The sequence below is a fragment of the Pseudomonas sp. FP2300 genome (assembly GCF_030687595.1).
Classification (GTDB): Bacteria; Pseudomonadota; Gammaproteobacteria; order Pseudomonadales; family Pseudomonadaceae; genus Aquipseudomonas; species Aquipseudomonas bijieensis.
In genome coordinates this window covers 5210840-5268510 of the sequence record NZ_CP117440.1, presented here as the reverse complement: position 1 = coordinate 5268510, position 57671 = coordinate 5210840, and the positions used below count along the sequence as shown (strand labels likewise).

49 protein-coding genes and 4 tRNA genes (1 of these 53 cut by a window edge) are annotated in these 57671 nt (G+C 60.3%); 32 read left to right on the top strand and 21 right to left on the bottom strand.

The window, feature by feature from the left end:
* Positions 1-143: 143 nt before the first annotated feature.
* From csrA to PSH86_RS23290, 4 genes are all read left to right on the top strand, one after another.
* Positions 144-332 (top strand): carbon storage regulator CsrA, encoded by a 189-nt coding sequence (gene csrA / locus PSH86_RS23305; protein ID WP_003178872.1) that lies wholly within the window; start codon positions 144-146, stop codon positions 330-332.
* A gap of 62 nt (positions 333-394) precedes the next feature.
* Positions 395-485 (top strand) — tRNA-Ser (locus PSH86_RS23300).
* A gap of 107 nt (positions 486-592) precedes the next feature.
* A tRNA-Arg gene (locus PSH86_RS23295) sits at positions 593-669 on the top strand.
* A gap of 72 nt (positions 670-741) precedes the next feature.
* Positions 742-818, top strand: a tRNA-Arg gene (locus tag PSH86_RS23290).
* 40 nt (positions 819-858) lie between these two features.
* Here PSH86_RS23290 and PSH86_RS23285 read toward each other — a convergent pair.
* Positions 859-1362: a cell envelope protein SmpA gene (locus PSH86_RS23285; protein ID WP_249015465.1), complete on the bottom strand. Its 504-nt coding sequence runs from the start codon at positions 1360-1362 to the stop codon at positions 859-861.
* A gap of 333 nt (positions 1363-1695) precedes the next feature.
* Here PSH86_RS23285 and mgtE point away from each other — a divergent pair, with 333 nt between their 5' ends.
* Positions 1696-3138, top strand: a complete 1443-nt coding sequence (mgtE, locus tag PSH86_RS23280) for a magnesium transporter (protein WP_109753919.1) — start codon at positions 1696-1698, stop codon at positions 3136-3138.
* A 61-nt stretch (positions 3139-3199) separates the two neighbouring features.
* On the opposite strand, the gene PSH86_RS23275 is transcribed toward mgtE, so the two are convergent.
* The 3 genes from PSH86_RS23275 to PSH86_RS23265 form a co-directional block, all read right to left on the bottom strand.
* Positions 3200-3808 (bottom strand): LysE family translocator, encoded by a 609-nt coding sequence (locus tag PSH86_RS23275; RefSeq protein ID WP_176689242.1) that lies wholly within the window; start codon positions 3806-3808, stop codon positions 3200-3202.
* Between the two features lie 71 nt (positions 3809-3879).
* Complete coding sequence (locus PSH86_RS23270; protein ID WP_176689243.1) at positions 3880-4689, bottom strand: AraC family transcriptional regulator; 810 nt, start codon at positions 4687-4689, stop codon at positions 3880-3882.
* 168 nt (positions 4690-4857) lie between these two features.
* A complete protein-coding gene (locus PSH86_RS23265) occupies positions 4858-5184 on the bottom strand; it encodes an Arc family DNA-binding protein (RefSeq protein ID WP_109753922.1) in 327 nt (108 codons plus the stop codon).
* Positions 5185-5708: 524 nt separating this feature from the next.
* Here PSH86_RS23265 and PSH86_RS23260 point away from each other — a divergent pair.
* The 11 genes from PSH86_RS23260 to PSH86_RS23210 all read left to right on the top strand — a co-directional run bounded on the left by PSH86_RS23260 (position 5709) and on the right by PSH86_RS23210 (position 26074).
* A tRNA-Arg gene (locus PSH86_RS23260) sits at positions 5709-5785 on the top strand.
* Positions 5786-6244: 459 nt separating this feature from the next.
* Positions 6245-7906 carry a ShlB/FhaC/HecB family hemolysin secretion/activation protein gene (locus tag PSH86_RS23255; protein ID WP_305485193.1) on the top strand — a complete coding sequence of 554 codons (1662 nt, stop codon included), beginning with the start codon at positions 6245-6247 and terminating at the stop codon, positions 7904-7906.
* A gap of 9 nt (positions 7907-7915) precedes the next feature.
* Complete coding sequence (locus PSH86_RS23250) at positions 7916-8434, top strand: toxin-activating lysine-acyltransferase (RefSeq protein WP_305485190.1); 519 nt, start codon at positions 7916-7918, stop codon at positions 8432-8434.
* A gap of 45 nt (positions 8435-8479) precedes the next feature.
* Positions 8480-17785: a hemagglutinin repeat-containing protein gene (locus tag PSH86_RS23245; RefSeq protein WP_305485187.1), complete on the top strand. Its 9306-nt coding sequence runs from the start codon at positions 8480-8482 to the stop codon at positions 17783-17785.
* On the top strand, positions 17782-18396 hold the full coding sequence (locus PSH86_RS23240) for a GAD-like domain-containing protein (RefSeq protein WP_305485184.1): 615 nt from the start codon (positions 17782-17784) through the stop codon (positions 18394-18396). Before PSH86_RS23245 ends, PSH86_RS23240 begins: the two co-directional genes overlap by 4 nt.
* 303 nt (positions 18397-18699) lie before the next feature.
* Positions 18700-19320 (top strand): hypothetical protein, encoded by a 621-nt coding sequence (locus PSH86_RS23235; protein WP_305485181.1) that lies wholly within the window; start codon positions 18700-18702, stop codon positions 19318-19320.
* A gap of 87 nt (positions 19321-19407) precedes the next feature.
* A complete protein-coding gene (locus PSH86_RS23230; protein ID WP_305485178.1) occupies positions 19408-20307 on the top strand; it encodes a PoNi-like cognate immunity protein in 900 nt (299 codons plus the stop codon).
* A 452-nt stretch (positions 20308-20759) separates the two neighbouring features.
* The gene (locus tag PSH86_RS23225) at positions 20760-22367 is read left to right on the top strand and encodes a tetratricopeptide repeat-containing response regulator (protein WP_305485176.1); all 1608 of its coding nucleotides are present in this window, start codon (positions 20760-20762) and stop codon (positions 22365-22367) included.
* Entirely contained in the window at positions 22360-23052 is a 693-nt protein-coding gene (locus tag PSH86_RS23220) for a sensor histidine kinase KdpD (protein ID WP_232201053.1), read from the top strand. Before PSH86_RS23225 ends, PSH86_RS23220 begins: the two co-directional genes overlap by 8 nt.
* Before the next feature lie 342 nt (positions 23053-23394).
* Entirely contained in the window at positions 23395-24636 is a 1242-nt protein-coding gene (locus PSH86_RS23215; RefSeq protein ID WP_163858966.1) for a glutamine synthetase family protein, read from the top strand.
* Positions 24637-24706: 70 nt separating this feature from the next.
* Positions 24707-26074, top strand: coding sequence for an MFS transporter (locus PSH86_RS23210; RefSeq protein WP_109753931.1), 1368 nt, complete (start codon positions 24707-24709; stop codon positions 26072-26074).
* Positions 26075-26136: 62 nt separating this feature from the next.
* On the opposite strand, the gene PSH86_RS23205 is transcribed toward PSH86_RS23210, so the two are convergent.
* From PSH86_RS23205 to flgA, 4 genes are all read right to left on the bottom strand, one after another.
* Positions 26137-26883, bottom strand: a complete 747-nt coding sequence (locus PSH86_RS23205; RefSeq protein WP_109753932.1) for a flagellar brake protein — start codon at positions 26881-26883, stop codon at positions 26137-26139.
* A 92-nt stretch (positions 26884-26975) separates the two neighbouring features.
* A complete protein-coding gene (locus tag PSH86_RS23200) occupies positions 26976-27443 on the bottom strand; it encodes a flagella synthesis protein FlgN (RefSeq protein WP_109753933.1) in 468 nt (155 codons plus the stop codon).
* 50 nt (positions 27444-27493) lie between these two features.
* Positions 27494-27811 carry a flagellar biosynthesis anti-sigma factor FlgM gene (gene flgM / locus PSH86_RS23195; RefSeq protein ID WP_109753934.1) on the bottom strand — a complete coding sequence of 106 codons (318 nt, stop codon included), beginning with the start codon at positions 27809-27811 and terminating at the stop codon, positions 27494-27496.
* Between the two features lie 172 nt (positions 27812-27983).
* Entirely contained in the window at positions 27984-28748 is a 765-nt protein-coding gene (flgA, locus tag PSH86_RS23190) for a flagellar basal body P-ring formation chaperone FlgA (protein WP_063324729.1), read from the bottom strand.
* Positions 28749-28826: 78 nt separating this feature from the next.
* On the opposite strand from flgA, the gene PSH86_RS23185 reads away from it, so the two are divergent.
* From PSH86_RS23185 to flgE, 6 genes are all read left to right on the top strand, one after another.
* Entirely contained in the window at positions 28827-29753 is a 927-nt protein-coding gene (locus PSH86_RS23185; protein WP_060741036.1) for a chemotaxis protein CheV, read from the top strand.
* A gap of 57 nt (positions 29754-29810) precedes the next feature.
* Positions 29811-30638 carry a protein-glutamate O-methyltransferase CheR gene (cheR, locus tag PSH86_RS23180; protein WP_109753935.1) on the top strand — a complete coding sequence of 276 codons (828 nt, stop codon included), beginning with the start codon at positions 29811-29813 and terminating at the stop codon, positions 30636-30638.
* 262 nt (positions 30639-30900) lie between these two features.
* On the top strand, positions 30901-31308 hold the full coding sequence (flgB, locus tag PSH86_RS23175) for a flagellar basal body rod protein FlgB (RefSeq protein WP_003204732.1): 408 nt from the start codon (positions 30901-30903) through the stop codon (positions 31306-31308).
* Positions 31309-31311: 3 nt separating this feature from the next.
* Positions 31312-31755, top strand: a complete 444-nt coding sequence (gene flgC / locus PSH86_RS23170; RefSeq protein ID WP_003204730.1) for a flagellar basal body rod protein FlgC — start codon at positions 31312-31314, stop codon at positions 31753-31755.
* Positions 31756-31770: 15 nt separating this feature from the next.
* Positions 31771-32493: a flagellar hook assembly protein FlgD gene (gene flgD, locus PSH86_RS23165; RefSeq protein WP_109753936.1), complete on the top strand. Its 723-nt coding sequence runs from the start codon at positions 31771-31773 to the stop codon at positions 32491-32493.
* A 28-nt stretch (positions 32494-32521) separates the two neighbouring features.
* The gene (gene flgE, locus PSH86_RS23160) at positions 32522-33838 is read left to right on the top strand and encodes a flagellar hook protein FlgE (RefSeq protein WP_109753937.1); all 1317 of its coding nucleotides are present in this window, start codon (positions 32522-32524) and stop codon (positions 33836-33838) included.
* Between the two features lie 377 nt (positions 33839-34215).
* Here flgE and PSH86_RS23155 read toward each other — a convergent pair whose 3' ends face one another.
* On the bottom strand, positions 34216-37107 hold the full coding sequence (locus tag PSH86_RS23155) for a ribonucleoside-diphosphate reductase subunit alpha (RefSeq protein WP_109753938.1): 2892 nt from the start codon (positions 37105-37107) through the stop codon (positions 34216-34218).
* Between the two features lie 856 nt (positions 37108-37963).
* On the opposite strand from PSH86_RS23155, the gene PSH86_RS23150 reads away from it, so the two are divergent.
* Together PSH86_RS23150 and PSH86_RS23145 are read left to right on the top strand one after the other, a co-directional pair.
* Entirely contained in the window at positions 37964-38686 is a 723-nt protein-coding gene (locus PSH86_RS23150; RefSeq protein WP_109753939.1) for a response regulator, read from the top strand.
* Complete coding sequence (locus PSH86_RS23145) at positions 38683-40293, top strand: ATP-binding protein (RefSeq protein WP_305485164.1); 1611 nt, start codon at positions 38683-38685, stop codon at positions 40291-40293. The genes PSH86_RS23150 and PSH86_RS23145 overlap by 4 nt, the downstream gene beginning before the upstream one ends.
* Positions 40294-40398: 105 nt before the next feature.
* Here PSH86_RS23145 and PSH86_RS23140 read toward each other — a convergent pair whose 3' ends face one another.
* Both PSH86_RS23140 and PSH86_RS23135 read right to left on the bottom strand, forming a co-directional pair.
* Positions 40399-41124 (bottom strand): 4'-phosphopantetheinyl transferase, encoded by a 726-nt coding sequence (locus PSH86_RS23140; protein ID WP_205419907.1) that lies wholly within the window; start codon positions 41122-41124, stop codon positions 40399-40401.
* 201 nt (positions 41125-41325) lie between these two features.
* A complete protein-coding gene (locus PSH86_RS23135; protein ID WP_116833259.1) occupies positions 41326-42114 on the bottom strand; it encodes a dienelactone hydrolase family protein in 789 nt (262 codons plus the stop codon).
* A 143-nt stretch (positions 42115-42257) separates the two neighbouring features.
* Between PSH86_RS23135 and PSH86_RS23130 the strand changes: the two genes are divergently transcribed.
* The 3 genes from PSH86_RS23130 to PSH86_RS23120 all read left to right on the top strand — a co-directional run bounded on the left by PSH86_RS23130 (position 42258) and on the right by PSH86_RS23120 (position 44984).
* Complete coding sequence (locus PSH86_RS23130) at positions 42258-42857, top strand: hypothetical protein (RefSeq protein WP_109753943.1); 600 nt, start codon at positions 42258-42260, stop codon at positions 42855-42857.
* Between the two features lie 106 nt (positions 42858-42963).
* Positions 42964-43641, top strand: coding sequence for a response regulator (locus tag PSH86_RS23125; protein ID WP_109753944.1), 678 nt, complete (start codon positions 42964-42966; stop codon positions 43639-43641).
* Positions 43638-44984 carry an ATP-binding protein gene (locus PSH86_RS23120; protein WP_109753945.1) on the top strand — a complete coding sequence of 449 codons (1347 nt, stop codon included), beginning with the start codon at positions 43638-43640 and terminating at the stop codon, positions 44982-44984. The genes PSH86_RS23125 and PSH86_RS23120 overlap by 4 nt, the downstream gene beginning before the upstream one ends.
* A 161-nt stretch (positions 44985-45145) precedes the next feature.
* Here the strand turns inward: PSH86_RS23120 and PSH86_RS23115 are convergent, their stop codons facing one another.
* Positions 45146-46144 carry an AraC family transcriptional regulator gene (locus PSH86_RS23115; protein WP_212801343.1) on the bottom strand — a complete coding sequence of 333 codons (999 nt, stop codon included), beginning with the start codon at positions 46142-46144 and terminating at the stop codon, positions 45146-45148.
* A gap of 331 nt (positions 46145-46475) precedes the next feature.
* Here PSH86_RS23115 and PSH86_RS23110 point away from each other — a divergent pair, with 331 nt between their 5' ends.
* Together PSH86_RS23110 and PSH86_RS23105 are read left to right on the top strand one after the other, a co-directional pair.
* Complete coding sequence (locus PSH86_RS23110; RefSeq protein ID WP_109753947.1) at positions 46476-47828, top strand: dicarboxylate/amino acid:cation symporter; 1353 nt, start codon at positions 46476-46478, stop codon at positions 47826-47828.
* Positions 47829-48141: 313 nt separating this feature from the next.
* On the top strand, positions 48142-49323 hold the full coding sequence (locus PSH86_RS23105; RefSeq protein WP_232201046.1) for a CaiB/BaiF CoA-transferase family protein: 1182 nt from the start codon (positions 48142-48144) through the stop codon (positions 49321-49323).
* A gap of 120 nt (positions 49324-49443) precedes the next feature.
* On the opposite strand, the gene PSH86_RS23100 is transcribed toward PSH86_RS23105, so the two are convergent.
* Entirely contained in the window at positions 49444-49938 is a 495-nt protein-coding gene (locus PSH86_RS23100; RefSeq protein ID WP_109753949.1) for a SprT family zinc-dependent metalloprotease, read from the bottom strand.
* A gap of 159 nt (positions 49939-50097) precedes the next feature.
* On the bottom strand, positions 50098-50700 hold the full coding sequence (locus tag PSH86_RS23095; RefSeq protein WP_039591896.1) for a Yip1 family protein: 603 nt from the start codon (positions 50698-50700) through the stop codon (positions 50098-50100).
* Between the two features lie 411 nt (positions 50701-51111).
* Here PSH86_RS23095 and ttcA point away from each other — a divergent pair, with 411 nt between their 5' ends.
* Positions 51112-51936, top strand: a complete 825-nt coding sequence (gene ttcA / locus PSH86_RS23090) for a tRNA 2-thiocytidine(32) synthetase TtcA (RefSeq protein ID WP_003204698.1) — start codon at positions 51112-51114, stop codon at positions 51934-51936.
* A gap of 60 nt (positions 51937-51996) precedes the next feature.
* A complete protein-coding gene (locus tag PSH86_RS23085; protein WP_109753950.1) occupies positions 51997-52671 on the top strand; it encodes a DNA-3-methyladenine glycosylase I in 675 nt (224 codons plus the stop codon).
* Between the two features lie 89 nt (positions 52672-52760).
* On the opposite strand, the gene PSH86_RS23080 is transcribed toward PSH86_RS23085, so the two are convergent.
* The 3 genes from PSH86_RS23080 to arsC are packed head-to-tail and all read right to left on the bottom strand — an operon-like array spanning position 52761 to position 54134.
* Positions 52761-53186 carry a DUF2069 domain-containing protein gene (locus tag PSH86_RS23080; RefSeq protein ID WP_109753951.1) on the bottom strand — a complete coding sequence of 142 codons (426 nt, stop codon included), beginning with the start codon at positions 53184-53186 and terminating at the stop codon, positions 52761-52763.
* Positions 53179-53784 (bottom strand): NAD(P)H:quinone oxidoreductase, encoded by a 606-nt coding sequence (gene wrbA / locus PSH86_RS23075; protein ID WP_109753952.1) that lies wholly within the window; start codon positions 53782-53784, stop codon positions 53179-53181. Before wrbA ends, PSH86_RS23080 begins: the two co-directional genes overlap by 8 nt.
* Positions 53781-54134: an arsenate reductase (glutaredoxin) gene (gene arsC / locus PSH86_RS23070; RefSeq protein WP_072411837.1), complete on the bottom strand. Its 354-nt coding sequence runs from the start codon at positions 54132-54134 to the stop codon at positions 53781-53783. The genes wrbA and arsC overlap by 4 nt, the downstream gene beginning before the upstream one ends.
* Before the next feature lie 114 nt (positions 54135-54248).
* On the opposite strand from arsC, the gene PSH86_RS23065 reads away from it, so the two are divergent.
* Positions 54249-54716: a TlpA disulfide reductase family protein gene (locus PSH86_RS23065; RefSeq protein WP_134925431.1), complete on the top strand. Its 468-nt coding sequence runs from the start codon at positions 54249-54251 to the stop codon at positions 54714-54716.
* Between the two features lie 176 nt (positions 54717-54892).
* Here the strand turns inward: PSH86_RS23065 and PSH86_RS23060 are convergent, their stop codons facing one another.
* The 4 genes from PSH86_RS23060 to PSH86_RS23045 all read right to left on the bottom strand — a co-directional run.
* Positions 54893-55297, bottom strand: a complete 405-nt coding sequence (locus tag PSH86_RS23060; RefSeq protein ID WP_249015455.1) for an META domain-containing protein — start codon at positions 55295-55297, stop codon at positions 54893-54895.
* Positions 55297-55731: a hypothetical protein gene (locus PSH86_RS23055; RefSeq protein WP_053124325.1), complete on the bottom strand. Its 435-nt coding sequence runs from the start codon at positions 55729-55731 to the stop codon at positions 55297-55299. Before PSH86_RS23055 ends, PSH86_RS23060 begins: the two co-directional genes overlap by 1 nt.
* Before the next feature lie 200 nt (positions 55732-55931).
* On the bottom strand, positions 55932-56921 hold the full coding sequence (locus PSH86_RS23050) for a 2-hydroxyacid dehydrogenase (RefSeq protein WP_109753956.1): 990 nt from the start codon (positions 56919-56921) through the stop codon (positions 55932-55934).
* A gap of 87 nt (positions 56922-57008) precedes the next feature.
* A protein-coding gene (locus PSH86_RS23045; protein WP_109753957.1) for a response regulator crosses the window boundary here: on the bottom strand, positions 57009-57671 show its 3' end. The gene runs 2088 nt beyond the window's last position; 663 of the gene's 2751 nt are visible here — the last part of the coding sequence; its start codon lies off the right edge, out of view; its stop codon occupies positions 57009-57011.

Genomic DNA, 57671 nt, shown 5'->3' with positions numbered 1-57671 from the left:
TCTGAATAGCGCGTCCCAAAACTGTTCTTTTGCCCGCGCTGGTCAATACTAGGCCTGTAGGCTTCGACCGTTTCGGTTGTAGGTCCAATGCCTCTTTTTTTGCAGACTGTTGTCTCTTAAGTGAATTGCGTGAGGAGAAAAGTATGCTGATTCTGACCCGTCGGTGTGCAGAAAGCCTGATTATTGGCGATGGCGAAATCACCGTGACCGTGCTCGGCGTCAAAGGAAACCAAGTGCGTATCGGCGTCAACGCCCCGAAAGAGGTTGCTGTACACCGCGAGGAAATTTACCTGCGTATCAAGAAAGAGAAGGACGACGAACCAAGCCATTAATTTTTATCGATTTTTATGTTTGCAAACGGGGATGAAGGTGGTTAATATACGCCCCGTGTTGCGGAGAGCTGGCCGAGTGGCCGAAGGCGCTCCCCTGCTAAGGGAGTACACCTCAAAAGGGTGTCGGGGGTTCGAATCCCCCGTTCTCCGCCATTATTCGTTTAGTGCGTCAAAACCTGGCTTGATCGGTAAGTGATTGAAATTACTGAAAAAAGCGCTTTACAAAAGGAATTGACGACCTATAATGCGCGGCAACAAATGCACTCGTAGCTCAGCTGGATAGAGTACTCGGCTACGAACCGAGCGGTCACAGGTTCGAATCCTGTCGAGTGCACCATTTAAGAGTTTTTTGCAGCAATGCAAATAACTTGGCTTCAACCAGTTGTGATCTGGTATAAAACCACAACTTGCACTCGTAGCTCAGCTGGATAGAGTACTCGGCTACGAACCGAGCGGTCACAGGTTCGAATCCTGTCGAGTGCACCATATACCAAAAAGCCCGCGTTTAACGCGGGCTTTTTGCTGTCTACGATTTGCCTTTCACACATCCTCTCTCATCGAACACGACCTCTGCGCTGCGACCTTTCTTCGCCTTGTAGGTATACCGTGTGCTCGAATTGCGAATCTTGATTGAGTCTGGCTTGCCCAGGGCGCTCTCTACGTCCTGTTGGCTCATGCCGGCGATGATTCGTCGGTCGAGGATGGCATCGCGGCGTTGCCTGGCGTCGATGAGGTTCCCGCAGTGGTCCTGGAACTGGCCAACGACGGTCGGTTCCCTGCGGGTGGTTTTGTTGCTGGATGTTTGCCCACGCTCCGCTTCGGGCAGCATCGCCTCGGTCGTCGGTTCGGTCGAACCTGGGCGATACGGATGGATCTGTTGTAGTGACAGGGCTTCCCCCGCGCCGCAGCTCAGGGTCGTGAATGTAACGTGCCCTGCGATATTTTCGCAGCGATGCACGGTCTGCCCGACAGCCCACAACGGCAGGCAGGGCAGGCAGGCGAGCAGGAACAGGCAGTGGTTGAGGTGCATCCGGTCGTCCTCCTTGACGGTGCAGAAGAGAAGGGTAGTCGCTGCATTTGTGCCGGAGCGTGTGTTTTCTTTTCCGGATAAGTCGTCGTAAAGGGACAGGTTCAGCCTATGTTCAGGTTTGTCTCGCAAGCGCTTGTTCTTGCCATGATTTTTTAACGTTTTACAGCGTCAAGACAGCATCAAGCGGTGTATGATTGCGCCCGTCAGCCCCGCCGGGGCTTTGGAATATCTCCATGGACTTACCCAGTAGTTACTCAATATCTAGTTTTGCCAATCATGAATTAACTGATTGATCCTTCCGGCGTGCTCCACTGCTGGGAGTGGAGTTCGCCTATGACCCAAGTAGAAGTAAAAAAAACGCAGGAAAGCCTTCAGGATCGCCTCGCTCAAGTCGTTGAGCTGCTGCAGCGCCAGCGGGTCGTCGAAGACCTGACGCATCGCCAGGAAGGTCCGCATCATGATCGGGTCGAGAACCTGGTCCACCGGCAGAATCTCGTCGAGTTGCAACGCAAGCTCGATGATCTTCACTCCGCCGACGTTGCCTACATTCTTGAAGCCTTGCCACTGGAAGAGCGTCTGACGGTCTGGCAGTTGGTCAAGGCCGATCGCGACGGTGACATCCTGCTCGAAGTGTCGGACTCGGTTCGGGAAACCCTGATCGCCGACATGGATGATCACGAGTTGCTGGCGGCGGCCAAGGAAATGGACGCCGACGAGCTCGCCGACCTTGCGCCCGAACTGCCACGGGACGTTGTCCACGAACTGATGGAAGCCCTCGACGGCCAGCAACGTGAGCGTGTGCGCTCGGCGTTGTCCTATGACGAGGAGCAGGTCGGTGCGCTGATGGACTTCGAGATGGTGACGATCCGCGAGGATGTCAGCCTTGAAGTGGTCTTGCGCTACCTGCGGCGCCTCAAGGAGCTGCCCGGCCATACCGACAAGCTTTTCGTGGTCGACTACGACGGCGTGCTCAAGGGTGTGCTGCCCATCAAGCGTCTGCTCGTCAATGACCCGGAAAAGCAGGTGGCTGAGGTCATGGCCAGTGATCCGGTGAGTTTTCACCCGGACGAAGACGCCTACGATGCGGCCCAGGCGTTCGAACGTTATGACTTGATTTCGGCACCGGTGGTCGACAAGAACGGCAAGCTGATCGGCCGTCTGACCATCGATGAAATGGTCGACTTGATTCGTGAGGAAAGTGAAAGCGAAGTCCTCAACATGGCCGGTCTGCGCGAAGAAGAAGATATCTTCGCCTCGGTCTGGAAATCCCTGCGTAACCGCTGGGCCTGGTTGGCGATCAACCTGATTACAGCCTTTGTTGCCTCTCGGGTCATTGGCCTGTTCGAGGGCTCCATCGAGAAACTGGTGGCGCTGGCGGCGCTGATGCCCATCGTCGCCGGTATTGGCGGCAACTCCGGCAACCAGACCATCACCATGATCGTCCGCGCTATGGCGCTGGATCAGGTCAGCACCGGCAATACGTCGCGATTGATGCGCAAGGAACTGGTGGTCGCCCTGATCAATGGTGTGATCTGGGGGGGCGTGATCGGTGTAGTGGCTTACCTGCTTTATGGTAGCTGGTCGCTGGGCGTGGTCATGACCGCCGCAATGACGCTCAACCTGTTGTTGGCGGCATTGATGGGGGTGTTGATTCCCATGACCCTGGCCCGCATGGGGCGTGACCCTGCCATGGGCGCCAGTGTAATGATCACCGCCATGACGGACAGTGGTGGGTTCTTCATTTTCCTGGGGTTGGCGACGATTTTCCTGCTCTGAGTCGTTCATTCAGAAACCCGCCTGTTTGGCGGGTTTTTTATTGCGCGGAATTTTCTGCGTCTCAATGCATCAATGCCAGTCGTGCAGCCAGCAACACAAAGGCTGACGAGAAGATGCGGCGCATCCACTGCAACACGGATGGACGCTCCAGAACATGGTGGCGCATCGATGCGCAGAACACGCCATAGATGACGAAGATGGCAAAGGTGATTGCCATGAAAATGAAGCTCAGTTGCAGCATGCGCCACGTGGCATTCGTCTCTCCTGGCGTGAGGAATTGCGGTAGAAAAGCGAGGAAGAAAATCGACAGCTTTGGATTCAGCAGATTGAGCAGGATGCCCGAACAAATCACCGCGCCATTCGAGGGCGGCGTTTTGTTCGGGTCAATGTGCAAGGCTCCATGGCTCTGGAGCGTGCTCCATGCCATCCACAGCAGATAAGCGACGCCAAGATACTTGATGATCTCGAAGGCCAATGGGCTGGCGTGCAGCAGTGCGGCGAGGCCCGTGATGGCTGCCAGCATGTGGGGCACGACCCCCAGGGTGCAACTGAATGCGGCTACCACGCTCGCGCGCCAGCCTCGGGCCAGGCCGGCCGCTACCGTATAGACTACGCCAGTGCCAGGCGAAGCGGCCATGATCAGGGATGTGGCAAAAAATTCGAGGTCCATGCGACGCTGCTCTTGGAGTCATGAAGTCTCCAGCCTGTCTGCGATGGCGAGGGGTGTCTTGAACGAAATTGCTAGTGGCTTTGCCGGGCGTACATACCTGGTGAAAATCCAAAGCTGCGCACGAAGCATCGAGTCATATGGCTCTGATCTGCGAAACCGCTGGCAAGGGACGCATCGGCCAGCGACATGCCCGCAGCGATCAACTGCCGTGCGCGCTGGATACGTCGTTGCAGTAGATAGGCGTGAGGGGGGAGTCCGCTCAGGCGGGTGAAGGCGCGCACGAGTTGAAAGCGGCTTAGGTCTGCTTCCTTGGCCAGCAACGCAAGCGACATAGGCGACTGCGGGTCGTCGTCGATCATGGTTTTCGCACGGTTTGCCGCGATACCTGGCGTCGGCGATATCGGCACGGGTTGATCCAGTAAATGTTCGAGCAGAAGCGAAAGCGTTTCATCTATCTTCATTTGGTCGCCAAACTCTTCGGCTTGGGCGATTGTTCGGTACAAGGTGCGGAATAATTCGGCCGCACGCCGGCTTTTCAGTACCGGATAAGCGAACTCGTGGGCGCATATACCCCCATCGTCCGTCATATCCTTGAATGCTTGGGTAATGAGCAGCGGGTCGAAATACAGCATCTGCCAGCGGCGCGTTCCTTCTCCAATGGGGGCTCCGTCGTGCACTTCGGCCGGATTGACCGATATAAGCTCGCCAGCAATCGCTTGCACGGGGCCTCGGCCGCTGGCAGAGCGTTGCGCCCCACGCAAAAGCAAGCCAATGCCGAAATGTTCGTGCATGTGCCGGACAAATGTTCGATCCGAATCGGCCTCGACGATTTCCACGCCCAGCCCTGCAATTCTTCTTACCTTGAATGCGTGACCTGCCATACAGGCCTCCCAGCCCGTGCTTTTAGCGGATCAATTTAGCACCGCTGCCATCTATCGGCAGCAGTGTGGGTGGGGAGTGACTCTGATGAGCGCTAGAAATGCAGGTATGGGCCAAACCCCAGGCAAAAAAAAGCCAGCACAAGGCTGGCTTGAGTGTTTTCTGTGTGATCAGGTCGCGTCTGCGGCCATTTCCACGTCATGGGCTATCAGCGAAACAAGGGCGTTCTGCTGGCGATGGGAGAGTTGTCGGAAGCGTTGAAGCAGCTCACGCTCATGCAACGACAGCTCCGGGCTGTCCAGGCGCATGCTCAACTCTTCACCCAACGCGCCTTCCTGAATAAGGCTTTGCTCAAGGCGCGCGATGATTTCAGAGTTCATGCTGCGGTGATGATTGCGAGCCACTTCGGCAATGCGTTCCCGCATTCCGTCTGGCAGACGTACGACGAATTTGTCAGCCGTACGGCTGGAATAAATTGCCTGTTTCAATGGGCGCATATATTTAACCGGTTAGTTCAGGGGAGCGGTTCTCGGGATTGGCCGCAGGATGTCGATAGGACAAGCTCCATTGCCAAATGTTCAACCTGAATTGTTAAGAGGCCCGCATCATGCCTCAAAATTGCCAGATCATTGGCGCCAATTCTGTGACAAATTCTGATCCGGGTAAAGGCGTTATGCCAGTACCCTTCATCAAAAAATGCGGACTGGTTGGTAAAAATCAACAGGTCCGCATCTGTGACCGTCGGATTGTGTCTATGTGCCATACCGTCTGGCGGATAACGGAAATGGACAAAAACGCGTGCCGTCCCTGTCTTGTACAGGATAGTGGCAAATGGCCGATTTACTAGGATAAGTGAGCCAGGACAGATGAATGGCGGCCAAACTTGGCGTTCACGGACGGTCAGCCTTACAGGGAGTACCATTTGCCTACACTTAAAAAGCCATGGGCGACATGACAAACGCAGGGTAGGTCGTTAACATGCACGCCGTCCTACGCACCGCTTCTCTTGTGGTCAATTCGTGTCTCAGTAGCTCAATTGGATAGAGCATCCCCCTCCTAAGGGGAAGGTTGGCAGTTCGAACCTGCCCTGGGACACCATTATAAACAGTGGGTTAGCGAAATCATCGCTGACTTTTCCGGTTTGCATCCCTATCTACCGCACGATCAACCTAGGCCTGAGCGCGATGTTCAGTCCAGGCACCGCCATTTCTCCCCCTTAGCTGTGACCGATTGCCCATTTCTAGCCATTTGTATCGAGGATATTTCGGTAATGCGAAACTTTCTCCCCCCTTTGCTATCTGACCGTCTCGGTACGTTGTAGGACTTTTCCTTCGTTTTCGACGGAATCCGTACCTCTTTTTTATCTGTGTCAGCGCCAATGCCGCGTCCGGCGGGCCTGACTCATCGTGTCTTTGATTCAGGCCACAAGGATGTGACATGCGCCCAGCCGCACCCTGCCGATCGCGTAAACCGAGCAGCGCTCCTCGCCGCGTTGACAGAACCCGTTCATCTGCCCAAAACGCCAAGCGCCTCGCACTGCTGTTGATGGCGGCGTGGATGACAGGTTCGTGGAGTGCGGCACAGGCAGCCGGGCCTGAAGAAGAGCTGCTGCGCCAGCGTGAGCGCGAACGGGTATTGAGGGAGCAGTTGGAGTCCCGGCCGGATGTGCGCCTGCAGGCAGCTCCTGTGGCTGAGGGTGTCGATCGCTTGCCCGCCAAGGAAAGCCCCTGCTTTGCCATCAATGACATCCGTCTGATTGGCGAGGCGTCGGAGAAATTCCAGTGGGCGTTGCGCGCCGCCAACCCCAAGGATGACCCCGCCATCGGTCGTTGCCTCGGGGGGGGCGGGATCAATCTGACGATGAAGCGCATGCAGAACGCGATCATCGAGGCCGGCTACGTCACCACTCGCGTACTCGCCGAAGCCCAGGACCTGAACAGCGGAGTGCTGGTCTTGACCCTGGTGCCGGGGCGCATTCGCGAGATTCGTTTCGAGGAGGGCACCAGCTCCCGCGCCAATGCCTGGAACGCGATGCCGGCCAATCCTGGCGATCTGCTCAACTTGCGCGACATCGAGCAGGCGCTGGAAAACTTCAAGCGTGTGCCGACCGCCGAAGCCGATATCAAGATCGCTCCGGCCCGTGCCGCCGACGCCAAACCCGGTGAGAGCGACGTGGTGATCGCCTGGAGCCAGCGGTTCCCCGCCCGTGTGAGCCTGTCGGTGGACAATTCGGGCAGCAAGACCACCGGTAAATACCAGGGCAACGTGTCGCTGTCCTTGGACAACCTGCTGTCGCTCAACGATTTGTTCTACGCCAGCGTCAACCATGACTTGGGCGGGGGCGAGTCCGGGCACCGCGGCTCCGATGGCCGCACGCTGCATTATTCGCTGCCGTTCGGCTACTGGCAGGTGGGGTTCACCAGCAGTGAATACAACTACGAACAGTCCGTCGCCGGCACCAACCAGACCTATCAGTACCGGGGCGAGAGTCGTAACAACGAGTTGCGTCTGTCCCGCCTGCTGTACCGCGACGCTGTTCGCAAGACCACCGCTTGGGGCAGCCTCTGGACGCGTTCGTCGGAGAACTTCATCGACGACACCGAAGTCGGCAACCAGAAACGCCGCATGGCCGGCTGGCAGTTGGGGTTGGACCATCGAGAGTTCATTGGCGCGTCGATTCTTGACCTGGGTGTCGCCTATCGTCGCGGTACCGGTGCCCATGATGCGCTCAGGGCTCCCGAGGAAGATTTTGATGCCGGCACGTCGCGCTCGCAAATCATCACCGCCGACGCCCAACTGCAGGTGCCATTTCAGCTTGGCGATCAGCGACTGCGCTACATCGGCGGCTGGCGTGCGCAATGGAACCGGACGCCGCTGGTGCCTCAGGATCGTTTCTCGATTGGCGGGCGCTACAGCGTGCGGGGCTTCGATGGTGAAAACATTCTTTCCGCCGACCGTGGCTGGACCCTGCGCAACGAAGTCGGCCTGTCCTTGGGGCAGACCGGCCAGGAGCTCTACACCGGTATCGACTATGGCGAAGTCAGCGGCCAATCCAGTGAGTTCCTGATCGGCCAGCGCCTGGCGGGGGCCGTGGTGGGCATTCGCGGTGGTTACAAGGGCCTGTCCTATGACTGGTCGGTGGGCACGCCGTTGAAGAAACCCGATGGTTTCGAGACGGCCAACGTGACCAGCGCCTTCACCGTCATCTGGTCATTCTGAGGTGATCCCATGCAGTTCGAGACGCTAGACATTGTTGCCCCCGGCCTGATCGATGAACCCTGGAGCGAAGCCGCGGTATTCGGCTCTGCCACATGGTTGTGGATGCATTCCAAGGCCCATCGCGATGCGCCGTTGCACACCTTGCCGACGCTGTTGCTGCCGGCCCTCAAGCATCGCCAATTCGTGCTCGGCTCCGAGCATGGCAAGCCGGTGTTCTACCTGTCCTGGCTCAACCTCGACGAGGCGGCAGAGCAACGTTACTTGCGCCAGTCGCCGCTGGCGCTGACCCAAGACGACTGGAACAGCGGCGAGCGCCTCTGGCTCAACGACTGGGTCGCTCCCTTTGGCCACACGGCGGTATTGAGCCGCTTGTTGCAACGTCACCTTTTCATCGATCGCTGCGCTCGAGCCCTCTATCACCGAGGCGATGAGCGCGGCCTGCGGGTCAAGACATTCCAAGGGATCGGGGTCATTCCCGAACAGGCCCAGGCCTGGTTCGCCGCCCACCCGCTGGCAATCGAAGCGTAACTCCAACCACTGGTCGTGCGGGCTGGCTCCGCAAATGGAATTGCTATGAACAAGCATCTGTACCGAATCGTTTTCAACAAGGCCCGCGGACTGCTGATGGTCGTGGCCGAGAACGTCACCAGCCAGGTCAAGGCGCCGGGGACCCGCTCCGGGCCGACGACGAGCGCAGCGGCTTGCACAGCGACGCTTGGGGCGTTGCGCTTTGCCTTGATGACCGCGATTGGCCTGGTGTCCTTGAGCGTGGCGCCGGCCTGGGCTGGAACCATCGTCGCCGACCCGGGCGCTCCGGCCGGCCAGCAACCGATGGTGATACAAAGCGCCAACGGCACGCCCCAGGTGAATATCCGCGCGCCCAGCGCTGGCGGTGTCTCGCGTAACACCTACAACCAGTTTGACGTCGATAGCCGGGGGGTGATCCTCAACAACGGCACGGGCAATAGCCAGACGAAACTGGGCGGTTGGATCGAAGGCAACCCGATGTTGGGCAATGGCAGCGCGCGGGTCATCCTCAACGAAGTCAACGCCAGCAATCCCAGTCAACTGCGCGGTTACGTCGAAGTGGCTGGCCAGCGTGCCGAAGTGGTGATCGCCAACCCGGCCGGTATCACCTGCAACGGTTGCGGCTTCATCAACGCCGACCGTGCCACCCTCAGCACCGGCCGGGCGCAGTTGGAGAACGGTCGCATCACTGGCTACACCGTGCAGGGCGGCACCATCAACATCGAAGGCAAAGGCCTGGATGCCCGCGAGGCCGACTATACGGATCTGATTGCCCGCTCGGTGCAGGTTAACGCCGGGGTGTGGGCCAACGACTTGAAGGTTACGACCGGACGCAATCAGGTCAATGCCGACAACACCCAGGCTACGCCGCTGCCAGCTGCCGACGGAGAAAAACCCACCGTTGCCATCGACGTTGCCAAGCTGGGCGGCATGTATGCCGGGAAGATCATGCTGGTGGGCACTGAATCTGGCGTCGGTGTGCGCAACGCCGGGCAGATCGGTGCCATGGCTGGCGAGGTGGTGATCAGCGCCGACGGCAAACTGCAAAACCAAGGCGCTATCAGCAGCGCTACAGCGACCCGAATCAATGCCACCAGCGTTGATAACAGCGGCACGCTCTACGCCAAGGGCGACCTGGGTCTCGACAGTGCCGGTGACATCGACAACAGCGGCACTGTTGCCAGCCAGAACCACACGACACTGACCGCCAAGAACATTCGCAGCACCACGGCCTCGAGCCTGGCGGCGGGCGTCGGGGCGGACGGCAAGTTGGGCAGCAGCGGCAACCTCGCGTTGCGGGCCACCACGGTCAAGGCGCAAGGCCAGAACCTTGCCGGCGGCGATGTCAGCGTCGAGGCCGCTGACCTGGACCTGAGCAGCAGCCAGACCCTGGGCCACAACGTCACCCTGACGGCCAGCGGCGGCGATGCCAACCTCAGTGGCAGTCAAGTCGATGCGACCCAGGTACTGACTGCCAAAGCGACCAAGACCCTGCGCACCGATGGGGCCAAGGTCACCGCTGGCAACCTGCAATTGAGCGCACGGGATGTTTCCAATGTCGGCGGTGAGCTGGTGCAGACCGGCACCGCCGACGCGTCGATCAAAGCCACTGCCACGCTCGACAACAGCAGTGGTCGTATCGCCTCCAATGCCGAGAACATGCAGCTTGGCGCCAATCGCCTGGATAACAGCAAAGGCACGGTCGAGCACGCCGGCAAAGGCACTTTGGACATCCAGGCCACCCAGTTGGCTGGCAGCAAAGGCACCCTGGCGAGCAATGGCACGTTGAGCGTCAAGGCCAGCGAGGTGGTGGTCGATGATGGCCTGACCCAAGGCCAACAGATCACACTCGACACCACGACCTTGTCCAACCAGCGCGGACGCATTCTCCAGACTGGGGCGCAGCCAATGCAGGTCACCGCCCGTGAACGCTTCAACAATCAGGCCGGGCAAGTCAGCAGTCCTGGCGCGGTGAACGTGAAGGTCGGCACGTTGAACAACCAGGGCGGCAAAGTGCTCGCCACCGATAGCGGTGCGTTGACTGTCACGGCCGACAACGAGATCAATAACGGCGGCGGGACGCTGGCCGCCAGCGGGACGACAAAGGTCAGCGGCGAGGCACTGGATAACACCCAAGGCACCGTGAGTGCCGGCGGTGAGCTGTATGCGACGTTCGATCGCTTGAACAATATCGGCGGCACGCTCGCCGCCACCCAGCGCATGGAAATCATCGCCGGGCAGTTGAACAACACCAACGGCGTGCTGGGCTCGGTGAAGTCCGGCTTGCTGGTCAGTGTCTCGGCCGATGCATTGAACAACAGCGGCGGGCGCCTTGAAGCGCTGGGCGATATCGATCTGTCGGCCCAGGGCCTGAATAACCAGGGCGGGGTGATCAGTGGCCAGGCCCTGGACCTGAACAGCCACGGCCTGCTGATGGACAACAGCCAAGGCACGTTGAATGCCGGTGCGACCCTCGACCTGCGCAGCGGTGAACTGCGCAATGCGGCAGGGCTGATCCAGGCCAAGGGCAAGCTGTTCATCGACACCGGCAGCCAGGCGTTGGACAACCTTCAGTCCGGCACCACCCAAGGCATCAGCGGCCAGGACGCGGTGGAAATCCACAGCGCCCATTTCAACAACAGCGCCGGCTTCCTCGGCGCCAAAGGCGCGCTGGTGCTCAAGGCCACCGACGTTACCAACGGCAGCGGCGGCCAGGTCATTGGTGAGAAGAGCGTAGAAGTCGAAAGCGCCCGGGTGGATAACCGCGGCGGTCAATTGCAAGGCCTCGGCGATGTCCAGTTGGTGCTGGGTGAGACGCTTACCAACCAGGGTGGATTGGTGCGCAGTGCGGGAACGCTGGGCGTGACGGCCGGCGTGCTCGACAACAGCGCCACCCAAGGTGCCAACCAAGGCCTAGAGGGGCGTGCCATGAGCCTGACGCTCGACACCTTCGGCAACCAGGCCGGTGCCGTGCGCGCCGACCAAGGATTGTCCATCGGTGTCAGCCAGGTGCTGGATAACCAGGGCGGCCTGATTTCCGCAGGGACCGGCCTGACCATCACTGATCGCGATCCGGTGCAACGTCGTCAGTCGGTGCACAACCTCAATGGGACCTTGCTCGCCGGCAGCCTATTGTCCCTTAACGCGGCCTATTACGCAGGCTCCGGTCGAGCCCTGAGCCTGGGCGACCTGACGTTCAGCCTGCAAAGTGGCCTGGACCTGAGTGGACAGATTCAGGCCAACAACAAGATTGACCTGAGCACCGACGGCGCTTTCAACAACAGCGGAAAACTGTTGGCAGGTAATCTCCTGCTGGTGCGCTCGCAAACGCTGGACAACGCCGTCAGCGGGGAGATCAGCGCCGGTCAGGTTCGCCTGACCATAAACGACAGCCTGACCAACCGTGGCCTGATCGACGGCCAGCAAGTGCGTGTGCAAGCGCTGTCGCTCAACAACCTGGGCACCGGACGTCTGTACGGTGATCGACTGGCGATCGCCACTTCGGCGCTGAGCAACCGTGATGAGAACGGCAGCGCCGCGACCATCGCCGCCCGTGAGTCGCTGGACATTGGTACCGGCACCCTGGACAACCGCGAACAGGCGCTGATCTTCAGTGCCGGGGACCTTGCCATCGGTGGTGCGCTGAGCGCGACTGACAAGGCCCAGGACCGGGCCCAACTGCTGAGCAACGCCAGTGCGACCATCGAGGCCCTCGGCAACCTCTCGCTCGATGTACAAAGCGTGCGTAACACCAACGAGCATTTCAGCACCCAGCAAGTGGAAGTCAGCCGCACCGCCTTGCAGGAATTCCAGCTCAGCGGTTCGCCGAACCGCTACCAGGGCGACCAGATCTCCGTGAGCAACGACGAGGTCCTTCACCTGACCACCCCAGAGGGTCGCAAAGACAACTGGAACCGCTACGACTACACCCGCGTGGTGCAGGAGACCCAGATCGCCACCTCGGCGCCGGCGCAAATCCTGTCTGGTGGGACGATGCAGATCAACGCAGGGGATGTGCTCAATGACAAGAGCCGCATCATTGCCGGTGGGTTGTTGCAGGCCAACATTGCCAGCCTGACCAACACCGAACTGACCGGCCAGCGCACCACCACCGACAGCGGCACCGTCAGCAATTTCTATCGCATCCAGCGCAAGGGCCGGGACCGTCAGGGAACGGCCGTCACGGCCTACACGCCTGCCCCCTTGATCCAGGACATCACCCTGCAGCCGACCGTGTTCGCCCAGAACGCCGCCGGCAACGGTACTGGCACCCAGATCAGCGCCCGCGCCACACAGGGCGTCAGCGAGCAGATAGCCGCCACAGGCACGGTCAGTGCCCCGGTCGGCAGAACCTATCAAGTGGCGCCCATCGTTCAGGTTGCGGCCCAGACCACCTTGAACAGCAAAGGCGTGGCCGAGCAGATTCGCAGCGGCGGGCCATCCCTGGCATTGCCGAACAACAGCCTGTTCACCACCAATCCCCAGAACACCAGCAGCTACCTGATCGAAACCGACCCGCGTTTTGCCAGCTATCGCACCTGGCTGTCGTCGGACTACATGTTGCAGCGTTTGCAAGTCGACCCAGCCCTGACGCAACAACGTTTGGGCGACGGCTTCTACGAACAGAAATTGATTCGCGAACAGATCGCGCAACTCACCGGCCGACGTTTCCTCGATGGCTATGCCAATGACGAAGTGCAGTACCGCGCCCTGATCGACAACGCCGTGACCGTCGCCAGCCAATGGCAACTGGTGCCCGGCGTGGCCCTGACCTCCGAGCAGATGGCCCAGTTGACCAGCGATATCGTCTGGCTGGTGCAAAAGCAGGTCACCCTCGCCAACGGGGACACCCGCAACGTACTGGTGCCGCAAGTGTACGTGCGGGTCCAGGAAGGCGACCTCAATGGCTCCGGCGCCCTGATTGCCGGGCAACAGTTGAACCTGAACATCGCCGGCGACCTGGTCAACAGTGGCAGCCTGGCCGGGCGCAGTGTCATGGCGATCACCGCGCAGAACATCGAAAACCTCGGTGGGCGCATCCAGGCCGACAAGGTATCGCTCGCCGCGCGGGAAAACCTCAACAACCTCGGCGGCCTGATCGGTGCCGTGGACAGCCTGTCGGTCAAGGCCGGGCAGGATATCAACGTCATCTCCAGCAGCCGGGACAGCAGCAGTGCCCAAGGCACCCGCACCAACCTGTCGCGGGTGGCCGGGCTGTTCGTCAGCGGTGCCCAGGGCACGATGGGGGTGAGCGCCGGCAACGACCTCAACCTCACCGGGGCCCAGGTGGTCAATGCTGGCAAGGGCGGCAGTACGTTGCTGGAGGCGGGCAAGAACATCAACCTGGCCACCGTCGGCGAAGCCCACGAGCAAGCGCTGACCTGGAACAGCAGCAACTGGCGCAAGGACGCCAGCCAGACCGAAGTCGGCTCACAGGTCCAAGGGCAGGGCGACGTGCGCTTGAGCGCGGGCCAAGACCTCAACGCCCGCGCCGCTCACGTCACCAGCGAGCAAGGCGCGGTGTTTGCCGAGGCCAAGCGCGACGTCAACCTGACCGCCGGCCAGAACTACCAGTTCGCCGATGAAGCGCACAAGGTCAAGGGCAGCAACGGGATGTTCTCCAGCAAGACCACCACCACCCGTGACACGATCAGCCAGACCTCGGCCGAAGGCTCCACCCTGAGCGGCGAGCAGACCTATGTGCAGGCCGGTCGCGACATCAACCTCAAGGGCAGCAACGTGGTGTCCACGACCCAGACGGTTCTGGTGGCGGACAACAACGTCAACATCGAAGCCGACACCGCCAGCAGCAGCGAACGCCATGACAAGTCCGTGAAGAAAAGCGGCCTGTTCAGCGGCGGTGGCATCGCCGTCACCCTGGGCAGTCAGCAACAAAGCGTCAAGGACCTCACCACCGAGCACACGGCCGTGGCCAGCACGGTCGGGTCGACCGCCGGCGATGTGCTGATCGAAGCGGGCAAGGGCTACCGTCAGGTGGGCAGCCAGGTGTCGGCGCCACAAGGCAACATCGACGTCACGGCGCAGACCATCGATGTCGTCGAGGCGCGCAACACCCGCGAGCGCGAGCGTGAAACCCTGTTCAAGCAGACCGGGTTCACCCTCACCGTGACCAACCCGGTGATCAGCGCGATCCAGACGTCCCAGCAGATGAAACGGGCGTCGGAGAAAACCGACGACGGGCGCATGAAGGCCCTGGCCGCCGCTACCGCCGTCATGGCCGCCAACAACGCCGCCACCGCCGTGGCGATGGACCCGGGCGCGGCGGGCGGGATCAATATCAGCCTGTCCCTGGGCACCAAGAAGAACGAAAGCACCACCACCTACACCAGCGACAGCGCAGCCGGCTCGACCATGACCGCCGGCAACGACATCCGCCTGCGCGCCACGGGCGCCGGAGCCGCCAGCGACATTACCGTGCAAGGCAGCGATATCAAGGCCGGACGCAATGCCAGCCTGCTGGCGGACGGTGACATCAACCTGATCGCCGCCCGTAATATCGACAAGCAGAACACCGACAGCAAAGGCAGCAGCGCGAGCATCGGCATCGGCTTTTCCCTCGGTGCCCGCAACGGCTTCACCCTGGATCTGGGGGCGTCCGGCAGTCGCGGCCAGGCGGATGGCGATGGGCTCACCCACACCAATACCCATGTCCAGGCGGGCAACCAGTTGCTGTTGTCCTCGGGCGGTGACACCAACCTCAGAGGCGCGGTGGCGAGCGGCAAGCAGGTATTGGCCGACATCGGCGGCGACCTGAACATCGAAAGCCTGCAAGACACCAACACCTACGAGGTCGATGAGAAGAGCCTGGGCGTTGGCATCAGCCTGTGCATTCCGCCGTTCTGCTACGGCATGAGTTCAGTCAACGGCGTCAGCGGCAGCTTCGGCGCCACGGACATCGATTCCAACTACGCCAGCGTGATCGAGCAATCGGGCATCAAGGCCGGCGACGATGGGTTCGACATCCGCGTCGGGGGTAACACCGACCTGGTCGGCGCCGTCATCGCCAGCAGCGACAAGGCCGTGCAGGATGGCAAGAATCGTCTGGTCACCGCCAGCCTCACCAGCCGCGACATCAAGAACAAGGCCGAGTACGACGCCAGCACTGTCAGCGTCGGTGGCGGCTATCGCGAAGTCGGCAAGGACCAGCAGGGCAACGCCACGAGCGGCGGTACGCAGACCCCTGGCACCGACCTGCCGAAGAACGACAACGACCTCAGCGCCACCATGCCGATCGCCATCAGTGCCAGCGACGATGCCAGCAGCGTCACCCGCAGCGGCATCAGTGGTGGCACCATCGTCATCAGCAACGACGCCGAGCAACAGAAGCGCACCGGCAAGAATGGCGAGCAAACCGTCGCCAGCCTCAATCGCGATGTCTCCAGCGACCGCGACACCAGCAACACGCTCAAGCCGATCTTCGACGAAGACGAAATCCGTGCCGGTTTCGAGATCGTCGGGGCGTTCTCCAACGAAGCCAGCACCTTGCTCGCCAACAAGGCCAAGGAAGTCGACCTCAAGCGCAAACAGGCCGAGAAAGCTCAGGCCGCGGCCCTGGACCCCAACGCCAAACTCACCGACACCGAACGCCTGGCGCTGCTCGGCAGCGCTCAGCGACTCAATGCCGAAGCCAGCGGCATCGCCGACAAGTGGGGCGCGGGCGGCACCTACCGGCAGATCACCACCGCCCTGGTGGGCGCGGCCAGCGGCAACATCAGCGGCGGCAACAGTGCGTTCGTCCAAGGGTTGGTGGTCAATTACGTGCAGCAGCGGGGCGCCGGCTACATCGGCGACCTGGTGGCGGACGGCAAGCTCACCGAAGGCTCGCCGCTGCACGCCGCCCTGCACGGTATCGTCGCCTGTGCCGGCGCCGCGGCCAGCAGCCAGAGCTGTGGCAGCGGTGCCGCGGGCGCGGCGGCGTCGAGCCTGCTCACCGGCCTGTTCTCCGAAGCCAGCCCCGATGAAAGCGAATCCCAGCGCGAAGCCAAGCGCAACCTGATCGTCAGCATCGTCACCGGGCTGGCCGCCACCAGCTCCTCGCTCGACCCGGCCACCGCCACCAGCGCGGCGGGCGCTGCGGTGGACAACAACTGGCTGGCGACCCAGCAACTGGTCCAGGCCGAGAAGGAGTACAGCGCGGCTGACGGTCTCGGGGCCAAGGCGAAAGTGATCGCCAAATGGGCGTACATCAACCAGAAACAAGATGTACTGACCCGCTTCGGCCTGGGCAAAGGCCTGGTGCAGGCGGGTTGGGGCGATGTAGAAGGATTGGCGCAATTCCTCCTCCATCCGGTGGACGGGATCAACGGCCTGAAAGCACTGATCAACGACCCCGAGGCCCGCAAGCAATTCGGCGACGGCGTGGTCAACGAACTCAACGCCAAACTCGACCGCGTCAAAGATGCCCTGGAAAACGGCGGGGATGATCGCGCCGTGCAATTGGGTCAGGACATTGGCGAGCTGGTTTGGCAGGTTGGCAGCATCGCCACGGGCGTCGGCACGGCGGCCAAGGGCGGCGTGGCGTTGGCGAAAGCCGGGATCAAGGTGGGGACGGAAGGGCTTGAAAAAATGGCCGGTATGGCCAAAATTGCGAAAGCTGAAGTGTCGGCTGGTAAGCCGCTGCAGTGGAGCAGCGTGGAGGGGGCGTATAGCGGAAAACTTGAGGGGGGGTATGGCCCTGGTACGACGACTGTTAATGGGAAGGTTGTTGAAAACACCGTAGACTATAGTTCGGGTGTTAAGGGGACTCAAACAACCAAGGTGATCGACCGTCTGGATGAGCTGAAGCTAGACGGATTTAATCCCTACGATAATCCTCGTTACAAAGAAATGTCACCTGATCAGCAGAAAGTGTTTCTGAAGGAGTACAACAAGCAGTTGCAAGCTCAGCAAGATGCGATTAATAGCATGACAGCTGATGAGTTTAAAATTGCAAGGGATGCCTACATTCAGCAAGGCCGCAATCCAGCAGCTGATTCAATGCAGCGAAGTTTAGGTCGCGAATTTGAAAGGGAAGTGTCTGAAAGTATTCGGCAAAGTTTAATTAATAAAGGTGTCGATCGTTCTACGGCAACGCAGATGGCAAAAGATCGCGCGAAGGAGATTAAGTCTAGTCTTGCAGCCTTGCACGAGCCTGACATGGTTGCGGGCGGTTGGACAACACCGGCACCGATAAGGATGGGTGACACCAATGTGAACTCATCAATAGGTGCTAGCTGGTCAAGTCGTTTATCATCTGTCGATCAAGCCGTGGATGCGGCTATTTCCAGCGGTGCTGGCAGCGCTAAATTGAATGTCCGGCTAGAGCTACTCAGAGGAGCACAAGCAAGGTGAGGGACGAAGATTTCCAGTATTTCATCAGCGTGATGGGGGAGGCCACATCTCATCGACAGGTGCCTGACTCCCAAATTGCGAAGTATCGTAAGGTGCTGCCTGACGTGCTGCTTGACTATTGGCAGGAGGAGGGTTGGTGTGGATATGCCAATGGCCTTTTCTGGACAGTGAACCCGGATGATTATAAGCATCTGCTCGATATATGGCTCAGGGGTACTGAATTTCCACAGATAGATAATTACCACGTTATTGCAAGGAGCGCGTTCGGGACTCTCTATGCTTGGGGGGAGAAATACAATCAGAAAATTGTTATTTCGTGTCCGACGGGATCTATCGTTGCGTTGAAGAATAAGTTGAAAATACCTAATAAAAATCCGGATCTAGCTATTCAGACATTTTTCGCTATGTCTGATAAGGAGCGTTATGATTTGGAGGATAATCAAGGTGAGTTTTTGTTTGGGCGAGCACTCGAGAAGTTAGGTGCTCTTGATGAGAGTGAACTTTACGGCTTTGAGCCAGCATTATTTGCTGGGGGAACTGCTTCGCTAGATCATTTGGTTAAATGTAATTTAGAGGTCCATTTGATGATCCTTCGGCAGATGCGTTCTTGAGAAATTAGATAAGCGAAAGGAGTATGTGCTGGTGCAAAGGATAGAAGTATTTTGCTGGGAGAAGGGGCGGGTTTATTTAATTGCTCGCTCGCTTCCTAAAATAGATCTGTGGGGGATCTTGCTCGCCAACAAGGCCAAGAGGGAAAAGGGGACGGATTTATTTGTTGGAGAAGGGGCGGATTTATTTAATTGTTAGGCTCCTAGGCTTCCAAATAAATCTGTCCCCTTTTCTCCTTTTCTCCTTTTCTCCTCTTTTTTCCTTAGTTTATTGCCGCCTCTACCAAAAGCTGGAGGGAAGTAGGTATGAAGTCTTTATTGTCCGACTGGTGTGCCTTCTGTGAAGGCAGGGCGGTCTTCGATAAATCTCACTTTTTGGGATTGTTGAAAGCGCACAGTGGTTCCGAGGAGCTTCGACGGATATTCAGCTATTTTCCGTTTTCGGAAGAGTTGGCTGATAGAACGGAGCGCGTTCTAGCCTCTGGAGATATGGAGAAGTCTCTATATCTCTTGCCAAGCCTTAAAGTTGGAAAGGACGAATTAATTCAGCTAGGCCGGGAGTGGTTCAAGGAGCAAGAAAGAGTGTGCAGGGTGCTCGGTGATTCCGAGGTTCTAAAAATTTGTGAAAGTGCCCAGGTGCTTTTTGTTGATGGTCACGATATGGATCACTGGCTTCAGCAAGATATTCCTCATTATTGGTTGTTTGATGAAGTTGGGGATGCAATCAGGGAGAGCAGAGTTTCTGATACCGAGCAGACTTATGCGCTGTTTGAGGCGTTCTATGGATTGGCTGCGGATTATTATCTTGCTTGGTACGTTGGGCGGCCATTATTTGAATTTGATATTAATTTGGAGTCTTACTATAGATTCTGGCGGGTTGGAGGGAGGGGGGCTCTCACCGAGAGTGGGTTCTTAGTGACTCACTAAGTTCGGGCTTTAGATATAGGCGCGATCACTGGCTCCCAGCTTAAATACAGGCAAATTCCAGGATGTTGAATTTCGGAGGAAACATAGGTGATTCGGGCACCGCTGGGAGACTCCCGCTATTGGTCGGAATGGGTTGAGTATGGTGATGAGAGCATCGTCGAGGCGCTTGAGACCGCCGCTAAACCTGCCGGCGATCCCGACTATGCGCCGCAGTACGTTTTCATCATTGCGCAGAAGCACTGGCACCAGATGCTGCGACGGTATTCCGCTGGAGATCCGATAGCGGACCTGTCGCGATACTTTCCCGGGCTGCTTGATGCCTGGGAAGAGGCCGAGCGCCTTGGCGCGACGGTCTGGACTCAGGAGCAGCAATTCACTCGCCATAGCTGGCGTGTCAACTACGACCATTACATCACCTGCTTCTGGCTGGTGGGATTGGGGTTGGCGCTGGATATTCCGGATGACCAGTGGAAGCGGTTGTTGGCGTTGATTGGCAACGAAGGCGAGGACGTGCTACTCGACCGAATAATCGCGAGTCGCAGCCCAGAACGCAGCATAGGTTCAGGGCTTCTTTACCCGAAACCCTACGCTCGGTTGCTGACGGCGGTAGATGCTGCGGAGGATTCGCAAGCATTGCTGTTGAGTGCATTCGTCAAACATTGGTACACGGAAGTGCGTACCGGTGCCAAGTCCGGCTCTGATCCTCAGGCCGTCAGTTATAGACATCCCTATTGGTACTCCTATGGCGATGAAAACTTCGATGGCGGCGCCTATTTCGGTCGTTGGTGCGTAGAGGCCGTGGCGGCGGTCAAGGCTTTCGATATGGACGACTCACAGTGCTTGGGGCTTGAGCATTACCCTGGGGACTTATTGAGGCCCAACGGTCCGAGTACACATTCGGCGAGGCAGGAAGTTGAACCGCCTGTTGCGGTGGCTGTGGAGAATAAGGTGGGTTTTTGGTCGAAGCTGTTGAGGCGTCGTGAGTGAGCGAGTTTTGCACGGATCATGAGGCCTGACATCACCCATTGTGGCGAGGGGATTTATCCCCGCTGGGCTGTGAAGCAGCCCAAAACGGCAACGGATCAAACTGATACATCGCAAGCGCAGATTGGGGGGCCGCTTCGCGACCCAGCGGGGATAAATCCCCTCGCCACAGATTCTTTGTTTGTCGCGACTCTGTGCCTGGCAGGTCGTCCGCCCCCAATCTCTCCCACACCTTCCCCTTAACGGAACGCCATCTCCTGCCGATAACCCGATGAGCCCGGTTGTCTTCTGCGTTTCGGCTCGCAATGTGCGTCACGACACAGCCAGGCCAAGCGGTTGCTGAAATCCCTTGAACGTTGCTGGTTGGTGGCTATCATCTGCGCGCCTCGGGGCTGTGACACGGCGTTTCGTTGTTATGCCATTGGGTTATTTTCTTACTTGCCTGGACATCCTCGATGCTGGCGTACCACCAAAAAAGTTTTCTGATCGTCGATGATTTCTCGGATTTCCGCAGTTCGATCCGCTCCATGCTGCGTGAGCTGGGCGTCAAGGACGTGGACACCGCCGACACCGGTGAAGTGGCGCTGCGCATGTGTTCGCAGAAGCGCTATGACTTCATCCTGCAGGACTATCACCTGGGCGACGGGCGCAAGAATGGCCAGCAGGTGCTCGAAGACCTGATGGTCGAAAAGTTGATCAGCCATGAAAGTGTCTTCCTCATGGTGACCGCCGAGACCAGCCAGGCGATGGTGCTCAGTGCCCTGGAGCATGAGCCGGATGCGTACCTGACCAAACCCTTCAACCGCTCCGGCCTGGCCCAGCGGCTGGAGCGGCTCGAGCAGCGCAAGACCCTGCTCAAGCCGATCCTGCAAGCCCTCGATCGTGGCAAACCGATGGAAGTGCTCAATGCCTGCATCGCCCTGTGCAAGCAGGATCCGCGCTACGGGCCGTTGTGTCTGCGTTATCGGGCTGATGCGCTGCGCGACCTGAATCAGAACGAGGCCCTTGAGCGGCTGTACAACTCCATCATCGCGGATCGACCGTTGCCGTGGGCCTATGCGGGGCTGGGCAAGTTGATGTTCAAGCGCGGCCAGGTGGGGCAGGCCAAGGCCGTTTATGAAAAGGCCCTGAAAGTCTTTCCGATGATGCCGGCGTTGTACGACGGCATGGCCGAGGTGTTGGTGGCCGAAGGTGACACCAAACAGGCGCAGCACGTGCTGGAAGAAGCGGTGCGCCTGTCGCCGCTGGCGGTGCGCCGTCAATCGTTGTTGGGCAAGCTGGCGATGACCAACGAAGACTACGACACGGCTTCCCGGGCCTATCGTCAGGCGGTCGGGCAGGGCGCGCAGTCGCGCTTCAAGGACCCGGAAAGCAACCTGGGCCTGGCCCATGCGCTGATCAGCAAGGGCAGCGAAAAAGGCCTCGATACCCGGACCCGACTGGAGATCAACACCACCCTCAGCGCCGTGGCGAAGGAGAACCTCAACGACCCGGGGCTGCAGGTCCGGGCGCGGCTGATGAAGGCCACCAGCCTGTTGCTCAACGATGCCGAAACCGCCGAGAAACTCACCGAACAGGCTTTGCAGCGTCTCGATGGCATGGAACAGTTCATGAGCGCCGAGGCCGCGTTGCTGGTGGCCAAGCAGTTGCAAATGCTCGGACAGACCAGCGCCGGCGAATCGATGCTCAAGAACTGCGCGGAAATCTACGGTGATGACCCGACGGTAATGCAAGGCATCGCCAAGCTGACCGACGACCCGAACATCCTCAATCAGGGCAATGCCGCCGCCGAGCTCAACCGCGAAGGCGTGCGGGTCTACAAGACCGGCGCGTTGCCGGAGGCACGGGAGCTGTTCCGCCGGGCCCTGAAGATGCAACCGAAGAACATCAGTATTGCCCTGAACATGGCGCAATCGCTGCTGCATGGCACCGACACCAGTGTGGAATCGGAGCTGCTGCAGGAGTGCCGCGCCTGCCTGAAACTGGTGGGCATGATGCCCGACACCGATGCGCGTTTTGCGCGTTATCAAAAACTGCGAAGCAAGGCATTTGGCGATGAATGACAGCGAACAGGCACTCGATTTTTCCACGGTGATCGCGTCTACCGTGCACGACATGAAAAACTCCCTGACCTTGCTCATGCAGGCGCATACGCAATGGCTCGAGCGCTTGCCCGATGTCGAGCGACAGACCTCGGAGCAGGGCGTCATCGAGTTCGAGTTCGCCCATCTCAATGGCCTTATGGTGCAGTTGCTGGGGCTGTACAAGCTCGGCGTCAACCAGTTGCCGCTACACCCGGCCTATCATGAGCTGGACGATTTCATCGAGGCGCAACTGGCCGGCCATCAGGACATGTTCCGCAGCCGGGGGATCATGGTCACCTACGAGGTCGACCCGCTCAGCCCCCTGGGCTTTTTCGACCGCGAGCTGGTGGCTTCGGTGCTCGACAACTGCATCAACAACGCCATTCGCCATGCGCGCCAGACGCTGCTGATCAGCGTGAGTGATGAGGCCGGGCAACTGGTGCTGACCATCAATGACGACGGCGACGGTTACCCGCCAGAAATGATCGAGCGTCAGGCCGAGTATGTGCAGGGCATCAACCACAGCAGCGGCAGCACCGGGTTGGGCTTGTACTTTGCTGCGCGGATTGCCGGCCTGCACCAGCGTGGCGGCGTGAGCGGGCGCACCGAGATTGCCAATGGCGGGGTGTTGGGCGGTGGGGTGTTCCGGCTTTACTTGCCCTGAGCGTGCCCTGCATAAATAGCGCTGCCACCACATAAAACCTGTGGGAGCGGGCTTGCTCGCGAAGACGGTGTGTCAGCTTGCAAATGTTTTACTGACCCACCGCTTTCGCGAGCAAGCCCGCTCCCACAATGTATTCCAAGGTTCGGTGTTTATTCTTACCGGGTGCTTGATATTCCGAACAGCCGAAGCCTATTTTGTACGGGTTGCCGTTCGCGGCTCGCACATAACAAGGATTGCGTCATGACGACCGATGGCCAGCGTTCATTCGCGCAGCGACTGACGGGCATTGATGAGATTGAATGCGTTACGCCGGATTTGAATGGCGTGCCGCGGGGCAAGGTGATGACCGCCGAAGGTTTCCTCGAAGGTCGGCGGTTGCAACTGGCGCGAGGCGTGCTGCTGCAATGCATCATGGGCGGTTACCCACCGTCGCGGTTCTACGGCAGCGATGACGGTGACCTGGCGCTGGTGGCGGACCCGAAACAGATCCACCGCCTGCCTTGGAGCCAGCAGCCTCGTGCGCTGGCGATTTGCGATGCCGACGAACTGACCGGTGAAAGCTCCCGACTCTCCACGCGCGGCCAGCTCAAGGCCGTTGTCGCTCGTTATGCAGCCCTGGGCCTGGCACCGGTGGTAGCGACCGAGCTGGAGTTCTTCGTGTTCGCCCCCAATCCTGACCCGACCCAGCCGTTCCAGCCGCCGCTGGGCCTGGATGGGCGTCGCGAAGACGGCCAGTCGGCGTTCAGCATCAGCTCCAACAATGGCCTGCGCCCGTTCTTCAGTGAAGTCTATGAATGCATGGCGGCGCTGGGCTTGCCTCGCGACACCTTCATGCATGAAATGGGCGTGAGCCAGTTCGAGATCAATCTGCTGCACGGCGACCCTTTGTTGCTGGCCGACCAGACGTTCCTGTTCAAGCACCTGCTCAAGGAAGTGGCCCTCAAGCACGGCCTGACCGTGGTTTGCATGGCCAAGCCGCTGGCTCACACGCCGGGCAGTTCGATGCATATCCACCAAAGCGTTGTCGAGGCAGGCAGCGGCCGTAACGTCTTCAGCGACGAGGCGGGCGAACCGACGGCCACTTTCCGGCATTTCATTGGTGGGCAACAGGCGTGCCTGGCGGATTTCACCGCCTTGTTCGCGCCGAACGTGAATTCCTATCAGCGCCTGTGCCACCCGTTCGCGTCACCGAACAATGCCTGTTGGTCCCATGACAATCGTTCGGCCGGCTTGCGGATTCCCGCCAGTTCGCCGGTGGCCCGGCGGGTCGAGAACCGCTTGCCGGGGGCCGATGCCAACCCCTATCTGGCGATTGCCGCCAGCCTGGCTGCCGGGTTATACGGGATTGAACATCGCCTGGAGCCGAGCGCGGCGATCCAGGGTGAATTCGAGGTGCCGGATAATCTGTCGCTGCCATGTACCTTGCATGCCGCCTTGGAGCGTCTGAAGCGTAGTCATCTGGCGAAGGAACTGTTCGGCACGGAGTTCATCGAAGGCTACATCGCTTCCAAGACCCTGGAGCTGACCAGCTTCTTCGATGAAATCACGCCCTGGGAGCGACGTGTCCTAGCGGCCCAGGCATAAAGAACCGCCGCATTCGGGCTATCTTCAATAGATAGCCCTTACTCACCTCAAGGAGCCGCTCGGAACGCCGATGCGCCAAATCTGGAAACCTTTTCGAGCGCTTTATTTCGCCTCGCTGATGATGTTGATCGGCTCGGGCCTCTTGAGTACTTACCTGGCCTTGCGCCTGGCCGCCGACCATGTGGACAGCCTCTGGGTCGGTGCGCTGATGGCCGCCAACTATTTCGGCCTGGTGCTGGGCGGCAAGATCGGCCACCGGCTGATCGCCCGCGTCGGGCACATTCGCGCCTATTCGGCCTGCGCCGGGATCGTCGGCGCGGCAGTGCTGGGCCATGGCCTGGTGAACTGGCTGCCGGCCTGGATCGTGCTGCGGATGATCGTCGGCCTCGGGATGATGTGCCAATACATGGTCATCGAGAGCTGGCTCAACGAACAGGCCGATGCCAAGCAACGGGGAGTGGTGTTCAGCGGCTACATGATCGCCTCGTACCTGGGCTTGGTGCTGGGTCAGTTGATCCTGGTCATGCACCCGGCCCTGGGCCTGGAGCTGCTGATGCTGGTGGCGCTGTGTTTTGCCCTGTGCCTGGTGCCGGTGGCGCTGACCCGGCGGATTCACCCGGCCCCGCTGCGTCCGGCGCCGATGGAGCCGCGTTTCTTCATCAAGCGTGTCCCCCAGTCGTTGAGCACGGTACTGGGGTCGGGGCTGATCGTTGGCTCGTTCTATGGCCTGGCGCCGCTGTACGCGTCCCAGCAGGGCCTGTCCACCGAGCAGGTCGGCCTGTTCATGGGTAGCTGCATCTTCGCCGGGCTGCTGGTGCAGTGGCCGCTGGGGTGGCTGTCCGACCGTTATGACCGGGCGATGCTGATTCGCTGTTTTGCGCTGTTCCTGGCGATCTGCGCACTGCCGCTGGCGATCCTGCCGAAGGTGCCGCTGGAAGTGTTGTTTGTGGCGGGCTTCTGCTGTTCGCTGGTTCAGTTTTGCCTGTACCCGTTGGCAGTGGCCTTTTCCAACGACCACGTCGAAGGGGATCGCCGGGTGTCGCTGACGGCCATGTTGCTGGTGACCTATGGCATTGGTGCCAGCATCGGGCCGCTGGTGGCCGGCGTGCTGATGAAGATGTTCGGCAGCCAGATGCTGTACGGCTTTTTCGCTTTCTTCGCCTTGGTGCTGGTATGGCGGATCCGGCCGAAAGCGGTGACCAACCTGCATCAGGTCGATGACGCGCCGCTGCATCACGTGGCGATGCCGGACAGTATGTCGAGTTCGCCTTTGGTGGCGTGCCTCGATCCCCGGGTGGATGAGCAGGTGGTGCAGGAGCAGATGCAGACGCCGGCCAATCCGGACGTGGAGCCTGAGCCGGTCGCAGAGCCGGCTACTGAAGCCGAAGCGGCGTCTGACGAACCGGAGACACCCAGCTTTACCCAGGCCAGGCCTTGAAGCAGGCATAAAAAAAACGGGCAGTCACCGCAAGGGACTGCCCGTTTTTTATGGCTCGACGATCAGAGGTCGTCTTTATCGAAGCGCCGCGCTTCACGCTGGAGCTGGTAGACGAACCGCTCGACCTGCCGTTGCACCAGGCCACTGATGTTGTGGAAGCGTACGCCGGCGAACGTGGTGTTGATCCTTTCTTCGAAATGCAGGTAACGCAGCTCGACTGGCGCGGTCATGTTGCCAAACGGCAGGGCTGCGATGAAGCGCTCATACACCTGGCCCAATTGCAGCCGTTCGGTGATGTCGCCGTCGAAACGCAATTTGCAACCGGTGGCGGAGATGTCCAGCAGCTTGCCGTCCACGGGTGACTTGAGCTTGTCGCCGCCCAGTTCAACGCTCACCAGTTGCGCCAGTTTCAGGGCGGCGCGGAAGGCGTTGCGGCGTTGATGATAGACCACTTCGTCGGGCAGGGCACCGCGATAGCAGCGACCGTCGCTGGATTCGTCAATGGTCAGTGGACCCTTGCCATCCCATGCGATGCGCACGCCATCATGAAAACCCTCGACACGAAACGGCTCGCCGGCCAGCAGGAAACGCTCGCCATCCCGGGGGATCATTTCATCCAGGGCGATGGAGTTGGTCTCGCGATCGACGTTGACCAGATAGCTCTGGAAGCGCTGGGTGCGTTCATGGAACGTAATGATCAGCGGGTCGTGGCTATCTTGCAGCATCCGCAGGTTGCCGGAGATTTCCAGGGGCGTGGTGAGGACCTTGGGTGGCTGCGGAGCATCATCCGCGTTTGAGGCATTGAACACGGTGGGTCAATCTCCAGGCAAAATACGACTACGAATAGCCAGCATTTTGCCAGCATGTATCGCGCGTTGATAGAGCGAAGGCATTGTTCGTTTCATGCCTGGCTGAGCGGGCGGTGCTTGACCATTCTGGCCGTCGAGCCGCTAGCGTCATACAGCGTCGGGATCTCACCACCGTTCAGGATGCGCAATTGGTTGGCGGTGGCGGCCTGCTGCATCTGGATCGACTGGCCGTTGCGGGCGTTGGTCGCCTGGCATTGGGCGAGCAGGTCGTTGAGCACTTTACTCTGGGACAGCAACTGGTCGCCGATCGTCGACTGGCTGGCCAATTGCTCAAGGCCGTCATGACTGGCGGGCAAGTTGAGGCTGGCGAGGATCTCGCTGCGTTTGCGGCCATGCTGGTCAAGCAAGATGATCAATGCCTGTTTCTGCGCCAGGATGTTCTCCAGCAGAGGCATGTCGCGACCGTGCAGTGCCACGGATTCGGCCTGCAACAATTCCAGCAATTGTTGCGCTGGAACAAAGTCGTCGATGATCAGTTGCAATAAATTAGTATCGTGCATGGCTGGCCTTGGGTCTTAAGCGTCCAAAAGCCTGGCGCAGGCGGGGCGGCCTAGCGCTGGGCTTCGAAGTTGAGCAGTTTGCTGGCTACGCGGTTGCTGTCGACTTTGTAGCTGCCATCAGCGATGGCTGCTTTCAACTCGGCCACGCGGGCCTTGTCGACGACAGGTTGATCGCGCAGCTTGTCAGTGACCTTCTGCAACTGCTGAGCCTCATTGCTGAGGTGTACCGACTCCCCGTTGCTGACCTGTTCGGCTGCTGTAGGCAGCGGCGCGGATTTACCGGCTTCGGCGGTTTCCTTGGTCGCGCTGGTACGCGTAGTGCCTGTCAACGGTGAAGAGCTGTTTAAACGATTGAAATCGATGACCATGGTAAAAAACCTCTGGGTATTTGGACGCTTGCCATGTTTTCGGCCATCCCCAAAAAAACTTTAGGCTCATTTATTCAATGAGCATGCGCACGTCTGCGCTTGCCTTTGCGTAAGGCACAGTCTAGGGAACACCGGGATCAAGCGCCAGCTTTCTACCTCCTTTACCGGATCACTACATCGCCACTTCCACTTGGCCTGGGGCCATCACTTGCGCCTTGATCACGCGTTGGGAGTTGAGGTTTTTTACCCGTATCTGTTCACGCATGCCGCCGTTGGACAGGGCCTCGCCGGGCATCCGCACGGCCAGGGAGCCACTGCGGGCGGTGATGACCACCTGGTCGCCCTTGCGGACCACTTCGGCCTGCTCCAGGTGCACCAGCGTCACGACCTGATCGGCGACCATTGGTCGGACAAGTTTCTGCCCGATGGCCTGGTCAACGGAGGTCAGGAAACCTTGGGTGATCTGGCTGATGTCCCGTTCGCGCAACATCACGTCCTGGGGCTCGACAATCCCGGCCCGCTTGAGCGGACGAGTGGTCGTGACAATTTCTCGAAACAGGCGCACTTGAGCCGGCACGAACACCGTCCAGGGCGCGGCGCTGTCGCAACGAACCTTCACCGTGACGCGGCCCAGGGGCCTGGCCGGACTCTCCAGCGAAGCAGTCAATTCCTTGTCGCACATCGGCATGCGCAGGCGCGGGTCGAGCTGGTTGACTTCGATTTCGTAGCGCCCTTCGGTTTGACTGGTAGCCAGATAGTCTTCTACGGTGAATTCAAGAAAGCCCTGAGTGACGCCGATAAGGAGATCAGGCAAGGTAACCGGAACAGCAGCAAGGGCAGGACCGCCCGAAGTGAACAGGCAGACAGCCAGCAGTGCACCGAGCCAATGGCGGCAGTGAGTGGTCAGGCGTCGAGAAAATGTCGTTTGTGCGTTCATGCCGGTTCAATAGCAAGCCCCGTGCCGTTTAGTGATGAATGCGCGTCGGACACATTAGCGTTATGTAGGAGTCAGGGCATGGCGGGAGTAATGGATTCGGTAAACCAGCGCACTCAGCTGGTCGGTCAAAATCGCCTGGAGCTGTTGTTGTTCCGTCTCGACGGCCAACAAATGTATGGGATCAACGTCTTCAAGGTTCGCGAGGTGCTGCAATGCCCCAAGCTGACGTTGATGCCCAAGTCCAGTCCCGTTGTGTGCGGGGTGGCCAATATCCGGGGAGCGACCATCCCGATCCTCGACCTGGCGATGGCGACCGGTTCCGGTCGGTTGCTGGACCAGAGCAATCCGTTTGTGATCATCACCGAGTACAACACCAAGACCCAGGGTTTCCTGGTGCGCTCGGTGGAACGCATCGTTAACATGAACTGGGAGGAGATCCATCCACCGCCCAAGGGTACTGGTCGCGATCACTACCTGACGGCAGTGACCCGGGTCGATAACCAGTTGGTGGAAATCATCGACGTGGAGAAGATCCTCGCTGAAGTGGCTCCCACTCCGGAGGCTATTTCCGCAGGTGTGGTGGACGCCGAGACCCAGCACAAGGCGATTTCGCTGCGGGTATTGACCGTCGATGATTCTTCGGTGGCACGTAAGCAGGTGACCCGCTGTCTACAAACGGTCGGTGTCGAGGTAGTGGCGTTGAACGATGGGCGTCAGGCGCTGGATTATCTGCGCGCGCTGGTCGACGAGGGCAAGAAGCCCGAGGAAGAATTCCTGATGATGATCTCCGACATCGAGATGCCGGAGATGGACGGGTATACCCTGACGTCGGAAATCCGCAGCGACCCACGTATGCAAAAGCTGCATATCATCTTGCATACTTCGTTGTCCGGTGTTTTCAACCAGGCGATGGTCAAGAAGGTCGGTGCCGACGATTTCCTGGCGAAATTCCGGCCCGATGACCTGGCTTCCCGGGTAGTCGATCGGATCAAGGCAGCAGAGTAAGCAAAGGTCGGGCGCGTTGTGCGCCCGGCAAGTCAACGCGATGAAAGAGGCGGTATCTTGTCTACGGGTAATTTGGATTTCGAACAGTTCCGGGTCTTCCTGGAAAAAGCCTGTGGCATCTTGCTTGGTGAAAACAAGCAATACCTGGTGTCGAGCCGTCTCAATAAATTGATGGAACAACAGGGCCTCAAGTCATTGGGCGAACTGGTGCAGCGTATCCAGAGCCAGCCGCGCAGTGGCTTGCGCGAGATGGTAGTGGACGCGATGACCACCAACGAAACCTTGTGGTTTCGTGACACCTATCCGTTCGAGGTGTTGAAGAATAAGGTGCTGCCGGCGGCCATCAAGGCCAGCCCGGGCCAACGCCTGCGAATCTGGTCGGCGGCCTGCTCGTCGGGACAGGAACCCTATTCGTTGTCGATGACCATCGATGAGTTCGAACGGTCCAACCTCGGCCAGTTGAAAGGCGGCGTGCAGATCGTCGCCACTGACCTGTCCGGGACCATGCTCAATAACTGCAAGACCGGCGAGTACGACAGCCTGGCCATCGGCCGGGGCCTGTCGCCGGATCGCCTGCAACGCTACTTCGACCCGAAAGGGCCGGGCAAATGGGTGGTCAAGGCGCCGATCAAGAGCCGGGTGGAATTCCGCTCGTTCAACCTGCTGGACAGCTACGCCAGCCTGGGCAAGTTCGACATCGTGTTCTGCCGCAACGTGTTGATCTATTTCTCCGCCGAAGTGAAGAAGGACATCCTGCTGCGCATCCACGGCACGCTCAAGCCGGGCGGCTACCTGTTCCTTGGCGCCTCCGAAGCGTTGAACGGTTTGCCGGATCATTACCAGATGGTCCAGTGCAGCCCGGGGATCATCTACCAGGCGAAGTGATTGGCTTGGGTTGTCAAAAAACGGGAGACCTCCATGGCTCTCGTTTTTTTATGCCCGCCAATTTCCCTTCCTCCCACAATTTGACGGTCACTGCTCTTGATAAGCGGCAGAAAAGCGGCAGCCAGCGGAAACCAGTTGCCGCTTTTCTGGCATTGCCGCCTTGCCGGTGTCCGCAAAGCCCCGGTTTATGGGGTTTTTGGAAATGGCACGACGCTTGCTTTAGCCGTCGTACGTACATTCTGGTCACCCAAAGGTTTCCGACATGAGCATCAGCTTCGATAAAGCGCTCGGTATCCACGAACAGGCCCTGAGCTTCCGCGCCCAGCGTGCCGAAGTCCTGGCCAATAACATCGCCAACGCCGATACCCCGAACTACAAGGCTCGGGACCTGGACTTCTCCAAAGTGCTCGCCGAGCAGAACGAGAAGACCAAGAACGGCCATTTCGCCCTGAACATGACCAACAGCCGTCATATCGAGGCCGAAGGCCTGGGCAATGGCGACGAATCGCTGATGTATCGCACGCCGATGCAGCCTTCGATCGACCAGAACACCGTGGACGCTCAACTGGAACAGTCCAACTACGCGGAAAACTCCGTGAACTTCCAGGCCAGCTTCACCCTGCTCAACAGCAAGTTCAAAGGGCTGGTATCGGCCCTGCGCGGAGAGTAAGCCATGTCGATTGCTAGCGTATTCAACATTGCCGGCAGTGCCATGAGTGCCCAGACCACTCGCCTGAACACCGTCGCCAGTAACATTGCCAACGCCGAAACCGTTTCGTCGAGCATCGACCAGACCTACCGCGCCCGCCACCCGGTATTCGCCACCATGTTCCAGGGCGGCCAGTCCGGCGGTAGCGACTCGCTGTTCCAGGAACAGGACGCGGCCGGTCAGGGCGTACAGGTGCTTGGCGTGGTCGAAGACCAGAGCAACCTCGAAGCCCGTTATGAGCCCAACCATCCGGCTGCGGACGCTAAGGGTTACGTCTACTACCCGAACGTCAACGTCGTCGAAGAAATGGCCGACATGATTTCCGCCAGTCGTTCGTTCCAGACCAACGCCGAAATGATGAACACCGCCAAAACCATGATGCAGAAGGTCCTGACCCTCGGTCAGTGATAAGGGGCGAGTCACATGAGCGTTACCAGTACAACAAGTGGTTTGAGCCTCAACGAGATTCTGGCCAACTCCTCGGTCAAGACCAATACCACGACCGATGGCCTGGGGAGTGCGACAAAGGCAGCGAGCGGCAACCAGGAGCTGGGCAAGGATGCGTTCTTGCAGTTGCTGGTTACCCAGCTGAAAAACCAGAACCCGTTGGAGCCACAGGATAACGGCGAGTTCGTTGCCCAACTGGCACAGTTCAGCAGCCTGGAGGGCATCACCACCCTCAACGAGACCGTGAGCGGCATCGCCGGCAACTACAACTCGTCCCAGGCCTTGCAGGCGTCGTCCCTGGTCGGACGCTCGGTCATCGCCCCCGGTGACAAGGCCGTGGTCGATACCTCCAAGAGCCTCAACGGCACTGTAGTAGTCCCGACATCGGTGTCCTCCGTTGCCGTCAAGATCGTGGACAAGGATGGCAAGACCGTCCGCACCATCGACTTGGGCAGCCAGAAGGCCGGCAACTCTGCCTTCATCTGGGATGGCAAGAACGACGCGGGCACGACGGTCGAGTCGGGCACCTACACCTTCGCCGCTTCGACCACCATCGACGGCAAGGCCACGTCGCTGATCACCAACCTGCCGGCCACGGTCAGCAGCGTGACGATCAGCCAGACGGGCGGTGAGCTGATGCTCAACCTGGCCGGGCTGGGCAGCATCGCCCTGTCCAAAGTACAAACTATTGGTATGTAGAGCCGACTAACCGGCAAAAGGAGTCAACATGTCTTTTAACATCGGCCTTAGCGGTCTCTATGCAGCCAACAAACAGCTGGACGTGACCGGCAACAACATCGCCAACGTGGCGACCACCGGTTTCAAATCGTCCCGCGCGGAATTCGAAGATGTCTATTCGGCCACCAAGCTGGGCTCGGGCAGCAAGACCGTCGGCAACGGCGTGCGCCTGGCCAACGTCTCCCAGCAGTTCGGCCAGGGTGACGTGAACAACACCGGCAACGTGCTGGACATGGGTATCCAGGGCCAGGGCTTCTTTGTCCTGAGCAACGACGGCTCCCTGAGCTACACCCGTGCCGGTACCTTCAAGACCGACAAGGAAGGCTACATCACCAATAGCGATGGTACTGCGCGCCTGCAGGGCTATGGGGTGGATGCCAACGGCAAGATCCAGAACGGCATCCTGACCGACCTGCGCATCGACACCTCCAACCTGCCGCCGACGGCCACCAGCCTGGTTTCCTCGACGATCAACCTGAACTCGACGGCGACGGCGATCACTGCGGCGTTCAATCCGGCCGATACGGCCACGTTCACCAAGCAGTTCACTACTCCGGTCTATGACACCCAGGGCAACCAGCACTCCATGGACCAGTACATGGTCAAGACTGCCGGCAACACCTGGAACGTCTATACCTTGATCGATGGTCGTAACCTGAACGGCACCGCGCCGACCACGACCGGTGCGAACGCTCCCATTCCTTCGACCATGAGCTTTGATTCGAGCGGCAAGCTGACTCAGGTCAGCACGCCGCCAGTGCCGCCTGCCACTACGCCGACCATCAACAGCGACCTGGTGTTGACTGGCTGGGTACCTGGCACCGTGACCAACGGTGTATGGGCCGCCAACGGCGCCGCGAGTGCACCCACTATCACGATTTCCATGGGCAACACCAGCCAGTACAACGCCGATACCGCGCGCTCGATTCCGACCCAGAACGGTTACGCCACCGGCCAGATCACCAACCTGACCATCGACGGCAGTGGTGTATTGCTGGCCAACTTCAGCAACAACCAGACCAAGCCCATCGGCCAGCTCGCGCTTGCCAGCTTCACCAACGAGCAAGGTTTGCAGCCGGTAGGCGGCACCAGTTGGAAAGAAACCTTCGCCTCGGGCATCCCGGGCTACGATGCTCCGCAAACCGGCACCCTGGGTTCGATCGTCTCCAACTCCCTGGAAGAGTCCAACGTCAACCTGACCAACGAACTGGTCGAGTTGATCAAGGCCCAAAGCAACTACCAGGCGAACGCCAAGACCATTTCCACCCAGAGCACCATCATGCAGACCATCATTCAGATGGCTTGATGTCGACGGTTGCTTGAAGCTGCACAAGGAGCCCCTCGCAAGAGGGGCTTTTTTGTGTGCGGCGATTTTTTTTGCGCTTGTACCGGCCTCATCGCGAGCAGGCTCACAACAGGTGGGCGCATTCCAATGTGGGAGCGGGCTTGCTCGCGAAAGCGGTGGGTCTGCTTGCGGCGATGTTGAATGTGCCAACGCCTTCGCGAGCAAGCCCGCTCCCACAGTAGTGATGTGTATCGCCTGACCTTTGTGGGAGCGAGCCTGCTCGCGATGAGGCCGGCACAGGCGCTACTTTGCTCAAGGCAAAAGAAAACCCCCGATAAACCAGCGGTCTATCGGGGGTTCCTTTTTTGCGGGCGCCTTGCAGCGCCCACCCGCTCAGCTTATTGGCAAGCTTCGCAATCCGGCTCGTCGATCGCGCAGGCCTTTGGCACTGGCGCAGGGCCCGCTGGAGCAGCCAGGACCGAATCGTCACCGTGGTTGCCGCCGCTGGAAACAGCGTTCAGCTTGCCGGTGTTGATGGTCGACTTCTCGGTGCTGGTCGCGGCCAGGGCACGGAGGTAGTAAGTGGTTTTCAGGCCACGGTACCAAGCCATGCGGTAGGTCACGTCCAGCTTCTTGCCCGAAGCGCCGGCGATGTACAGGTTCAGCGATTGAGCCTGGTCGATCCACTTCTGGCGACGGCTTGCGGCGTCGACGATCCACTTGGTGTCCACTTCGAACGCAGTGGCGTAGAGCGCTTTGAGCTCTTGCGGGATGCGCTCGATCTGCTGCACCGAACCGTCGTAGTACTTCAGGTCGTTGATCATGACCGAGTCCCACAGGCCACGGGCCTTGAGGTCGCGAACCAGGTACGGGTTGATCACGGTGAATTCGCCCGACAGGTTCGATTTCACATACAGGTTCTGGTAGGTCGGTTCGATCGACTGCGACACGCCGGTGATGTTGGCGATGGTCGCGGTCGGTGCGATGGCCATGATGTTGGAGTTACGGATGCCTTTCTGCACTCGGGCGCGAACCGGTGCCCAGTCCAGGGATTCGTTCAGGTCGACGTCGATGTACTTCTGGCCGCGCTGGGCGATCAGGATCTGTTGCGAGTCCAGCGGCAGGATGCCCTTGGACCACAGCGAACCCTGGAACGTCTCGTAGGCGCCGCGCTCGTCGGCCAGGTCGCAGGAAGCCTGGATCGCGTAGTAGCTGACCGCTTCCATGGACTTGTCGGCGAACTCGACGGCAGCGTCCGAACCGTACGGGATGTGCTGCAGGTACAACGCGTCCTGGAAGCCCATGATGCCCAGGCCGACCGGACGGTGCTTGAAGTTCGAGTTCTTCGCCTGTGGCACCGAGTAGTAGTTGATGTCGATCACGTTGTCGAGCATGCGCACGGCGGTGTTCACGGTGCGTTGCAGCTTGGCGGTGTCCAGCTTGCCGTCGACGATGTGGTTCGGCAGGTTGATCGAGCCCAGGTTGCAGACCGCGATCTCATCCTTGTTGGTGTTCAGGGTGATCTCGGTGCACAGGTTCGAGCTGTGGACCACGCCCACGTGCTGCTGCGGGCTGCGCAGGTTGCACGGGTCCTTGAAGGTCAGCCATGGATGGCCGGTTTCGAACAGCATCGACAGCATCTTGCGCCACAGGTCTTTGGCCTGGACGACTTTGAACAGCTTGATCTTGTTGTACTCGGTCAGGGCTTCGTAGTACTCGTAGCGCTCTTCGAAAGCCTTGCCGGTCAGGTCGTGCAGGTCCGGCACTTCGGATGGCGAGAACAGGGTCCACTTGCCGTCGTCGAAGACGCGCTTCATGAACAGGTCAGGGATCCAGTTGGCGGTGTTCATGTCGTGGGTACGACGACGGTCATCACCGGTGTTTTTGCGCAGCTCGATGAACTCTTCGATGTCCATGTGCCAGGTTTCCAGGTAGGCACAGACCGCGCCCTTGCGCTTGCCGCCCTGGTTGACCGCGACCGCGGTGTCGTTGACCACTTTGAGGAACGGCACGACGCCCTGGGATTTACCGTTGGTGCCCTTGATGTATGAGCCCAATGCGCGAACCGGGGTCCAGTCGTTGCCCAGGCCGCCAGCGAATTTCGACAGCATGGCGTTGTCGTGGATGGCGCCGTAGATACCCGACAGGTCATCCGGAACGGTGGTCAGGTAGCAGCTCGAAAGCTGCGGACGCAGGGTGCCGGCGTTGAACAGGGTTGGAGTCGAGGCCATGTAATCGAAGGACGACAACAGGTTGTAGAACTCGATGGCACGGTCTTCACGCTGTTTCTCTTCGATTGCCAGGCCCATGGCCACGCGCATGAAGAAGATCTGCGGCAGTTCGAAACGCACGCCATCCTTGTGGATGAAGTAACGGTCGTACAGGGTTTGCAGGCCCAGGTAGGTGAACTGCTGGTCGCGCTCGTGGTTGATCGCCTTGCCGAGTTTTTCCAGATCGAATTCGGCCAGGACCGGGTTCAGCAATTCGAACTCGATACCCTTGGCAACATAAGCAGGCAACGCCTTGGCGTACAGGTCGACCATTTCGTGGTGGGTCGCGCTCTCGGCGACTTCCAGGAAGCTCAGGCCTTCGGCACGCAGGGTGTCCATCAGCAGGCGGGCGGTCACGAAGGAGTAGTTCGGCTCGCGCTCCACCAGGGTCCGCGCGGTCATCACCAGCGCGGTGTTGACGTCCTTGAGGGCGACGCCGTCATAGAGGTTCTTCAGGGTTTCGCGTTGGATCAGGTCGCCATCGACTTCTTCCAGGCCTTCGCAGGCCTCGGTGACGATGGTGTTCAGGCGACCCATGTCCAGCGGCGCCAGGCTGCCGTCGGCGCGGGCGATGCGGATCGAAGGGTGGGCCTGGACCGGTGCGTCGGCCGGGGAGCGGGTAGCACGTTCCTTGGCGCGGGAGTCACGGTAGATCACGTAGTCGCGGGCCACTTTCTGCTCGCCGGCACGCATCAGGGCCAGTTCGACCTGGTCCTGGATTTCTTCGATGTGGATGGTGCCGCCCGAAGGCATGCGACGCTTGAAGGTCGCGGTGACCTGTTCGGTCAGGCGGGCCACGGTGTCATGGATTCGCGACGAAGCGGCAGCGGTGCCGCCTTCAACTGCGAGAAACGCTTTGGTGATGGCGACGGTGATCTTGTCATCGGTGTAAGGAACGACAGTGCCGTTACGCTTGATCACACGCAATTGGCCCGGCGCGGTGGCGGACAGATCCGGGCTCGAATCGGCGGCCAGCGGCGCGGTGCCCTGCGGGTTCTCGCGAGTTGTGTCGGTGTGCATGGGTGTCTCCACGTTCTTTATGTTTGTTTGGGCACCATCACGGTGCCCACCGTTCCGTCCTGAAGCACTACAACCGACTGGCGCCGGGCATAACAACTTCGGGACAGTAGGAAGCAGGCGTTTAATGCCGCTTCCATCCGAAGTTCTCAGGTTGCGAGCAGGGCTCGAAACCGGGTTGTCGGGGTGGCAGCAATTGACTGCAACACCCGTACCGTTTCGGTCGTTTTCGACCTTGAAACAGCTGCCATCCGCAGGGGCGGTCTGGGCTTGGGGAAATACAGTGTTTCAGCTGGACAGAAGCAAGAAAAGCGCTTGAATTCTCTGTCCGACTTGTGTTTGGTTTTTGGCCTGAAACCCTACATGTAGGGTTTTTTACGCGGCGGGCTACAAGATAATGCGTTTTCGGGGGGTATGCAACGTACTACCTGTGGATAAGCCTGTGCGTAATTTGTGTGAGAAACCTGGAACTGCTCTGTAGGCCGCGACCTAGCTGGAGTGGACCTTTTTTCATCGGTTTCGACGATCAGAAAACAGCCCGGTGGTTTTTGCGGGCGCGGACGTTACCACATAAAACCGACCCGATCGAAACACATTTGTCCGCTTGTTTTCTGTGCAGGTGACGTTTATACAATCGGCCCGTGCATGGGGGTGTTTATCCTCCTTTAACATGACAAAAAGACGAGGGGCGCATAGCCATACTTGTGGGAGCGAGCCTGCTCGCGATAGCGGTACATCAGCCATATTTGTGTTGCTGACCCGACGCTATCGCGAGCAGGCTCGCTCCCACGGGTCAAGGTCCTGTCAGTGGAATTGGCAACATCTCCTTCATTAGGTGCTCACCGCAAGAGGTCCTTCAGTGGAACAAGAAGCCTGGCAGATATTGATCGTCGAGGATGACCAGCGTCTGGCCGAGCTGACCCGGGAATACCTCGAAAGCAACGGACTGCGTGTCGCCATCGAAGGCGATGGCGCGGTGGCGGCCGCGCGGATCATCGCCGAGCAGCCGGACCTGGTGGTCCTCGACCTGATGCTGCCCGGCGAAGACGGCCTGAGCATCTGTCGCAAGGTGCGCGAGCAGTATGATGGGCCGATCCTGATGCTCACAGCTCGTAGCGACGACACCGATCAGATCCAGGGGCTGGACCTGGGCGCCGATGATTACGTCTGCAAGCCGGTGCGCCCGCGCTTGCTGTTGGCGCGCATCCAGGCCTTGCTGCGGCGCAGTGAGCCGGAGCCGAGCGCCGCGCAAAAGCAGCGACGCCTGCAGTTCGGCCCACTGGTGGTCGACGATGCCCTGCGCGAGGCCTGGTTGCAGGGCAACGGTATCGAGCTGACCAGCGCCGAATTCGACCTGCTGTGGCTGTTGGTGTCCAATGCCGGGCGCATCCTGTCCCGGGAAGAAATCTTCACTGCCCTGCGCGGCATCGGGTATGACGGCCAGGACCGTTCCATCGATGTGCGCATTTCGCGCATCCGCCCCAAGATCGGCGACGACCCGGATCATCCACGGCTGATCAAGACCATCCGCAGCAAAGGCTACCTGTTCGTTCCTGAAGCTTGCGTAGACCTGGCGCCGTGAATTCGATCTTCCTGCGCATTTATGGCGGCATGTGCGCGGCACTGGTGCTGGTGGCGGTGCTCGGCGTACTGGCCCTGCACTTGCTCAACCAGACCCGCAGTGAGCAATACCGCGAGCGCCTGGCCCACGGCACGTTTTCGCTGATGGCTGACAACCTGCGGCCGATGAACGACACCGAACGGCGGCGAGCCTTGGCGGTGTGGGAGCGCCTGCTGGGCATCCCCCTGGCGTTGCAGACCTTCGCCCAGACCGACCTCGATCTCGGGCAGCGCACCCGCGTATTACGCGGCCAGGCCTTGGTGGAACAGACCGGGCCGCATGCGGCGAAGGTCTATCGGCTGGTCAGCGATGGCGAGCAACTGATGTTGGTGGGGGAAGTCCAGCAGATCAGCGAACAACTGGCCCGTGCGACTATTTACCTGCTGGCCGACGAATTGATGCGCTACCCGGTGGGTGAGCAGCCCGAACGGCTCGCGCAACTCAAGGAGGAAAAAGGCTTCGGTTTCGACTTGCGACTGATGACCGTCGTACAGGCGGACATGGACGAAGACCAGCGCCGTCGGGTGTCCGAGGGCGATACGGTGATGGCCCTGGGCAAGGGCGGCGACTCCATCCGGGTATTCGCCGGCATGGTCGGCACGCCATGGGTGCTGGAGATCGGTCCGCTGTACCAGATGAACCCTTATCCGCCGCAATGGCTGGTGCTGATCGCGGCGCTGGGGTTGAGCCTGATCGGATTGATCGTCTACCTGTTGGTGCGTCAACTGGAGCGGCGCTTGCGTGGCCTGGAGTCAGCCGCCACCCAGATCGCCCAGGGCAGCCTGGAAACCCGGGTGCCGGCCCGCGGTGCCGATTCGGTCGGGCGACTGGCCGCGGCCTTCAACGGCATGGCCGAGCACTTGCAGCAACTGTTGGCGATTCAGCGGGAGCTGGTGCGCGCGGTGTCCCACGAATTGCGCACGCCGGTGGCGCGCCTGCGCTTCGGCCTGGAAATGCTCGGCAGCGCCACCACGCCCCAGGCCCGGGACAAGTACCTGGCGGGCATGGACCACGACATCGAGGACCTGGATCGGCTGGTGGACGAAATGCTCACCTACGCGCGCCTGGAACAAGGCTCACCGGCCTTGAATTTCCAACGGGTGGATCTGGACGCGCTGGTCAATCAAGTGATCGATGAGCTGGGGCCGTTGCGGGCCGGAATCACGGTCGAGCGCGGTCTATGCCTGTCGGCCGCCGATTGCGACGGCGCCTGGGTCGAGGCCGAACCGCGCTTCCTGCATCGCGCCCTGCAGAACCTGGTGGGCAATGCCATGCGCCACGCCAATTCCCGGGTCACCGTCAGTTACCAGGTGGGCCAGTTGCGCTGTCGGGTGGACGTGGAAGACGACGGGCCCGGCGTGCCGGAAGCGGCCTGGGAACGGATCTTCAAACCCTTCCTGCGCCTGGACGACAGCCGCGCCCGGGCTTCGGGCGGCCATGGGCTGGGGCTGTCGATCGTGCGGCGAATCATCCACTGGCACGATGGTCGGGCGCTGATCGGCAAGAGCAAGAGCCTGGGCGGGGCCTGTTTCAGCTTGAGTTGGCCGAGGCATCAGGACCGGTCTTGAGAGATGTGGCGACCCCATCGCGAGCAAGCTCGCTCCCACAGGTGTACGCATGCCAATGTGGGAGCGAGCCTGCTCGCGATGAGGCCCTCCCAAACACCACAAATATCAGGCCTTGATCCCCACCAGGCTCAATAGCTGCCCATCCTTCACCCCAAACCGCGCCTGCAATTCACTGCCATGGCGCCACTCCGCCGACAGGTCCGTCAGCAAGCGCAGGCGCACCTGCCCATCGTGTGTCCAGTCCAGCACTTCGGCATGCTCGAAATAAAAGCGCTGCCTGACGATGGGGTACAGCGCCTTGAACAGGCTTTCCTTCACTGAAAAGGTCAGGGTCACCAGCAAGGCCCGGTCATCGCGCGTGAGCTGGGCCATACGCTGCAACTCTGGCGATGTGAGGATTTCACCGGCCAGGCGTTCGGCGCGCTCGGGGTCGAGCAGGTTCTCCACGTCCATGCCCAGCCCCTGCCAGTGTTCTTTTCTCGCGACGATTGCCGCTGCACGGCCAGTGCTGTGGGTGATCGAACCACTGACGTGAGCTGGCCACACCGGGGCACGGTCTTCGCCGATGGCCGGCACGCAGGTTTGACCGTCGAGCCTCTGCAAAGCCGCCCGGGCACAGATCCGCCCGGCCAGGAATTCTGCCTGGCGCTTGGCTACCGAGCGCTGGATGCTTGCCGGTGGCTCGATGGCACTGTTAGGGAAGTCGGCGCCCACCAGCAACAACGGGTCGAAGCGGGTGCTCAGCAGCACTGTTCCGGGCAGGGCATCGGGCAGGAGCCAATGTTCATCCAAAGGCGAGCAGCAGGCGGGCAGGGCGGGGAGTGTATTCATGCCGGGCATTTTGCCGGGTTGGCTTGAGGCTGGGTAGTGGCGTGGTTGTTATGTGGGGCATGGCTGGCTTTTGTGGCGAGGGAGCTTGCTGTGGGAGCAAGGCTTGCCCGCGATGAAGGCGATGTGGTCCTCCAGAAATCGAGTCGCCTGGGTCGCGAGCAAGCTTTGCTCCCACAATCCCCTCGCCACAGGAGGGATGTATCAGAAGATTTTCTTGAAGAATTTCTGCATATCCGCCCACGACTTCTCATCGGCTTCTTTGTTGTAGCCGATGTCCGGTCCGCCATGTTCGCCGTGGCTCAAACGGTCGGCGTCGGGGTTGCTGAAGCCGTGCTTGGCGCCTTCGAGGCTGACGAATTTATAGTCGGCACCGGCCTTGTCCATCTCGCTCTTGAACGCAGTGACGTTGTCCTGGGTGACCATGCTGTCCAGGGCTCCATGCTCGACCAGCACCTTGGCCTTGACGCTGCCCGGCGTTGCCGGGGTGTTGGTCACCAGCGCACCGTGGAAGCTCACTACGCCGGCCAGCGGCACGCCTTGGCGCGCTGCATCGAGTACTACCTTGCCTCCGAAGCAGTAGCCGATGGCGGCGAGTTTGTCCGGATCGGTCTGGGGCTGTTTCTTCAGCAGGTCCAATCCGGCCTGGAAACGGGCGCTGGCCGCCTTGCTGTCCTTGAGCGCCGCTTGCATGAAGGCCATGGCGTCCTTGGGATGCTCGGTGTTCTTGCCGTCGCCGTACATGTCGATGGCCAGGGCGCTGTAGCCCAGGCCCGCGAGGTCACGGGCGCGGCGCTTGGCGTAGTCGTTGAGCCCCCACCATTCATGCACCACTACCACACCTGGGCGCGGGCCTTTGACGGCGTCGTCATAGGCGTAATAACCGATCAGCTTGGTGCCGTCGGCGCTGGTGTAGGGGATTTCCTGGGTCTGGATGGCGGCGAGGCTCGCACCGCTAAAGGCCAGAAGTACAACTGCAAGCAGCCTGCGCATGATGGATCTCCTTAAAAAATGGTTCGCTCAGATTAGCCGATTCATTCAGCGCAGGTTCAGAGAACGTTCAAGGGGTGTTCAGGGACCGCTGGTTAACGTGACAGCGACTTCACACACCACCCACGTTGCAAAGGAACTTGATCATGACTGCTATGAAAAAACTGCTGTTGGCTTTCACCGTGCTGGGTGCCACTGCCATGGCCCACGCCGATGACAACTTCGCCAGCCTGACCCTTGGCCAGACCAGCGACAAAGTCAAGAAATCCAACGCCTTGGACAGCGCCCTGAACAACCCCAACGCCGACGGCGTCATCGGCAAGGACACCACGTATGGCCTGCGACTGGGCAAGCAAAACGACCAGGGCCGCTACTACGCCACCTACGACAACGTCTCGGGCACCCACAACGGCATCAAGTTGCGCCAGGAAAACCTGCTGGGCAGCTACGATGTGTTCTATCCGGTCACCAGCAGCACCAAACTGTTCGGCGGCGGCACGGCGGGCCTGACCAAGCTGACCCAGGACTCTCCCGGCTACAGCCGCGACAGCGACATCGGCTACGCGGTGGGCCTGCAAGGGGGCGTCCTGCAACAAATTTCGCAAAACACCTCGGTTGAACTGGGTTACCGTTACCTGCGCAGCAACGCCAGCACCGAGATGAGCCCGCACGGTGGCGACAAGGTCGGCTCGCTGGACCTGACCAGCAGCGCCCAGACGTACCTGTCCGCCAACTACACGTTCTAAGCGGTCGATGGTGAGCGTATCCAGCCGGATCGGTCGAAGACGATCCGGCGCCTTTCGTTGAGGTGCGTGGCGCTGGATTGTTTGATTTTGCCTGTGGAGAGGCTCCATGAAATTACTGGTCGTCGAAGACGAAGCGCTGTTGCGTCATCACCTGCAAACCCGTCTTAGCGACAGCGGCCATGTGGTGCAGGCCGTGGCCAATGCCGAAGAGGCCTTGTACCAGGTCCGCGAATTCAACCATGACCTGGCGGTGATCGACCTGGGCCTGCCGGGCATCAGCGGGCTGGAGCTGATCCGCCGGCTGCGCTCCCAGGACAAGACGTTTCCGATCCTGATCCTGACCGCCCGCGGCAACTGGCAGGACAAGGTCGAAGGCCTGGCCGCCGGCGCCGATGACTACGTGGTCAAGCCGTTCCAGTTCGAAGAGCTGGAGGCCCGCCTGAATGCCCTGCTGCGTCGCTCCAGCGGCTTCACCCAGTCGACCATCGTGGCTGGCCCGCTGTTGCTCGACCTCAATCGCAAGCAGGCGTCCCTGGGCGACGAGCCGCTGGCGCTGACCGCCTACGAATATCGAATCCTTGAATACCTGATGCGCCATCACCAGCAGGTGGTCGCCAAGGATCGCTTGATGGAACAGCTTTATCCCGATGACGATGAGCGCGATCCCAATGTCATCGAAGTGCTGGTCGGGCGCCTGCGCCGCAAGCTGGAAGCCCCCGCCGGCTTCAAACCCATCGACACCGTGCGCGGCCTGGGCTACCTGTTCAACGAGCGCTGCCAGTGATTCGTTCGCTTCGGCTGCGGTTGATGCTGGCTGCCATGACCTTGGCAGTGCTGTTCATGCTGGCACTGTTGCCGGCCATGCAAGGCGCGTTCAGCCTGGCGTTGCAGGAGTCCATCGAGCAACGCCTGGCCTCGGACGTGACCACGCTGATTTCCGCCGCCCGGGTGGAAAACAACCGCTTGAAGATGCCGACGCAACTGCCCGATGAGCGCTTCAACCTCGCTGACGCCCGCCTGCTGGGCTACATCTATGATCGCGAGGGGCGGCTGGTGTGGCGCTCCAAGGCCACCCAGGAAGAAAACATCAATTACACGCCGCGTTATGACGGCCAGGGCAATCAGTTCGCGCGCATTCGCGAGAACGACGGCCAGGAGTTTTTTGTCTATGACGTCGAGATCAAGCTGCTCGGCGGCCAGAACGCGGCGTTCAGCATCGTCACCCTGCAACCGGTGCGCGATTACGAGGTGACCCTGCAAGGCTTGCGGGACAATCTCTACCTGGGCTTCGGCGCTGCCTTGGTGGTGCTGCTGGCGCTGCTGTGGATCGGCTTGACCTGGGGCCTGCGGGCGCTACGACGGCTGAGTCAGGAGCTGGACGAGATCGAAAGCGGAGCCCGGGAAAGCCTCAGTACCGAGCACCCTCGGGAGCTGTTGCGCCTGACCGGTTCCCTCAACCGCCTGCTCTACAGCGAACGGGAGCAGCGCAGCCGTTACCGCGACTCTCTCGATGACCTGGCCCACAGCCTTAAAACCCCGCTGGCGGTATTGCAGGGTGTCAGCGAAGACATGGCCCGGCGTCCCGAGGATCGTGGGCAGGCCTGGGTGTTGCAGAGCCAGATCGAGCGCATGAGCCAGCAGATCGGCTATCAGTTGCAGCGCGCCAGCCTGCGCAAAAGCGGGCTGGTGCGCCATCAGGTGCGCTTGCGCCCGGTGCTGCAAAGCCTGTGCGATACCTTGGACAAGGTCTATCGCGACAAACGGGTCAATGTCAGTTTCGATCTGCCGGAGCAGTGTCAGGTGCCAATCGAACAGGGCGCCTTGCTGGAGATGCTCGGCAACCTGTTGGAGAACGCCTATCGGCTATGCCTGGGCGAGGTACGCGTGAGCGTGCACCAGACCCTCGGTGGCATGGAGTTGAGTGTCGAGGACGACGGGCCGGGCGTGCCACCGGATCAACGAGCGCGGATTCTCCAGCGTGGTGAGCGGCTGGATCGCCAGCATCCGGGGCAGGGCATTGGCCTGGCGGTGGTCAAGGACATCATCGACAGCTACGGCGCCAAGTTGACTTTGGGGGATTCAGAGCTGGGCGGGGCGGCGTTCCGGATTCATTTTCCGGTGGTTTGACTGGGATATTTCGCTGTGTCGGCGGGCCCCTGTGGCGAGGGAGCTTGCTCCCGCTGGGCTGCGAAGCGGCCCCAAAAATTTGCGAGCGCTGCGCACTCGAACGGGAGCAAGCTCCCTCGCCACAAGGGCCGGTAGATACACCACAGAAGTTGGATGTCCACTCAGTTCTCCAACTCCCTGTAAGCCCCCGGTGTCAGCCCCGTCCACTTCTTGAATGCTCGGTGAAACGCCGACGGTTCGGAGAACCCCAACTGCTCGGCGATCTGTTGTAGCGACAGGTCCGCGCGTCCCAGGTGATAGATGGCGATATCCCGCCGCAACTGATCCTTGAGTTCCTGGAAGCTGGTGCCTTCCTCCCGCAAGTGCCGGCGCAAGGTCTGCGGGCTGAGGTGCAGATGGGCGGCGACGGTGTCCAGGTCGGGCCAGCGTGCCGTGTCGCGGCTGAGCAGGCGGCGCAGTTGGCTGCTCAGGCTGTGGCCGTCGTCCGGACGCGACAGCAGGTCGGCGGGGGAGCGCTCGAGGAAATGCTTGAGGGTACGTTCGTCCTGCAGCAGCGGCATTTCCAGGTAGCGACTATGGAACAACAGGCTGCTGCTGCGGGCGTCGAACACCAGCGGACAGGGAAACAATAAGTCGTATTCGGCGCCGTGGGCGGGTTTGGTATAGCCGAAGGTCGCCTGTTCCAGGCCGATCCGCTGGCCGATCAGCCAACTGGCGAGGCGATGCCAGACCACCAGCAGGCTTTCAGTCAGGAAGTGATCGGGGTCCCAGAGCGTCGAATCGTCCAGCATCAGTCGCACTCGCTCGCCTTCGGTTTCCAGCGTCAGGCTCGGGGCGTCGGGGAACAGGCTGTAGAACAGCAAGCCACGCTGAAGAGCCTTGCCCAGGGTCCGACAGTGAATCAACGCGTGACACATCATGGCAAACGTCCCGGGTTTACTCGCCGCCCGGCCGAATCCCAGGTATTCGTCCCCCAGTGCCAGCCACAGAGCCTGCAACAGGCGGGCGAATTGCTCGGGCGCAATCCGCGCCCGCGGCTCATCCAACAGCTCAGGGCTGATGCCCAGCTGTTGCAGCAGGGGAAAATAGTCGAAGCCTTGCCGACGCGCACCGCCCAGGGCGGCGCGGGCGAAGTGGCTGGCGATCGTGCGTTGGCGCATGGCAGAAATCCGTCCGTTAAGCGGACGATGGTAGCAGGGGGGAGCGCTGAACAAGGCGGATATCCGCCAAATCCCGGAATGCGAAACGGCTTGTAGGCGGAAATCCGCCACCTTACACGTCACGTTTAATCCCTGTGGAATCCGCTAACCCGTCTGCTATACCGGATGTAGGGGGTTTCGCAAAAATGGCACGCGCTTTGCGAAGGGTTAGGTAGGTCTGCCGCGTGCAGCCGACAAAAAACAAATCCCTCCAGTGCAGGAGGGTTCGCAATTGAGGTGCCGTTGATGACAGGTGGATGTCGTCATGCGGGACTCTTGAGGAAGGTTTGCCATGACGACTCGTCAGCCACTGTACAAATCCCTGTATTTCCAGGTGATCGTAGCCATTGCCATCGGTATTTTGCTCGGCCACTTCTACCCGCAGACCGGTGTTGCCCTCAAGCCATTCGGCGACGGGTTCATCAAACTGATCAAAATGGTCATCGCCCCCATCATCTTCTGTACCGTCGTCAGCGGCATCGGCGGCATGCAGAACATGAAATCGGTGGGCAAGACTGGCGGCTATGCGCTGCTGTACTTCGAAATCGTCTCCACCATCGCCCTGCTGATCGGCCTGGTCGTGGTCAACGTCGTACAGCCGGGCGTCGGCATGCACATCGACGTGGCAACCCTGGACACCAGCAAGATCGCCGGTTTCATCTCGGCCGGTAAAGACCAGAGCATCGTCGCCTTCATCCTCAACGTGATCCCGAACACCATCGTGGGTGCGTTCGCCAACGGCGACATCCTGCAAGTGTTGATGTTCTCGGTGCTCTTCGGTTTCGCCCTGCATCGCCTGGGTGCCTACGGCAAGCCGGTGCTGGACTTCATTGATCGCTTCGCCCACGTGATGTTCATCATCATCAACATGATCATGAAGCTGGCGCCTATCGGTGCGTTCGGTGCCATGGCCTTCACCATCGGGGCCTACGGTGTCGGTTCGCTGGTGCAACTGGGCCAACTGATGATCTGCTTCTACATCACCTGCGTGGTGTTCGTGCTGGTGGTGCTGGGCGCCATCTGCCGCGCCCACGGCTTCAGCGTGGTCAAGCTGATCCGCTACATCCGTGAAGAACTGCTGATCGTGCTGGGTACTTCCTCGTCGGAATCGGCCCTGCCACGCATGCTGATCAAGATGGAGCGCCTGGGTGCCAAGAAGTCGGTCGTAGGTCTGGTCATCCCGACTGGCTACTCGTTCAACCTCGACGGTACTTCGATCTACCTGACCATGGCTGCGGTGTTCATCGCCCAGGCCACCGACACCCCAATGGACCTGACTCACCAGATCACCCTGCTGCTGGTGCTGCTGCTGTCGTCCAAAGGTGCTGCTGGCGTGACCGGTAGCGGTTTCATCGTACTGGCGGCCACCCTGTCGGCCGTGGGCACCTTGCCGGTGGCCGGCCTTGCACTGATCCTGGGTATCGACCGCTTCATGTCCGAAGCCCGCGCCCTGACCAACCTGGTGGGCAACGCCGTTGCCACGATCGTGGTTGCCAAGTGGGTCAAGGAGCTGGACGAGAACCAACTGCAGACCGAACTGGCTTCCGGCGGTCGCGGTATCTCCGACGTCCGTGAAGATGACGAGCAGATCGCGGCGGCGCAGATTGCAGCGGCAGAGTCCTCTGCTCCAGGCGCTGTGAAGTAAGCTACAGGCTGTAATGAAAAACCCGCTTCGGCGGGTTTTTTATTGCGCCTGAGTTCGCAAGATAAGTGTGCTTTTGTGCCAAGGGGATTTATCCCACACTCTGTGGGAGCAAGGCTTGCCCGCGATGAAGGCGATGCGGTCTTTCAGGATTGAGGCGCCTGTTTCGCGAGCAAGCTTTGCTCCCACAGCCCAGCGTCGCCACACGGATCTGTGCCAGCCATGAGCACAATCGTCATTCGATGTGACACCTGCGGTAATTGCCCCACCGCCAACCCCTGCCTAGTCTTTCACCATCACCCCTCGGAGATCGCTCATGCAAGGCCCACTGGCATCGCTCAAGGTTCTGGACTTCTCGACCCTGCTGCCCGGCCCGTTCGCCTCGCTGTTGCTGGCGGACATGGGGGCCGAGGTGTTGCGCATCGAGTCGCCGACCCGCCAGGACCTTTTGCGGGTACTACCGCCCCATGACCGGGGCGTATCGGCCAGCCACGCCTACCTCAACCGCAACAAGCGCAGCCTGGCCCTGGACCTCAAGCAACCGCAAGCGTTGGAGGTGGTCACGCAGTTGCTGGCGGACTACGACATCCTGCTGGAGCAGTTCCGCCCTGGCGTGATGGAGCGACTGGGCCTGGGGTATGAGGCCTTGAAGGCGATCAACCCACGGTTGATCTATGTGTCGATCACCGGCTATGGCCAGACCGGCCCCTATAAGGACCGCGCCGGGCACGACATCAACTACCTGGCCTTGGCGGGGCTGGCCAGTCATACCGGCCGCGCCGACAGCGGCCCACTGCCGCTGGGGATCCAGGCGGCGGACATTGCTGGCGGTTCGCTACACGGGGTGATCGGGCTGTTGGCAGCGGTGATTGCCCGTCAGCAGACCGGGCAGGGCCAGCACCTGGATGTGAGCATGACCGACTGTGTATTCAGCCTGAACGCCATGGCCGGTGCCGGTTACCTGGCCTGTGGGGTGGAACCGGGTTGGGAAAACCAGATGCTCAACGGCGGCAGTTTCTACGACTATTACCGCACCCGCGATGGTCGCTGGATGTCGGTGGGCAGCCTGGAACCGGCCTTCATGCAGGCGCTGTGCGAGGCTTTGGGGCGACCGGAGCTGGCGGCCCAGGGGCTGTCGCCTCAACCCGAGCAACAGCGCATGCTCAAGCAGGCACTGCAAGCCGAGTTCGAGAAGCATGATTTCGCCGAGCTTTGCAGCTTGTTCGCCGGGATCGATGCCTGTGTCGAACCGGTGCTGAGTCTTGAGGAAACCATCAGGCATCCGCAGCTACAGGCTCGGGAGCTGGTGACACAGGTGCCCCGTGGCGATGGTTCGAGCCAGGCGCAGATGGCCTGTCCGCTGAAGTTTTCCGAAGGGTTGCCCGAGCCTCGGCATATTGGCGCGGGGCTGGGAGTGCATACAGATCAGGTGTTGGGAGAGTTGGGGTTCAGTGTTGAGCGGATTGCTCAATTGCGCAGTGCCCAGGTGATTTTGTAGTGCTTTCAAGTGCCCTTCGCGAGCAGGCTCGCTCCCACAGTGGATCCATGTACGACGCAAATCCCCCTGTGGGAGCGAGCCTGCTCGCGATAGGGCCAGTCGAAACTCTACAAAAAATTGCTATTCGACCCGCGTCTCTCCACTGAACACCAAGGTCTGTCGACAACTACGACACAAATATCGCCGTCCCTGGCGCACCAGGCTGTGGCGCTGGGCCGAAAACGGGAAGTCACTGCCGTCGCAGGGGCATTTGTAGATGTAGCGGGTCACGCTGCGGCGTTTGATTTCGTAGGTGTGGCAACGGTTGGGCGGCAGTTCGTACACCCCGCGCATGATCAGTTGCCATTCTTCGCCATGGGGCTGGATGCGCTCGCCAAACAGTTGGTGGGCGATCAGGTGCGCGACTTCGTGAGCGACGGTCTGCTTGAGGAAGTCTTCGGCGTTTTCCCGGTACAACTGTGGATTGAAGCGCAGCAGATTCTCATGCAGGTGCGCGACACCGGCCTTCTGGCCACGCAACTTGAGGCTGACCACCGGGCGTTTGAAAGGACGTTTGAAAAAGGATTCGGCTTGTTGGTAACACTCTTCGACGCGGGTATTGAGTTGCTCGAGCATGCTTTACGGGTCTCCAGAAATCCGAGTATGCCGCAAGCGTCGGCCGTTGCGAATCGTTCAGGCGCCCAGTGGTCGTTTCCACCCTCGCAAACACAGGAAGGCCGCCTTGCGGCGGCCTGTGTTGGCAGATCCTGCTTCTTATTGGAGAGCTTCAATCATTCAGTTGGTATACACCGGGCCGACGCCCAGCCCCCAGACGATGACCGTGAACGCCATGATTGCCACCAGCACTACCAGGCCGACGGCGAGCACCGAACTGGAAAACAGGAAACCTTCGTCCTGGGGAATGTTCATGAACGTTGGCAGGCCCACATACAGCAGGTAGACCGTGTAGCAGATCGCCGCCGTGCCGACGATCATCCCCAGCCACATGTGCGGGTAGAGCGCCGCCAGGCCGCCGATGAACAAAGGTGTCGCGGTGTAGGTGGCGAACGCAACGCAACGGGCCAGACTCGGATTGGCATCATAGGTGCGGGCCATCCAATGGATGAAAGCGCCCATCACTGCCACACCGCCCAACATGGCCAGGTACGACATGATGGTCATCCACAGCGCGCTTTCCTGGGTGAGCATGACCGGTGGGCGATTGCCGATGACCCATCCTACCTGTGTGGTACCGATGAACGCCGACACGGCGGGAATAGCCGCCAGGATCAGCGTGTGGGTGAGGTACATGTGGCTGATGCTTTCCTCCTGATCGCCACGGATTTCTTTCCATTCTTGATCAGGGTGGGTAAAGAGCCCCACGACATGATGGATCATAGTCAGTCACTCCTTTGTTATTGCCATCGCCCCCCAACGGAGCGCCTACGGGCCAAATGGCCGGGTAAGTAAAGGTCTGTAAGTGTGTGCGACCTTATGTCGCAGTATAGAAAGGAGTCGCCGCGAGGGGGATGGGGGGCTTAGAGCAAATCGCGCTGTAGGCGATGGTGTTAATCGCCGATGGGTCTGTACATGACTTGGCAACGAAATTCACTTTGTGGCGAGGCGATTGTGGGAGCAAGGCTTGCCCGCGATGGAAGCGATGCGGTCTTTCAGAAACCGAGGCGTCTGTTTCGCGAGCAAGCTTTGCTCCCACAATCTTGACCACAACAGTGGTGCATCAAGCCTTCGCCGCCGGCGGATTTTTGCGTAAAATGCCGGCCTTTCGTCACACCTCACGGATTTCGCGTCATGGGCACTCTTACGGTCAACCAGAACAAACTGCAAAAGCGCCTGCGCCGCCAGGCCGGTGAGGCGGTCGCCGATTTCAACATGATCGAGGACGGCGACAAGGTCATGGTCTGCCTGTCCGGTGGCAAGGACAGCTACACCTTGCTTGATGTGCTGATGCATCTGCAGAAGGTTGCGCCGATCAAGTTCGACATCGTCGCGGTGAACATGGACCAGAAGCAGCCCGGTTTCCCCGAGCATGTGCTGCCGGCCTACCTCGAGTCGCTGGGCGTGGAATACCACATCGTCGAGAAAGACACCTATTCGGTGGTCAAGGAACTGATTCCCGAAGGCAAGACCACCTGTTCGCTGTGCTCACGCCTGCGGCGCGGCACGCTCTACACCTTCGCCGACGAGATCGGTGCGACCAAGATGGCCCTGGGTCACCACCGTGACGACATCGTCGAAACGTTCTTTTTGAACATGTTCTACAACGGCTCGCTCAAGGCCATGCCGCCCAAGCTGCGCGCCGATGACGGGCGCAATGTGGTGATCCGCCCGCTGGCCTATTGCAGCGAGAAAGACATCCAGGCCTATTCGGATTTCAAGCAGTTCCCGATCATCCCCTGCAACCTCTGCGGCTCCCAGGAAAACCTGCAACGCCAGGTGGTCAAGGAGATGCTTCAGGAATGGGAGCGCAAGACCCCGGGCCGTACCGAGAGCATTTTCCGCGGCTTGCAGAATGTCATCCCATCGCAACTGGCGGACCGCAACCTGTTCGACTTCACCAACCTGCGCATCGACGAAAACGCCACGCCGCGGTTCGTCAATGTGGTGAACCTCTGACGAGGGCAAGGGCTTTATTCACGGCGCTCGCGGGCGCCGTTTTCATTTCAGGGAGAGGGCATGCGCGATTACAAGTGGTTACACGAGTATTGTCTGAACCGCTTCGGTTCGGCGGCTGAACTGGAAGCTCACCTGCCGGTTCCCAAGACCCCGGCGCAACTGCGCAAGATCAGCGACGACCGCTACCTCTCGACCATGGCGCTGCGGGTCTTCCGTGCCGGGCTCAAGCACAGCCTGGTGGACGCCAAGTGGCCGGCCTTCGAAGAGGTGTTCTTCAAGTTCGATCCGGAAAAAGTCGTGCTGATGAGCGCCGAGCACCTGGAGCGGCTGATGCAGGACGCACGGATCATTCGCCACCTGGGCAAGCTCAAGAGCGTGCCGCGTAACGCGCAGCTGATATTGGACGTGGCCCATGAAAAGGGCAGCTTCGGCGCGCTGGTAGCCGACTGGCCGGTGACCGATATCGTCGGCCTGTGGACCTATCTGAAAAAGCATGGCCATCAGTTGGGTGGCCTATCGGCACCGCGCTTCCTGCGCATGATGGGCAAGGACACCTTCGTGCCCAGCTATGACGTGGTGGCGGCGCTCAATGCCCAGGACATCATCGACAAAGTCCCCACCAGCCTGCGCGACCTGGCGACAGTGCAGAACGCCTTCAACCAGTGGCATGAAGAGAGTGGGGGACGGCCGATGAGCCAGATTTCGATGATGCTGGCGTATACCGTGAATCATTGAGATCGCATCGCGAGCAGACTCGCCCCACACTGGATCTGTGGCGTTCACAACACCTCTGTGGGAGCGAGCCTGCTCGCGATAGCAATTTATCAGGCGACGGAAATATCGCCTTCGCCCGCGAGTCGTCGATTCAACTGAAACCGCCACCGCACATACAACAACGCCGAGCAGAACACCGCCACGCTTGCCGCCATTTCCAGCGCGCCGAACAGCTGCCGGTTGGGATCATAGACCGCCAACGCGCCCTTGATGAAATACAGGTTCACCACAAAGCACATCCACGAATGCCCGCGGGCGCTGCCAGTGAGCATACCTGGCGCCAGGATCAACAGTGGCACCAGTTCGATCAGCAAAATCACCCAGGGCCGTGCGCCGTGCAGGTCGGCAACCAGCAGGTAATACCCGCTGAGCAACCCCACCAGGCCGAAAAAGCACAGCAGGCTGAGGGTCCGGGCGATGCGTACGCGCGGTTCCAGCCACTGGATAGGAGGCAGGATCTTCGGCTTCTTAGCCACGGCCGTTCTCCAGCAACAGGGCGGTTTTCGCCAGGCGCGAACCCAGGGCCCGGCACAGCGCGACCTCATGTTCGTTCAAGCCGCTTTTACCGTCGGCCCCGGCGTGATGGCTCGGGCCGTAAGGTGTGCCGCCGCCCTGGGTGTCGATCAGGGCCGATTCGCTGTAGGGCAGGCCGGTGATCAGCATTCCGTGGTGCAGCAGCGGCAGCATCATCGACAGCAACGTGGTTTCCTGGCCGCCGTGCAGGCTGGCGGTGGAGGTGAATACTCCGGCCGGTTTGCCCACCAGGGCGCCGGTCAGCCACAGGTTGCTGGTGCCGTCGAGAAAGTACTTGAGCGGCGCGGCCATGTTGCCGAAACGGGTCGGGCTGCCCAGGGCCAGGCCGGCGCAATTCTTCAAGTCATCGAGGCTGGCGTAGAGCGGGCCTTGCTCGGGGATGTCCGGAGCCACCGCTTCGCACTCGGTAGAAATCGCCGGCACCGTACGCAACCTGGCTTCCAGGCCGGCCTGTTCGACACCTCGGGCGATCTGCCGGGCCATTTCGTTGGTGGAGCCGCTGCGGCTGTAATACAACACCAGGATGTACGGTGTGGTCACGGCAGGATCTCCAGGATCTTCTCCGGCGGACGGCCAATCACGGCCTTTTCCCCGGCTTCAAGAATCGGTCGTTCCATGAGTTTCGGGTGAGCGGCAATGGCCGCGATCAACTGGGCCTGGCTCAGGCTTTCGTCGGCCAGGTTCAAGTCTTTGTATTCGTCTTCGCCGGTGCGCAGCAGTTGCCGGGCAGTGATGCCGAGCTTGCCTAGCAGGCGCTCCAGTTGCGCGGCGTCGAGCGGGGTTTCCAGGTAGCGGACCACGGTGGGCGTCAGGCCACGGGCCTCCAACAGTTCCAGCGCACCGCGGGATTTGGAGCAGCGCGGGTTGTGATAAAGCGTCAGATCGGTCATGAGCAGGTCGCATCTTGCGTAAGGTGGCGGCTATTCTACTGTGCCGCGAAGTCCCTAGCACCTTAGAGAGGCGACGGGTCGCAGCAGCGTTCACATTCAGACAAGGATTGGTACATGACAAGGCGATTGACGGCGGCATTGATCTTCATGGGCAGCTTATTGCTCGCCGGCTGCGGGAACGACTACGGGGTGGACCAGAACGGTCAGGCCATCGCCTCGCAGCGGCTGGACAAACAGTGGGTGGTACTTAACTACTGGGCGGAATGGTGCGCACCGTGCCGCACCGAAATCCCGGAATTCAATGCCTTGGCCGAACAGCTCAAGGGCCGCAACGTCGGTGTGTTCGGGGTCAATTTCGACCAGGTGCAGGGCGAAGAACTCAAGAGCGCCAGCGACAAGATGGGTATTCGCTTCACCGTGTTGGCCCGGGATCCGGCCGAGATCTTCGATCTTCCTCGCAGCGAAGGGCTGCCGGTGACTTACATCATCGATAACCAGGGCAAGGTGCGCGAGCAGTTGCTGGGGGAGCAGACGGCGGCGGGGGTGATGGCCAAGCTGGAGGCGTTGCAGGCGCTTAAATAGCACACGTTGTAGCTTGGGGCTTTTGTGGCGAGGGAGCTTGCTCCCGCTGGGCTGCGAAGCAGCCCCAAGATGTATCTGTCACCTCAATGCTTCAGGCCGAACGCGTGGGCCTGCTGCGCAGTCCAGCGGGAGCAAGCTCCCTCGCCACAGGTGCTTTGGCACACTCGGGAATAGCCTCAGCCCTCTTCCAGCCACCAACGCAGCGGCTTGCCCTGGGCCGGCCAGAAGCGCATTTGCTCGATGGGCGAGATGTCCCAGCGTTCGACCTTTTCCAGGGCCTGCAAAAAGCGCGTCTCCTGCTCCATCACCGCCGGGGAACAGAGTTTGCGCGTGCTGCCGATCTTGCCGAAGCTCAAACGGTGGCCTTCCAGGGTATAGGGCGCGAACCAGTGGTTGCAGCCGCCGTTGCCATAGGCGCGACCGTCATCCCCAAGGGTGATGGTCAGGTGGCTGTAGTCCATCAATGGCCGTTCGCCGATCCATTCCAGGATGTAGCTGCGGTTGTGTAGCAGTTGCACAGGTTCAGCGGCACACCCCATCAGGCTCAGGCCGATCGACGCGCACAGGGCCAAACGTTTCATCAGGCGGCTTCCCGGCATTTCGGGCACAGGTGTTTTTCACCGACGGTGGTCCAGCCCAGTTCGGCGATTCGCGCGGTGGCGGCCGGTTTCTCGGCCTTGACGCCGAGCTTGGCATCGACGGCGAATTCGAAGCTCAGTTCCTTGGCGCAAGCGTCACAGTTGACCTGCCAGGTATGGATCGCCAGTTCGCCGAATACCGGGCCGGTGGTCATGGCGGTCCATTGGCCCATGGGCTTGAGCAGGTGCCGAACGGTGTCCACGGTCAGGCGCATGGACAAGTCCTTGCTGCCCTTGAGCGTGACGAGCAACACATCGTTGGCCTGGATCGAACCGCCGTTGCCGGTGACCTGGTAACGGCCCGGCGCCAAGGCGCGGACTTCGGTCAAGGTGTGCTGCGGGTTCATCAGGGTGTAGCGGAAATCGTGTTCGGCCATGGGTCCTCCAAATAGGCGCGATATGCTAGCACGGGGCATGGCTTGGGACAGTTCGGATGCTGGTCAGGCGACGAAATCCACTGTGGGAGCGAGCCTGCTCGCGATAGCGGTGTGTCAGTCGACATTAATGCTGACCGATCTACCGCTATCGCTAGCAGACTCGCTCCCACAGGAGGTATGTGTTGGCTGATAGAGCGGGGTCAGCTATCCACCAGATTTTGTGGCGCGCCTTTCGCCCAGGCAGCGATGTTGTCCAGGGTCGTCATGGCAATCGCCGCCAGCGCTTCATGGGTCAGGAACGCCTGGTGAGCGGTGACGATCACGTTGGGGAAGGTCAGCAGCCGTGCCAGCACGTCGTCCTGCAAGGGCAGGTCGGAACGGTCCTTGAAGAACAACTGTGCCTCTTCTTCATAGACATCCAAGCCCAAATAGCCGAGCTGGCCGCTTTTCAAGGCCTCGATCAGGGCCGGCGTGTCCACCAGGCCGCCACGCCCGGTGTTGATCAACATCGCGCCGCGTTGCATGGCCGCCAATGAATCGGCATTGATCAGGTGCCGGCTCTGTTCGTTCAGCGGGCAGTGCAGGCTGATGATCTGCGCTTGTGCCAGCAGATCGGCCAAGGGCAAGTAGCGAGCCCCCAGGGCTTCGACCTGCGGGTTGGGATAGGGGTCGTAGGCCAGCAACTGGCAGCCGAAGCCGGCCATGATCCGCGCGAACGTAGCACCGATCTGCCCGGTACCGATCACACCGACGGTCTTGCCCACCAGGTCGAAACCGGTCAGCCCATGAAGGCTGAAGTTGCCGTCCCGGGTGCGGTTGTAGGCACGGTGCAGGCAGCGATTGAGGGCCATGATCAACGCCACGGCATGTTCGGCCACGGCATGGGGCGAGTAGGCTGGTACCCGGACGATGCTCAAGCCCAGGCGCTTGGCGGCGAGCAGGTCGACATGGTTGTAGCCGGCCGAGCGCAGGGCGATCAGCCGCGTGCCACCTTCGGCCAGCCGCTCCAGCACCGGGGCGCTGAGGTCATCGTTGATGAAGGCGCACACCACTTCGTGGCGTTCGGCCAGGGCCACGGTGTCGAGGTTCAGGCGGGCGGGCTGGAATTGCAATTGAAGGCCCGCAGGCGTCGGGGCCTTGGTGAAACTGTCGCGGTCGTAGGTCTGGCTGCTGAAAAAAATCACGCGCATGGCGGCCTCCTGGTAAAAAACAAGCCCTACAGTCCGGGTAGGAGCATGGATTTTCAGCGATTCCGGTTCCAAGGGTATTGCCCTGGATCAGGCACTGATACGCGCTTCGCTCGCCAGGCGATTGATGGCACGCTCCAATTCTTCCAGGGCCGCGGCAGCCTTGGGGTCCTGTTGCTTGAGCAGGGTTTCGCTGCGCTGGCAGGCCGCACGCAACTGCGGCACGCCACAGTAGCGGGTGGCGCCGTGCAGGCGGTGGACCCGCTCGATCAGGGCGTTGTGATCGTTGGCCTCGCTGGCCTGGCGGATCGCTTCGCGATCGGCTTCCAGGGACGCCAGCAACATCGCCAGCATGTCCGCCGCCAGGTCGGCCTTGCCGGCGGCCAGGCGCAGGCCTTCCTCGTGATCGAGCACCAGCAGTTCGCTGCCGCCCTGGGCGTCGCCGCTGCGCTCCGGTGATTGGTTGCGCAGGGCCAGGCCGGTCCATTTGAGCACCACCTGGGCCAGTTGCCGTTCGCTGATGGGTTTGGTCAGGTAGTCATCCATGCCGCTTTGCAGCAGGGCACGCTTTTCGTTGGCCATGGCGTGGGCGGTGAGGGCGACGATCGGCAGCGGCGTGCAATGCCGCTCGCTTTCCCACTGGCGGATCGCCTCGGTGCTCTGGCGACCGTCCATGCCAGGCATCTGCACGTCCATCAAGACCAGGTCGAAGGTTTCTTTCTGCACGGCCTTGACCGCCGCGTAGCCGCTTTC

Bases quoted from the DNA above. Each gene is read 5' to 3' on its own strand.
- PSH86_RS23155 (WP_109753938.1), bottom strand. From the start codon at position 37,107: ATGCACACCGACACAACTCGCGAGAACCCGCAGGGCACCGCGCCGCTG.
- PSH86_RS23215 (WP_163858966.1), top strand. From the start codon at position 23,395: ATGACCGCCGAAGGTTTCCTCGAAGGTCGGCGGTTGCAACTGGCGCGA.
- PSH86_RS23220 (WP_232201053.1), top strand. From the start codon at position 22,360: ATGAATGACAGCGAACAGGCACTCGATTTTTCCACGGTGATCGCGTCT.
- PSH86_RS23255 (WP_305485193.1), top strand. From the start codon at position 6,245: ATGACAGGTTCGTGGAGTGCGGCACAGGCAGCCGGGCCTGAAGAAGAG.
- flgD (WP_109753936.1), top strand. From the start codon at position 31,771: ATGAGCGTTACCAGTACAACAAGTGGTTTGAGCCTCAACGAGATTCTG.
- PSH86_RS23100 (WP_109753949.1), bottom strand. From the start codon at position 49,938: ATGCTCGAGCAACTCAATACCCGCGTCGAAGAGTGTTACCAACAAGCC.
- ttcA (WP_003204698.1), top strand. From the start codon at position 51,112: ATGGGCACTCTTACGGTCAACCAGAACAAACTGCAAAAGCGCCTGCGC.
- PSH86_RS23200 (WP_109753933.1), bottom strand. From the start codon at position 27,443: ATGCACGATACTAATTTATTGCAACTGATCATCGACGACTTTGTTCCA.
- PSH86_RS23055 (WP_053124325.1), bottom strand. From the start codon at position 55,731: ATGGCCGAACACGATTTCCGCTACACCCTGATGAACCCGCAGCACACC.
- PSH86_RS23250 (WP_305485190.1), top strand. From the start codon at position 7,916: ATGCAGTTCGAGACGCTAGACATTGTTGCCCCCGGCCTGATCGATGAA.
- PSH86_RS23225 (WP_305485176.1), top strand. From the start codon at position 20,760: ATGCTGGCGTACCACCAAAAAAGTTTTCTGATCGTCGATGATTTCTCG.
- PSH86_RS23130 (WP_109753943.1), top strand. From the start codon at position 42,258: ATGACTGCTATGAAAAAACTGCTGTTGGCTTTCACCGTGCTGGGTGCC.
- mgtE (WP_109753919.1), top strand. From the start codon at position 1,696: ATGACCCAAGTAGAAGTAAAAAAAACGCAGGAAAGCCTTCAGGATCGC.
- PSH86_RS23275 (WP_176689242.1), bottom strand. From the start codon at position 3,808: ATGGACCTCGAATTTTTTGCCACATCCCTGATCATGGCCGCTTCGCCT.
- csrA (WP_003178872.1), top strand. From the start codon at position 144: ATGCTGATTCTGACCCGTCGGTGTGCAGAAAGCCTGATTATTGGCGAT.
- arsC (WP_072411837.1), bottom strand. From the start codon at position 54,134: ATGACCGATCTGACGCTTTATCACAACCCGCGCTGCTCCAAATCCCGC.
- PSH86_RS23185 (WP_060741036.1), top strand. From the start codon at position 28,827: ATGGCGGGAGTAATGGATTCGGTAAACCAGCGCACTCAGCTGGTCGGT.
- flgE (WP_109753937.1), top strand. From the start codon at position 32,522: ATGTCTTTTAACATCGGCCTTAGCGGTCTCTATGCAGCCAACAAACAG.
- PSH86_RS23065 (WP_134925431.1), top strand. From the start codon at position 54,249: ATGACAAGGCGATTGACGGCGGCATTGATCTTCATGGGCAGCTTATTG.
- PSH86_RS23265 (WP_109753922.1), bottom strand. From the start codon at position 5,184: ATGCGCCCATTGAAACAGGCAATTTATTCCAGCCGTACGGCTGACAAA.
- PSH86_RS23140 (WP_205419907.1), bottom strand. From the start codon at position 41,124: ATGAATACACTCCCCGCCCTGCCCGCCTGCTGCTCGCCTTTGGATGAA.
- flgB (WP_003204732.1), top strand. From the start codon at position 30,901: ATGAGCATCAGCTTCGATAAAGCGCTCGGTATCCACGAACAGGCCCTG.
- PSH86_RS23085 (WP_109753950.1), top strand. From the start codon at position 51,997: ATGCGCGATTACAAGTGGTTACACGAGTATTGTCTGAACCGCTTCGGT.
- PSH86_RS23115 (WP_212801343.1), bottom strand. From the start codon at position 46,144: ATGCGCCAACGCACGATCGCCAGCCACTTCGCCCGCGCCGCCCTGGGC.
- PSH86_RS23245 (WP_305485187.1), top strand. From the start codon at position 8,480: ATGAACAAGCATCTGTACCGAATCGTTTTCAACAAGGCCCGCGGACTG.
- PSH86_RS23050 (WP_109753956.1), bottom strand. From the start codon at position 56,921: ATGCGCGTGATTTTTTTCAGCAGCCAGACCTACGACCGCGACAGTTTC.
- PSH86_RS23270 (WP_176689243.1), bottom strand. From the start codon at position 4,689: ATGGCAGGTCACGCATTCAAGGTAAGAAGAATTGCAGGGCTGGGCGTG.
- PSH86_RS23210 (WP_109753931.1), top strand. From the start codon at position 24,707: ATGCGCCAAATCTGGAAACCTTTTCGAGCGCTTTATTTCGCCTCGCTG.
- PSH86_RS23135 (WP_116833259.1), bottom strand. From the start codon at position 42,114: ATGCGCAGGCTGCTTGCAGTTGTACTTCTGGCCTTTAGCGGTGCGAGC.
- PSH86_RS23060 (WP_249015455.1), bottom strand. From the start codon at position 55,297: ATGAAACGTTTGGCCCTGTGCGCGTCGATCGGCCTGAGCCTGATGGGG.
- PSH86_RS23110 (WP_109753947.1), top strand. From the start codon at position 46,476: ATGACGACTCGTCAGCCACTGTACAAATCCCTGTATTTCCAGGTGATC.
- PSH86_RS23235 (WP_305485181.1), top strand. From the start codon at position 18,700: ATGAAGTCTTTATTGTCCGACTGGTGTGCCTTCTGTGAAGGCAGGGCG.
- PSH86_RS23125 (WP_109753944.1), top strand. From the start codon at position 42,964: ATGAAATTACTGGTCGTCGAAGACGAAGCGCTGTTGCGTCATCACCTG.
- flgM (WP_109753934.1), bottom strand. From the start codon at position 27,811: ATGGTCATCGATTTCAATCGTTTAAACAGCTCTTCACCGTTGACAGGC.
- PSH86_RS23095 (WP_039591896.1), bottom strand. From the start codon at position 50,700: ATGATCCATCATGTCGTGGGGCTCTTTACCCACCCTGATCAAGAATGG.
- PSH86_RS23105 (WP_232201046.1), top strand. From the start codon at position 48,142: ATGCAAGGCCCACTGGCATCGCTCAAGGTTCTGGACTTCTCGACCCTG.
- flgA (WP_063324729.1), bottom strand. From the start codon at position 28,748: ATGAACGCACAAACGACATTTTCTCGACGCCTGACCACTCACTGCCGC.
- flgC (WP_003204730.1), top strand. From the start codon at position 31,312: ATGTCGATTGCTAGCGTATTCAACATTGCCGGCAGTGCCATGAGTGCC.
- PSH86_RS23285 (WP_249015465.1), bottom strand. From the start codon at position 1,362: ATGCACCTCAACCACTGCCTGTTCCTGCTCGCCTGCCTGCCCTGCCTG.